At 50.9% G+C, this 57,671-nt stretch carries 29 protein-coding genes (1 of these 29 running past the window's edge); 10 read left to right on the top strand and 19 right to left on the bottom strand.

Features of this window, described 5'->3' with window-relative positions; all coding sequences use genetic code 11:
* Together ABD843_RS01065 and ABD843_RS01060 are read right to left on the bottom strand one after the other, a co-directional pair.
* Nucleotides 1-319, bottom strand: the start of a protein-coding gene (locus tag ABD843_RS01065) for a polymorphic toxin type 23 domain-containing protein (protein WP_345077195.1). The gene continues 575 nt to the left of window position 1, outside the view; only the first 319 of its 894 coding nucleotides appear in the window; its start codon is at nucleotides 317-319; its stop codon lies off the left edge, out of view.
* 32 nt (nucleotides 320-351) lie between these two features.
* The gene (locus tag ABD843_RS01060) at nucleotides 352-681 is read right to left on the bottom strand and encodes a DUF1937 family protein (RefSeq protein ID WP_345077192.1); all 330 of its coding nucleotides are present in this window, start codon (nucleotides 679-681) and stop codon (nucleotides 352-354) included.
* A 160-nt stretch (nucleotides 682-841) separates the two neighbouring features.
* On the opposite strand from ABD843_RS01060, the gene ABD843_RS01055 reads away from it, so the two are divergent.
* Nucleotides 842-1,588, top strand: a complete 747-nt coding sequence (locus tag ABD843_RS01055; protein WP_345077189.1) for a LytR/AlgR family response regulator transcription factor — start codon at nucleotides 842-844, stop codon at nucleotides 1,586-1,588.
* Between the two features lie 41 nt (nucleotides 1,589-1,629).
* Here the strand turns inward: ABD843_RS01055 and ABD843_RS01050 are convergent, their stop codons facing one another.
* The 7 genes from ABD843_RS01050 to ABD843_RS01020 form a co-directional block, all read right to left on the bottom strand.
* Entirely contained in the window at nucleotides 1,630-3,612 is a 1,983-nt protein-coding gene (locus ABD843_RS01050; RefSeq protein WP_345077186.1) for a sensor histidine kinase, read from the bottom strand.
* A gap of 147 nt (nucleotides 3,613-3,759) precedes the next feature.
* Nucleotides 3,760-4,989: an NADP-dependent isocitrate dehydrogenase gene (locus tag ABD843_RS01045; protein ID WP_345077183.1), complete on the bottom strand. Its 1,230-nt coding sequence runs from the start codon at nucleotides 4,987-4,989 to the stop codon at nucleotides 3,760-3,762.
* 169 nt (nucleotides 4,990-5,158) lie between these two features.
* Entirely contained in the window at nucleotides 5,159-5,587 is a 429-nt protein-coding gene (locus ABD843_RS01040) for a hypothetical protein (RefSeq protein WP_345077180.1), read from the bottom strand.
* Between the two features lie 96 nt (nucleotides 5,588-5,683).
* Nucleotides 5,684-6,526 (bottom strand): transketolase, encoded by an 843-nt coding sequence (locus ABD843_RS01035; RefSeq protein ID WP_345077177.1) that lies wholly within the window; start codon nucleotides 6,524-6,526, stop codon nucleotides 5,684-5,686.
* A gap of 338 nt (nucleotides 6,527-6,864) precedes the next feature.
* Nucleotides 6,865-7,254, bottom strand: a complete 390-nt coding sequence (locus tag ABD843_RS01030; RefSeq protein WP_345077174.1) for a hypothetical protein — start codon at nucleotides 7,252-7,254, stop codon at nucleotides 6,865-6,867.
* Nucleotides 7,255-7,388: 134 nt separating this feature from the next.
* The gene (locus tag ABD843_RS01025) at nucleotides 7,389-10,025 is read right to left on the bottom strand and encodes a choice-of-anchor L domain-containing protein (protein ID WP_345077171.1); all 2,637 of its coding nucleotides are present in this window, start codon (nucleotides 10,023-10,025) and stop codon (nucleotides 7,389-7,391) included.
* 73 nt (nucleotides 10,026-10,098) lie between these two features.
* Complete coding sequence (locus ABD843_RS01020; protein ID WP_345077168.1) at nucleotides 10,099-11,472, bottom strand: phospholipase D-like domain-containing protein; 1,374 nt, start codon at nucleotides 11,470-11,472, stop codon at nucleotides 10,099-10,101.
* 255 nt (nucleotides 11,473-11,727) lie between these two features.
* Here ABD843_RS01020 and ABD843_RS01015 point away from each other — a divergent pair, with 255 nt between their 5' ends.
* Entirely contained in the window at nucleotides 11,728-15,579 is a 3,852-nt protein-coding gene (locus tag ABD843_RS01015; protein ID WP_345077166.1) for an Ig-like domain-containing protein, read from the top strand.
* A 402-nt stretch (nucleotides 15,580-15,981) separates the two neighbouring features.
* Here ABD843_RS01015 and ABD843_RS01010 read toward each other — a convergent pair whose 3' ends face one another.
* The 3 genes from ABD843_RS01010 to ABD843_RS01000 form a co-directional block, all read right to left on the bottom strand.
* Complete coding sequence (locus ABD843_RS01010; RefSeq protein ID WP_345077163.1) at nucleotides 15,982-17,010, bottom strand: T9SS type A sorting domain-containing protein; 1,029 nt, start codon at nucleotides 17,008-17,010, stop codon at nucleotides 15,982-15,984.
* A 137-nt stretch (nucleotides 17,011-17,147) separates the two neighbouring features.
* The gene (locus tag ABD843_RS01005) at nucleotides 17,148-17,963 is read right to left on the bottom strand and encodes a DUF5689 domain-containing protein (RefSeq protein ID WP_345077160.1); all 816 of its coding nucleotides are present in this window, start codon (nucleotides 17,961-17,963) and stop codon (nucleotides 17,148-17,150) included.
* Nucleotides 17,964-17,975: 12 nt separating this feature from the next.
* Entirely contained in the window at nucleotides 17,976-20,786 is a 2,811-nt protein-coding gene (locus ABD843_RS01000) for a peptidase associated domain and porin domain-containing protein (RefSeq protein WP_345077157.1), read from the bottom strand.
* 191 nt (nucleotides 20,787-20,977) lie between these two features.
* Between ABD843_RS01000 and ABD843_RS00995 the strand changes: the two genes are divergently transcribed.
* Complete coding sequence (locus tag ABD843_RS00995) at nucleotides 20,978-22,003, top strand: endonuclease/exonuclease/phosphatase family protein (RefSeq protein ID WP_345077154.1); 1,026 nt, start codon at nucleotides 20,978-20,980, stop codon at nucleotides 22,001-22,003.
* Nucleotides 22,004-22,184: 181 nt separating this feature from the next.
* Nucleotides 22,185-28,271: an Ig-like domain-containing protein gene (locus ABD843_RS00990; RefSeq protein ID WP_345077152.1), complete on the top strand. Its 6,087-nt coding sequence runs from the start codon at nucleotides 22,185-22,187 to the stop codon at nucleotides 28,269-28,271.
* A 94-nt stretch (nucleotides 28,272-28,365) separates the two neighbouring features.
* Here ABD843_RS00990 and ABD843_RS00985 read toward each other — a convergent pair whose 3' ends face one another.
* The 3 genes from ABD843_RS00985 to ABD843_RS00975 form a co-directional block, all read right to left on the bottom strand.
* The gene (locus tag ABD843_RS00985; RefSeq protein WP_345077149.1) at nucleotides 28,366-29,433 is read right to left on the bottom strand and encodes a hypothetical protein; all 1,068 of its coding nucleotides are present in this window, start codon (nucleotides 29,431-29,433) and stop codon (nucleotides 28,366-28,368) included.
* A gap of 104 nt (nucleotides 29,434-29,537) precedes the next feature.
* A complete protein-coding gene (locus ABD843_RS00980) occupies nucleotides 29,538-41,600 on the bottom strand; it encodes a T9SS type A sorting domain-containing protein (RefSeq protein ID WP_345077146.1) in 12,063 nt (4,020 codons plus the stop codon).
* A gap of 381 nt (nucleotides 41,601-41,981) precedes the next feature.
* Nucleotides 41,982-42,356 carry an Hpt domain-containing protein gene (locus tag ABD843_RS00975; RefSeq protein ID WP_345077143.1) on the bottom strand — a complete coding sequence of 125 codons (375 nt, stop codon included), beginning with the start codon at nucleotides 42,354-42,356 and terminating at the stop codon, nucleotides 41,982-41,984.
* Between the two features lie 148 nt (nucleotides 42,357-42,504).
* On the opposite strand from ABD843_RS00975, the gene ABD843_RS00970 reads away from it, so the two are divergent.
* The 3 genes from ABD843_RS00970 to ABD843_RS00960 are packed head-to-tail and all read left to right on the top strand — an operon-like array spanning nucleotide 42,505 to nucleotide 45,389.
* On the top strand, nucleotides 42,505-42,867 hold the full coding sequence (locus ABD843_RS00970) for a response regulator transcription factor (RefSeq protein ID WP_345077140.1): 363 nt from the start codon (nucleotides 42,505-42,507) through the stop codon (nucleotides 42,865-42,867).
* Between the two features lie 60 nt (nucleotides 42,868-42,927).
* On the top strand, nucleotides 42,928-43,962 hold the full coding sequence (locus ABD843_RS00965) for a HEAT repeat domain-containing protein (protein WP_345077137.1): 1,035 nt from the start codon (nucleotides 42,928-42,930) through the stop codon (nucleotides 43,960-43,962).
* Nucleotides 43,959-45,389 carry a glycosyltransferase family 2 protein gene (locus tag ABD843_RS00960; RefSeq protein ID WP_345077134.1) on the top strand — a complete coding sequence of 477 codons (1,431 nt, stop codon included), beginning with the start codon at nucleotides 43,959-43,961 and terminating at the stop codon, nucleotides 45,387-45,389. The genes ABD843_RS00965 and ABD843_RS00960 overlap by 4 nt, the downstream gene beginning before the upstream one ends.
* Before the next feature lie 37 nt (nucleotides 45,390-45,426).
* On the opposite strand, the gene ABD843_RS00955 is transcribed toward ABD843_RS00960, so the two are convergent.
* The 3 genes from ABD843_RS00955 to ABD843_RS00945 form a co-directional block, all read right to left on the bottom strand.
* Nucleotides 45,427-46,677: a YaiO family outer membrane beta-barrel protein gene (locus ABD843_RS00955; RefSeq protein ID WP_345077131.1), complete on the bottom strand. Its 1,251-nt coding sequence runs from the start codon at nucleotides 46,675-46,677 to the stop codon at nucleotides 45,427-45,429.
* Between the two features lie 127 nt (nucleotides 46,678-46,804).
* Nucleotides 46,805-47,368, bottom strand: coding sequence for a Crp/Fnr family transcriptional regulator (locus ABD843_RS00950; RefSeq protein WP_345077129.1), 564 nt, complete (start codon nucleotides 47,366-47,368; stop codon nucleotides 46,805-46,807).
* A gap of 19 nt (nucleotides 47,369-47,387) precedes the next feature.
* Complete coding sequence (locus tag ABD843_RS00945) at nucleotides 47,388-48,287, bottom strand: glycosyltransferase family 2 protein (protein WP_345077127.1); 900 nt, start codon at nucleotides 48,285-48,287, stop codon at nucleotides 47,388-47,390.
* 75 nt (nucleotides 48,288-48,362) lie between these two features.
* Here ABD843_RS00945 and ABD843_RS00940 point away from each other — a divergent pair, with 75 nt between their 5' ends.
* From ABD843_RS00940 to ABD843_RS00930, 3 genes are all read left to right on the top strand, one after another.
* Nucleotides 48,363-49,517, top strand: a complete 1,155-nt coding sequence (locus tag ABD843_RS00940) for a DegT/DnrJ/EryC1/StrS family aminotransferase (protein WP_345077124.1) — start codon at nucleotides 48,363-48,365, stop codon at nucleotides 49,515-49,517.
* 224 nt (nucleotides 49,518-49,741) lie between these two features.
* Nucleotides 49,742-51,010, top strand: a complete 1,269-nt coding sequence (locus ABD843_RS00935; RefSeq protein ID WP_345077121.1) for a hypothetical protein — start codon at nucleotides 49,742-49,744, stop codon at nucleotides 51,008-51,010.
* 3 nt (nucleotides 51,011-51,013) lie between these two features.
* Nucleotides 51,014-52,015: a DNA-processing protein DprA gene (locus ABD843_RS00930; protein WP_345077118.1), complete on the top strand. Its 1,002-nt coding sequence runs from the start codon at nucleotides 51,014-51,016 to the stop codon at nucleotides 52,013-52,015.
* Nucleotides 52,016-52,240: 225 nt separating this feature from the next.
* Here the strand turns inward: ABD843_RS00930 and ABD843_RS00925 are convergent.
* Nucleotides 52,241-57,671, bottom strand: a 5,431-nt coding sequence (locus ABD843_RS00925) for an Ig-like domain-containing protein (protein WP_345077114.1), incomplete at its 5' end; no start/stop codon positions are given.

Here is a 57,671-nt window from a genome sequence, read left to right as displayed (position 1 = left end):
CTATGCTGTTGCGGCGGCCTGTACGGTCGCAGGAGATACCCGGGAAAGGATCTTGCGCGCCGGTACGCCCGCCATAGCCTACTACCAGCCCTGCCGATGTGACCAGTTCGCTGTACCACATGGCGGGGCCCAGGTTGCGGAAATTGTGATAGGCGCGCACCTCGGCATTGGCCTGGAATATACCATTCTGATAATAACCCTGCACCGTGATGCCCAACCGCTGAAAGCGGTTACCGATAGCGGCCACAAGGCCTGCATTGGCCCCCCAGCCGGTACCGGCCAATAGCTGCGCACAAGCCGGCATGGCAAGTAGGCACAAGCAGAGAGCCGATATGTATCTTCCGGAATGGATCACCGGGCAGGAGGTATCTCTTCGAGCGAACGATAAACAGGCAGGCCTTTGGCGAGGATGTGATCGCGCTCGCGCAGGGCGCCGGGGCTCTCGCCTATGAGCAGGAGCGCATGACACTGGTCTATTACGGCCATAGATATATCCATTATGGCCTCGTATACATCGTCCGTGGCGGCATGGGCCACTACGGGCAACGCCATATTTACACCTATAAAAGGTATATGGCCCATCTCGTATACCCTGGCGGCGGCTATGTTCATGTCAAGTAGGTTCTGGGCGCGCCTGTCGGCATCGGGGGCGGAATACGGGCCTGCAACTGCTATTATCATTGCTATAGGTATGTTGATGTGCGTACTAAACTAAGGAAAATGTGACTACGGACCACCGGGGCTACGAACACGCTATCAATGTTAATTGCCTGATAATTAGTAGCACATACGAAAGGTGTATATTATCTTTGGGTACAGCGGTAATGACCGTTCAGCCATAATGAACGAAGAAATAAAGATATTAATAATAGAGGATGAGGCCATGTGGAGCGAGAACCTGTCGGCCACGCTGGATGGGCTTGGGTTTTCGGTAGCGGGCATAGCTGATACTTTTGAAGATGCGGTAAGGATGATGAACAATGAGGAGTTCGATATAGCGCTGGTGGATATAACCCTGCACCACAAGAACAGTGGTATAGAACTGGGAAAGATGCTGACGAACTACTACAAAAAACCCTACCTGTTCATAACTGCCAACGATGACCCCGATGCGATGGAAGAGGCCGTAAAAGCACGGCCATCGGCATACCTTACCAAACCCGTGGACAGGAAGTCGCTGGCAGCCAATATTTACAATGCCATCTACAACTTCAATGCACACATAAGCCCGTCTTACACTAGCACGGTGCCGCATAGCGATACCTTTTTTGTGAAGAACGGCAACAAGTACCGGCAACTGCAATGGAGCAATATAGTGTACCTCTACTCTACCAAGAACTATACGGCCATTTTCAATGCGGCAGACAATACAGAGCACTACATAAGAAGCGGGCTTACCAAAACGCTGTCGCATATAATACCCCAGCACCTGCGGGCGGCCTTCGCACAGGTGAACCGTAAGGAGGCCGTGCAATTAAGCCACATACGCGAGGTGATAAAAGAGGAAATACGCACCGACCACAAGGTGTTCACCATGTCGGATGTATATGCTACCGAACTGAAAGAAAAAATGAACATACTGACGTAGGGTATCTCCCGCAACACCTATTTACAGGTCTTCTTATAACACTATACCAGCGGTAGCTGCACATAAAAAGTGCTGCCTTTACCCTCGGTACTTTCTACCCATATCTTACCCCTATGCGCCTCTACTATCTGCCGGCATATGGAAAGTCCAAGGCCGAAGGAGCGTTCGCCCTTCGTACCTGTGCGGCCCGATGGTGTGAACATCTCGAACAGATCGGGCAATAAGCGGGCAGGTATGCCTATACCTGCATCCTGCACCAGGAAGCGGACACCTTCGCTATCTTTCTGCAGCGCGACGTGGACCTCAGCACCCGGAGCGCTGAACTTAATGGCATTGTGGAGCAGGTTGGCCACAAGGCGGATCATTTTATTCTTGTCTACCCGGGCTTCTACGGGCAGTGTGGGCAGCGTCAGCTTTACTTCCACTTTCTTTTCTGCGGCATTCTGCGCCTGCAGGTCTATGGCCTCTTGCAGTACAGTGGCCATATCGGTCTTTTGCAGGGATAGCTCTCCCTGCTCATTGCGGGCGAAAACAGAGAGCTCGTTGATAAGCTGCAGAGAGCTCAGCGAAGAGGTCCTTATCATCTTCAATGCGGCAATGGGCTCCATAGTAGCATCTTCGCCATCTTCTATTATGGTCTCTGCCATGTAAGCCACCGCACTCACAGGGCTGCGAAGGTCGTGCGCCACTATGTTCAGGATCTTGTTCTTCTCCCGGTTGCTCTTTTCCAACGCGGTCTTCTGTTCGCTTATCAGTTTATTGCTTCTCTTCGTTCTTTTATACCCTGTATATATCAAGATGAGTATGACAATGGCCAGAACCGACACGATGGCCGCTATGCCCAGGTAGGTACGTTGCAGCCTGGCGTCGCGGGTCAGCAGCTCTATCTTGTATTCCTGCTCTTTGTTCTTCATGACCTGTAATACGCCTGCCTGCTCATCTTTCTGCGTGCCGCGGCGCACAGAATCGATGAACTCGACATACTTATCCAGGGCCTCGTAAGCACTTTTATAATCTCCTTCTACTTCGTAGACCGCATATCTGAGCTGGCCGCCGGCAATGCGCAGGGGTATATCGATAGCCGTGTCCAGCAGTGGCTCTATCTCGTTCCATACCTGCCTTAGCTTTTTGCGGTCTTTGGCATAGTAGTACATCATGGCGAGGGCCATGCGCGAACGGATGATATGGGAACGGTACTTCTTGCCATCCATTGCAGTGTATATATCCAGCGCTTTATGCATGGGCTTTTCGGCATCACTATATCTTCCCATCATCTCGTATGCATGACCTTTGTTCAACAGGCATACCGCTTTAGCTTCAGCCTCCATTTCCCGACTATGGAACCGGCCGGTGTTCTTTTCTATGAAAGAGAGACAGGAATCGAAAAAATATATGCAGCTATCGTTGTAATAGGTAAGCCCTATGTTGCTTAGCAATTCCTGCATGCGGTAGTAGGGCTTATCGTCGCCGGTACATGCAGTGGCTTCTATGAAAGACCGTTTGAAGAATATGCGAGCCTCCTCGTTCTTGTATTGCCGATATAGCATAAGACCTATGCCATGGTCGAACTCGTGCAGGTAACAGGTATTGCCGGTGGCATATACAAAGGAGTACCCTTCCATATAGCTGTCGTAAGCGCTATCATATTTGTTGAGATCGGTATAGATACGGGCCTTTTCCAGCAGGGCATGGCTGAATTCTTTCTCATACTTATGTTCCAGCTTCTTTTGCCTCAGTACCCCGATGGCGCTATCGGCATAGAGCAAGCTATGAGCATGGTCTTGCCGCTCGTGGTAGTAGCGGCTTTTGAACATATACATATTGTGCAGGCCCAGCGGAGAGACGTTGCCGGAAGCATATACGGAATCGATGAAGCGGATGGCCGCATCGCGCTTTTTGTCAAGGAACAACTCCGTGGTCTGCTTTTCGTAAGCCCTGTCCGGGGCCTCGTTATTGTCCATACCCGGGCGGCAAGCCCCGAACAGTATACATACTATGAACAGAAGACGGATGAAAGAACGCATAATAACGATAAGTGACCGGATGGAGAGCGAAAAATAGTACAATTTGCCCGTACGGCATACTCGCAGCGCGTGCCCACAGAAAAGTTCCGGAAAACGAAAGCGCCTCTCTTACGAGAGGCGCCTGTATCATCTCTTCTTACTATTCAATTATGCGTTCAGCTTGCTCTTCAATGCTTCGTTGAGGGCATCGAGGAACTCTTCGGTATGCAGGTAGTGCTCGCCATGCTTCACACTGTTGCCGTGTATGCATACTGCGAGGTCTTTGGTCATCTTGCCGCTTTCTACGGTCTCTATACACACCTGCTCCAGCGCATTGGCGAAGTCTATGAGCGCCTGGTTGCCATCTAGCTTACCACGGAAGGCCAGGCCACGCGTCCATGCAAAGATGGAAGCTATGGGATTGGTAGATGTGGGACGGCCCTTCTGGTGCTCGCGGTAGTGGCGGGTAACGGTACCATGCGCGGCCTCGGCCTCCATGGTCTTGCCATCGGGGGTTATGAGCACAGAGGTCATAAGGCCCAGCGAGCCGAAGCCCTGGGCCACGGTATCGCTCTGTACGTCGCCATCATAGTTCTTACATGCCCATACGAAGTTGCCGTTCCATTTCAGCGCGCTGGCCACCATGTCGTCTATAAGGCGATGCTCATATACTAGGCCTGCCTTGTCGAACTGGGCCTTGAACTCGTCCTGGTATATCTTCTCGAATATGTCCTTGAAGCGGCCATCATACTTTTTGAGGATGGTGTTCTTGGTAGAGAGGTAGAGCGGCCAGCCCTTCTGCAGCGCCAGGTTGAAGCAGGCACGCGCAAAGCCCATGATAGACTCATCGGTATTGTACATGGCCAGCGCTACGCCATCGCCCTTGAAGTTGTACACCTCGTGCTCTATGGTCTTGCCATCCTCTCCTTCGAACTTGATGGTGAGCTTGCCTTTGCCCTTCACTACGAAGTCGGTAGCGCGGTACTGGTCGCCGAAGGCATGGCGGCCTATGCATATGGGGGCCGTCCAGTTGGGTACCAGGCGGGGTATGTTGCTCATCACTATGGGCTCGCGGAATACGGTACCATCCAGTATGTTGCGGATAGAGCCGTTGGGGCTCTTCCACATCTGCTTCAGCTTGAACTCTTCCACACGCGCCTCATCGGGGGTGATGGTAGCACATTTGATACCTACACCGTACTGCTTTATGGCATTGGCCGCATCTATGGTCACCTGGTCGTTGGTCTCATCGCGGTACTCCAGGCCCAGGTCATAATATTTGATGTCTATGTCCAGGTATGGGAGTATCAGTTTCTCCTTTATGTACTTCCATATGATGCGCGTCATTTCGTCGCCATCTAGTTCCACAACGGGATTAGCTACTTTGATCTTTGCCATGAATTTGCGTATGTTTTTTTGAATTATTTTATGTGATGCAGGTATGCGGGATACAAGCGCGGAAAAGCGCAGTTCTCCCAAAGAACGGTCAAACCTACACAAAAAGCGGATAAATAAACACTATGCCAATGAAACAAGTGAGTACAATGGGGATATTGCCGAAAGGAAGCTAGTTGGTCCTATCGTAGTAGTAGCCTACAAGGCCGTTCTTGGTACGGGTGGTGAGCTCCAGGTTGGCAGAGTTGATACGGGCTATCTTGAAGATAGTGGTCTCGGAATTCTTGTATGCGAAAGACAATGTCTGCTCGCTGGTGATGTACCAGCTAAAAAGCAACTCGGGGGAATTGGTGGTGTACTCTACCCCGGTACTGTCCTGCTTGAATTCGAGGATATTGCTAGTGGCAGAATCTACGGGATGCGTTTCCCATTCGTCCAGCAGACCATTCACATTATCGTCGGTAGCATAGCGTACTTTTTTCCATTTACCTGCAAGACGGGTAGACAGAAGGGGCTGCTTCTCATCTTTGGTACAGGAAATAATGCCAGTGGACAGAAAAAAGCAGGCGGCAAGTGCGAAAACCGGGATATTTCTGATCATGATATACGAGTTTGCATCCGTCAGGGGAGGTCTATAGATATGTGTCTATAGCAAATCTAACGAAAAAACGGATACAGACCTCGTTAATTATGCATATTAGTAGTCGCCAAGGGACGTAACAGGAAGCTGCGCAAGGGCCTCTTCAAGCTGCTTGTCGCTGGGGGCTATGCCATGCCACTCGTGCGTACCCTCCATGAAGCTGATACCCTTTCCCATAACGGTGTACATAAGTATGCATATGGGCCTGCCCTGGCCGGTAGCGGCCTTTGCCTGTGCCAGCACACGCAGTACCTCTTCCATGTTATTGCCGTCCATTTCCATCACCAGCCAGCCAAAGGCCTCGAACTTCTGGCGAAGCGAACCCAGGCCCATCACCTTATCGGTAGGCCCATCTATCTGCTGACCATTGAGGTCGATAGTGGCTATAAGATTATCGGCCTTGTGGTGGGCGGCGAACATGATGGCCTCCCAGTTCTGGCCTTCCTGCAGCTCGCCATCACCGTGCAGGGAATACACCAGGTGGCTATCGTTATTCAGCTTTTTGGCCATGGCGGCGCCTGCGGCCACGCTCATACCCTGCCCCAGCGAACCGCTGGCTATGCGTACGCCCGGCAGATGCTCGTGCGTGGCAGGGTGACCCTGCAGGCGGGAATTGATATGCCTGAACGTACCCAGCTCGCTAACGGGAAAGTAACCGCTGCGGGCCAGTATGCTGTAGAACACGGGCGATATATGACCATTGGAAAGGAAGAACACATCTTCTCCCATACCGTTCATATCGAACCCCTCTTTGCGTTCCATAACCTTCATATAGAGGGCCGTAAGGAACTCGGTACAGCCGAGAGAGCCACCGGGATGACCACTCTGGACCTTATGTACCATTCTTACTATATCGCGGCGCACCTGGGTGGCCATTTCCTTCAGTTGTTCGATATTCATTGTGTTGTAGGAGAATTGCGGTGCAAAAGTAGCATATCGCACGGATCTTTCAGAACACCGGGCATACATATTCACATTGAAATAGATCTTACTTTATCCACCCTCCAAAAGGTAATATCAGGGGGCAAGAAAACTGAATATACGCTGTAAAGAGCGCTATACGGGAAAAATTCGGATAAAAAAACGGGAAAAATCCCGTTCTTTCGAGGGGGAGGGTGCAATACTTTTGTGCTAGTCGTTTCCTGTTCCCCTGTCACTGTTACTGCCTTTTTTTGATCGCAAACAAGGGTAAGCTAAGTCAAACTGTTAAGAGCAACCTCCCCGGTTGCTTTTTTTCGTTAGGCCAATATGCCCGAAATGATACGGGCATTCGCGGTAGCAGATGCCAGCACCTCTTGCAGAAAGAGGGTCTCGTACTTGTATACATCTCCGCCGAACATCTCGTTACGGTCCAGCAGATAGCTTACCAATTCTTCTAATACGGTATTGTGTTCATTCAGTTGTACCGCATAGTTCACTATATCGCCGGGCAGGCCCTCTTCAAAGGCATATTCTATGTTCAGCATAGTGTTCAGTTGCATGAAGCCATAACGAAGGCGGTCTGCAGCATCGGCATACTCTTCCCACTTATTATCGGGCAGCCGCAGCGGATAACCGGTAAGTGCGGCCGATATAGCAGCAGCAGCGGCCGTTACGGCCTGTACCATGGCAGGATATGGTGCATTCATAGGCAGAGGTATCTATGGCATCAAAAATACTGCTGCCTTATGGCCGATCGATACCACTTATGTGTTATTCATACCCTAATGCAGAACGCAGGCCCATGAGCCTGCGTTCTGCATAGTGATAGGCGATAGAAATACTAACGTATCAGCGTCACATTGCCTTTATATGTCTGGTCGGTGCCATCCGGGCGGGCTACTATGATCATGTAGTTGTAGGTGCCTATACCTGCAGGCTGGCCATTGCTAGTGCCATCCCAGCCGGCGCTGCTGCCATTCTGAGCACGGTATACGGCCTGGCCCCAGCGGTCGAACACTACCATTTCCACCAGCCTTGCGTGCTCATTGGCACGGATGCGGAATATATCATTGAGACCATCGCCATTGGGGCTGAAGCCCGATGGTATGAACACACCATCGGCGGTACGCACCTCTATATGCACAGTGTCTATGTTTTTACAACCTATACTATCTACCGCCATCACCACATACGTTGTAGAGACGGTGGGCGTAGCTATGGGGTTATTGATGTTGGGGTCGCTGAGTGAGCCATCATTGGGCGCCCAGGTGTAGAGTACCGCGCCATCGGCGCCTAGTTGTACGCTCTGGCCCAGATCTATGGTCTGGTCCTCTGTCACATTATACAGCACCAGCGATGCACCCCCTACCCTTACATAGGCGGTATCGGTACCCTGGCAGCCGGTAATGGTATTGGTAACGGTAACGGTGTATATACCCTGGTCCTGTATACGCGCACGCTTGATGAAAGGGAACTGCAGCATGGACTCGAAACCATCGGGGCCATTCCAATGATAGTCGTACTGGGTACCACTGGGGTATGACAAAAGTTCGGCAGGCTCTTCTATACATACAGGCTTGAGCGACGATGCCGTAGCTATCACCTGTGGCAGTATGGTGACACTGGCCACGGCCTGTGTCTTGCATTGGTATACAGGTACGGTAGCAGTGACCGTGTACGACCTGGGAACGGTGAGCGTGGCAGTAGGCTGCTGTATAAGAGCATTATCGAGATCTAGCGCAGGCACCCACTCATAGGAGTAGGTAGGATCGCCGGTAACAAGGAATTTCACAGACTTGCCATAGCATATGGAAGGTGCAGGGTTGGAGATAGTGACAACAGGATCTATGACCGTGATAGTGACCTGATCGGAAGCAGGACAACCACCAATGGTAGAGACCGCAGCAACGCTGTATGTGGTGGTAGTGGTGGGCCGTGCTGTGGGCTCTTTGGCCACCGCAGAATTGAGTGAACCTGCAGGTGACCATGTATAAGAAAGGCCGGGCACACCACTTACCCGTATGGTCACCTCGTCGCCTATGCATATGGTAGTGTCAGGGGTGATGATGTTCATATTGGCAACGTTCACTCCTATCTGTACAGTTCGCACTATGGGCGCACAGCCCGACAGAGGCAGTGTGGCCGTCATGGTATATACTGTAAGGGCGGTAGGCGCTGCAAAGGGTTCCATGGCGGTGGCACTGCTGAGGGTAGCAGGCGGCGCCCAGTTGTATACCAGACCCGCAGAGGCAGCAACATGTATCTGTATGGCCTGGCCCAGGCATATAGAAGTATCGGGCGTAGTGATATTGGCAAAGGGACCATCGAGCAGGGTGAGTGTGATGGTATCTACGATACCACAGCTAAAAGGAGAAGAAAGATATACGATGATGCTCTTGGGACCTGTAGGGGTAGATGATGTAAGGCCGGGTATGCTGATGACCACACTGGTATCGCCTGCGGCTATGGTAGCACTATCGGGGCCGGAGATATCTACACCATGTACGGCAGTACCTGCATATGTGAAGTACACTTTTTGCGGAGATGTAGCCACACGGCCATTGAGCACGGTAATGGTGGCAGGATCGCAGCCGCGTACTATGGCATGGGGTATACCGGCAATGGTATGGCCTATGGAATCGGTCTTTTTGAACGAATAGGTATTGGTACTAAGGCTGCCCGCCTCTATGAACACACCTGAGTCGTAGAGAGAATTAGCGGCATCGGCCACGCTCATCTTCAGGTGGTAAGTACTGCAGGGTGTAACAGAGTGATAGGCACGCAACTTGGTGGTATAGCCACGATAGGTGACCTGTGTACCTCCGGCATTATTGATGAAATAGGTAGTGAAGGGAGAGCCAGGGCCCATAGATGTACAGTTGGCAATGTTGCAGAAGCCCGGCCAACCGGGAGGTCCCGGGACACCGCTATTGATACTATTGACCGTAACAGGGATATTGGTACCGGGTACAAGGGCCATGTTCTGTGTGCCACTGATGCCGGGACCCGATATGAAGAAGGCAAAAGCATCGTTGTACTGGCCGCAGGTAGAATTGATGTACTCTTCGGAGCCGAACTGGTAATTGAAGCTAACGGTATCGCCCTTGGGCACGAAATCGAACTCAAGAGTACAGGCATCATTGGTAGTGGTGCCGGCAAGCAGTGTCAGGTCGGGGTCGCCGGGAGCGCCATTGTTATTACTGGCAAGAAAGGACTCCAGCCCGCTGGTATTGACAGCGCGGCCGGTACTGAGTATGATACCACTGTCTATGACAATGGGCGTGAGCACCGAGATGAAAGTACCGTTACCTACACCGGCACAAGTGAGCACCGGCGAGGATATGGTGATACCGGGCCCCGCAAGCTTGGCAGCCAATACAGAGGCAGGATGAGTGGGCACTACCGTAAGCTGTGCAAATGATGTGACAGGGCTGAACGATAGCGCGAAGAGAGAAAGTAGCAGGCAGATCTTCTTCATGTTTATAATGATCTGCTGCAAAGGTCTCTGGCATAGGTTACCTCATTATTACGCCAATATGAAGTTTAGACCGTTAACGGATCACTGCCTGCTTTACTACTACCCTATCCTTCGATATGCAGCGTATGGTGTAGATACCGGGAGTACCTATATGAAGGTCAGTACCCGGGACAACAGCGGCAGTACTTTGCACAAGCATACCATTCATATCGAATACCTGTATCTGCATACCGGCTATGTTTGTCACCTTTATGGTGATGTCGCCGTCAGATGGTGTGGGGTATATCAGCACATCGCCCTCATTACCGGAGATATCATCTATGCCTACACCGCAATCGGGTATTACGGGTAGCGAACCACCAAGCGCAGTAAAGCTGGCATGAAAAGATTGATAGAACACATTGGCAGCAGTGGCATCGTGTATGATGATGGTGTTCTCATCGTTCCTGGTATCAGCGCTGACGGTCCAGTTGTGCGAACCTGTTAACACCAGTGGATCGGAGCAAGTATTGGAGGGATCTACTATAAGGTACTTGTGGTGAAACAAGCCCGAACCTGAATACACCTTGTACTTGCCGCTACCCAGCGCCGAGGACAGTATAGAATGCGGCGCATAAGATACATTGCCTGCGTCGCTGATGCCAGCCACATATACATCACTGGAACTGGATGTTGCCAACATATTGGCATCAGTAGAATAGGTAAAGGTGGACATGCCGAAATACATATCAGTATGAGCAGAACCCATGGCGCTGAGTATATGGTCGTTGGTATTATCGGCAGGGCTGAAGTATACTTCTATATGCTTGCCCTCTACAGTAAAATGGTGTGCACCAAGGTCTGTTTTATACTGCCCGAACTTAGCGGCCGAGCGGTTGGGCGTTGCGCCTGTACTGCCCCACATCATTTCGAAGTGGGCCTTGTAGGCCAATGCCAGCGGCTTGTCCTGTATGGCTACAGCATTGTTATGATCGGTGTTGAACTGTTGTGTGTTCCAATTCGTAGAACCGGTCCACAGTATAGCATCGTTAGGATCGGAAGAGTTGGCATCTATTATCATGAACTTATTGTGCATGATGGAATGATCGCCCGCATCGGGTGGGCTGGCCATACGCTTGATGTTGCCGTTGAGCAGTGGTATACCTGTATTGGAAGAGCTGCTATCGTATATCCAGCGCACCTGTACACCGCGGGTATATGCATTGTTCACAGCTACTGCTATAGCGGGAAAGGAAGATGTATAGTTGTACACGGCTATGTCCAGGGTATACTTTGCCCGGTTGATATAGGCTACTATGGTATCTCCCATTTTATCGTTCAGGTAAATGGCATTCTCACCCCTGGACACAGAATTGTTCACCGGCTGGGTGAAGTAATATTTTATCTTATTGCCACTATATCCTTTAACAGCCATGAGCATGGCCAGCAGTATCAATGATCTCTTCATTTCCTCTATTTTATCGGTGACCCTTAGGACCGGGTACAAAAAAGAATGCAATTTATCTCTACACCGCGCTATCAATAGACCTTGTGACATTACGGTTCCGTTAAGTATTTATTACCTGTCGTGGTCTTAATGAAAACATCACGGACACTTAACACAGCTTTCTCGCTGGCTTTACATTGCAAAGGGAATTTTGACATATCTGTGAGCAGCATATACAGTGCTGCTCATGCTATAGCTATTTAAACATTTACCACCATGTCATTTTTCCGTTCTTTCCTTTCAGGCGTGCTTGCGGTGTCTGCTCTATTCGCAGCCGCATTCGTTCATGCACAAACGCCTATTGCCCCCACTACCTGGACAGGTAGTCCTGCATCAGCCACAGGGCCCAGCGCCTTCACTACCCTTCCGGCCACTACTACGCCCGGCGCAGGTACTATAGCCATATCGCAGTGGGACCGCGGTGCAACGACATTCAATGCTGCCGGAGGCTGCTACAACAGCAAGGACTGGCAGGTAGGTGGCTCGCTTGCTGCTGCACAGGCCGCTAACAGGTGCATCTTCTTTACCGTAACCAATAGCGCCACCACAGAGCTGCAGGTAACGAGGTTGTTCATACGGTCGCAGGTGAGCGCTACAGGGCCGCAGAACGTACAGGTGATGTATACAATTGGCACTACTAACGCTGCCTTTGGCCCTACTATAAGCACAGCACATACGGCAAGCCCGGAGAACTGGGACCTGGCAGGCAATATATGTATAGAACCCGGCCAGACGGCCACTTTCCGCCTGTATGGCTGGGGAGGCCCGGGTGCGGCCGGTACGCTACGCATCAATGATGGCACCGCTATAACAGCAGGTTTCGCAACACCTGTTACTGCAACGGCAACGAGCAATTCGCCCATATGTGCGGGTACAGACCTTTATCTTACCGGCACCGCAACGGGCGGCATACCGGGGTACACATATAGCTGGGCAGGACCCGGCGGTTTCTCCAGCGCCATACTAAGTCCTACCGTTACTGCCGCACCGGCATCGGCAGCGGGCGTGTATACGCTTACCGTTACCGATGCGCTGAACTGCACCACATCATCGGTACCTGTTACTACCACAGTGACGGTAAATACCGCACCGGCGCCCATAACAGGTACGGCCATAGTATGCCCCCTACTCACCACAACACTCACAAGCACATCGACCGGCGGCACATGGACAAGCAGTAATACAGGCATAGCCACAGTAGACCCATCAACAGGGGTAGTGACAGGTATAGCAGCAGGAACAGCTACCATAACTTACCAACTGAGCTCGCTGTGCATCACTACAAGAACGGTAACGGTAGATGCACCACCTGCTGCCATTACCGGAGGCATGGCGGTATGCGTGGGCCTCACTACTACACTGAACAGTACCACAGGCAGTGGCGCCTGGAGCAGCAGCGATGCCACTATAGCCACGGTAACGGCCGGCGGCGTGGCAACAGGCATTGCACCCGGCACGGCCAATATCACCTATACCATACCCAGCGGCTGCATAGCTACCGCAACAATAACCGTGAACTCCTTCCCTGCGGCCATTGCAGGCACTACCACTGTATGCATAGGCGCTACTACTACGCTCACCAATGCATCAGGAGGTGGCTCATGGAGCAGCCAGGACATTACGATAGCAACAGTAGATGCACTGGGTGTAGTGACGGGAATGAGCGCAGGTACTACCAACATAACATACACCCTGAGCGGCGGCTGCTATGTGACAACTCCCGTAACGGTGAACCCACAACCCGGCACCATAAGCGGCATCAATGCAGTATGTGAAGCAGCCACGACCACCCTGACCACATCATCTACCACTGGCACATGGACCAGCGGTGCCACAGGCACTGCCACAGTAGGCGCAGCAACAGGTATAGTAACGGGTGTAGCTGCAGGCACGGTAGATATCACTTATACATTGCCATCGGGCTGCTATCGCACACATACCATGACGGTGAACCCCATACCTGCTGCTATTACAGGCCCATCGGGGGTATGCCTGGGAACGACAGCAACACTGAACAGCGCTACTGCAGGCGGCGAATGGCACAGCGCCAACAGTACGACCGCATCGGTAGATATAGCTACCGGTGTAGTGACGGGCAATACCACAGGCACTGTACGCATATCTTATATACTGGCATCTACCACGGGCTGTTTCATAACGCGTATACAAACAGTACATCCGCTGCCAGCCACAATAGCAGGCGCAGACGAAGTTTGTCCCGGGCTGACAACTACACTCTCCAGCACTCCTACTACAGGCACATGGACCAGCAGCAACACAGGCCGCGCAACAGTGGGTGCAGGTACAGGCATAGTGACAGGTGTGAGCGCGGGCACTGTAGTGATGACCTATACATTGCCCACTGGCTGTATAGCTACTAAAGAAATGACCGTGAACCCTGCACCACCGGCCATCATCACACCCATTGGCGACACCACATTCTGCCCGGGCGGATCTGTGGTGCTTACGGCCAATACTGGCACATCGCTTACTCATCAGTGGTTCGTAGGGGCATCGCCCATAGGCGGTGCAACAGGCATCAACTATGTAGCCAGCACTACGGGCAGCTACCGTGTGCGTGTTTCCAATTCATTCGGCTGTCCTACCTTCTCTGTACCTATATCGGTATTGGTGAATACCATAACGGCCACCATATCGGTACCTGGCGGCTCTACAACGGCCTGCTCGGTATCGCCCATTACCCTTAATGCATCGCCTACAGGCGTGGGGTTCTCCTACCAATGGCTGCACAACGGTACGCCTATAACAGGTGCATCGGGCAGTACCCATGCGGCAAGCATCACAGGCGACTATTCGGTGATAGTGACCAACATTACCGGCTGTTCCGATGAGTCGGGCACTATACATATCAACATACTACCCTCCCCCAGTGATGCGGTGACACTCTCAGGCCCTGCGACATTCTGCGCCGGCAGCAGTGTTATGATAACAGCCACATCAGGCACAGGATATGTTTACCAATGGTATAATGGTGCTACACCTATACCCGGCGCTACCAGTATATCTTATACCACATCTGCCCCCGGCAGCTACTATGCACAGGTGACCAATAGTATAGGCTGCACCAATACTACCGTGACCACCAATGTGATAGTGGACCCGCTGCCCGATGTATCTATCTCTTCCACAGGGCCACGAGTGGTATGTGCGGGATCTAACGTAACTCTTACAGCAGCAGCAGGCTCTTACAACTACCAGTGGTATAAAAGCGGAGTGGCCATACCCGGCGCTACAGACGCCATATATACTACTACTGTAAGCGGCGGCTTCAGGGTTCGTGTGACCAATACCATTACCGGCTGTACGGCATATACCGGCGCCGATACCCTGGTGACCATCGTAGCCGCGCCTGTTATCGTAGCGCTCACTCCTACCAAATTCTGCTGGGGCGGCAGTGCGCTGCTATCTACGAGCGTATCGGGCGCGGGCTCTCTGCTGAATTACCAGTGGAGTTTCAATGGCAGCCCTATAAGCGGCGCAACATCGCCTACCTATAATGCAGGCACACCAGGCAACTACAGGTGTACGGTGACAGTACCATCTAGCTGTACTGCTACTACAATGGATATAACAGTGAGCCAGATGCCGCTGCCCAACCCTATAGTGACCTTCAATGGCGTAAAGCTGTTCACAGGTACGCACTATGTGTCTTACCAGTGGTACAAGGACCTCACACCCATACCGGGCGCTACCGCATACAACACAGCGCATACCGGCAACGGCAACTACAAGGTGCGCGTGGTAGATACCAATGGCTGCCAGTCCATATCGGACATGTATGTGGTGAAGGGCATGCCTACAACAGGTGTTGTCGGCACAAGCGATACCAGGGCAAGGATATATCCCAACCCCGCACAGGGTATGCTGTTCATAGAGAGCGACAACAGAGTATCGGCAATACTACGCAGCATAGATGGCCGCGAGCTGATACACATGGCCGATGCAAAGAGCCTGGACCTGAGCACCCTGCCGAACGGCATGTACATCCTTACCCTTTACGATGAAGACCATGTACCGGTGCAGATAGAGAAAGTAGTGAAACAATAACGAACAAATGAGTGATGTTGAATAAGAGGCATGCCGCGGGGTATGCCTCTTTTCTTTGCAGAAAACATCTACAACATTAACTGAGTATACTATTTATTTGCTCTTCCCTATATTTTGACAGAGGCTTGAGTCTATCTTTCTGAAACACCTTTACAGCACCCTTCTCATCTATCGTCCTGATAGTGTTATTGTCTTTTGTTGTTCTGCCGGGTATCTGTTTTAATTTCTTCTTTATCATTAGATCTTTTCCTACATAGACACCGGGAAAGGAATGAACGTTTGTTTGCCATAAAATAAATATTTGCACAGAGATCGATGGCTGTGCAGATGCACGCACATAAAAAGAGCGCCCACGGATATCCGCGGGCGCTTTACGAAAAGGTATAGTGTTTATAGATAGTCTTAGTTAACTGAGAACTTTGTAACGGCAGTAGTGTTACCATTGTTCATCCTGGCTATGTAAAGGCCGGGCACAAGGTTCAGACCGTTAAGTGTGTATGTGCCGCTGGCATTGGTAGTGAAATTACCATCATATACCTTACGGCCGGTGATATCGTGTATAGAGAGACCATACTTAAGACCGCTTTCTACGTTATAACCGAAGATCACTTTGTCTGAAGTAGCCATGCCATATACGGCCATAGATGCTGCGGCCTGTGTGTTCACCTCGTCTACAGACACACTGCCTGTCCAGGTAAGGTTAACATCGTCTATAGCAGAGCTGGCGCGGTTGCCACCACCTGTAGAAGCAGTAAGGGCCACTACCCTTATCCATACTACAGAAGACTGGTTATCGAGCGCAGAACCGAAGTTCACAGAAACGGTATTGTTGCTGAAGGTAAGGCCACCTGTGGTCATAGTACCTGTAGCGCTCACGGGAGTGAAGCTGGTAGGATTGGTACCAATACCATAGTCTACCGCCCATGTAGTGGTACGGGGAGATGTAGTATCGAGCGACTGCAGCTTAAAGGTGAGATTGAAATTGGTACGACCTGTAGTATTAGCTACTTTGAAAACGAAGGCTGCACCCGGATCCCAGAAGGGAGGAGTAGCAGAATTGCTCTTCTGCCTTACACCCAGTGCACGGTCGGTGATGCCGGGCTGGGCAGCGCATGTAGCTACCTTTACAGGCATGCCGCCATTTGCAGATGGGTAGTTCTTGAAGTCATCGTTCCATACGTTGGCCTTGCAGGCATCAGAAGAAACGGTGTCGGCGAATACGCCATAGGTCTTGGATGTGCTGATGGTAGCAAGCGTACCTGCCGCTGAGCTGGTAGCGCCGGTGTAACCGAACCAGCCGGTGGGTACTACCGGAGTGGCCAGACCAAGCTGGCTGAAATCCTGGGTGTAGGATGTACCGGAGAGCGTAACCTGTGCGTTGGCGCCTACAGAACCGGCGATAAGTGATAATAGTACAATTGATCTTCTCATGTTCTTGATTTGTGCTGCAAAGGTCAGCCGGCCATGTTTCCTGAAAGTGAATGCAGGTTTACCAAAAGGTTAAGCCAAAATGAAGGCCCGCTTAACATGCGGGCCTTGTACAGGGGGAAGGAAAAAATATTCTTATTCTATGGGCATACACGTTCCTTGGTCATATTCACGTCGGTAGTATCGCGCAGTATGAGCTGGGGACTGTTGTAGGTAGACAGGATGCAGGTGATGCTACCCAGGCCACGCGGCGTCAGAGCTCCCCTGAATTTGGAGAACGAGCTATTGTACATACCCAGCCTGCCGTTGAAGGGGCAATCGCTTATATAGCGGTTGGTGCTGCGCACGGCATCAGAATATACCACATTGGCCGAAGAGGTCTCGAACTGTACGTCCTCTATCTTAATGAGGGTATTGATATAGAGACTGGGATTGCTAAAGATATCGGCCATGGTAAGCACCTTGGGCTCTACCGTATGGGGGTAAGATGCTTTTACAACAAAGTCGGCCAGCAGGGATGAAGGTATACCATTGCTCTGCTTTCTTTCTTCATCATAGTCGTATACCAGTTGTGGCAGGCCCTTGTAATTGGCCAGCCTGAGGCCCTTGAGCCTGAGGTATACCTTGCGGCCTACAGGATAATCGCCATAGATAGTTGTCTTGTCTACAAGTATACATATACCACCGGTAGTATCCTGAACTATCATCTGCTTATAGATATTGCCCGAATGATCGTCGGCCACTATGATGCCGTATGCTATGGAATCGCCCAGTGTATAGTACTGGCCATCGGACAGCATCAGCGCATTGTCGGCCAACTGGCGCAGGGAGACATTGACAGGCAGTGCAGGGTCATAATGCAAAGTGTCGGGTGGAACATCATAGTCCTTCTTCAGGCAGGATGACAGGGTGGCCGTAGCCAGCAGAAATGTAAGCGCTATCTTATGGAACCTCATGATAAATGAACTTTAAAAACGGAAACTGATATTAGCTGAATAATTGAGACCAAATGCGTAATCGTAGTAATTGAGGAATTTATCGGTGCTGCGGTTACCGAAATCGTAACGCAACTGTTCGTAACCTGCAACTTTTATATCGCGCTTGTCCAGCAGGTTATTGATACCAAGGCTCACGAACAGGCTTGTGCTGTGCGATGTGAATTTTTTGGTGTAGCGGGAAGTGCTGAAAGAGCGGCTCACATACAGATCTACGGTATAGGCCGATGGCATACGCTCCTGGTCTATGATAGAGTGCCACTGTGGGCTTCCGGGTGTTACCAATGCCACAGCACTGGCCGTGCGGCGATCGGGATATATGTCTATATAGTTGCGGTCTATGTAGTTGATATTGGAAGCGATGGTCCACCTGCCAGGCCTGTAACTGAGCGCCATAGAGTATACCGACTGCGGACCATTGCCCACATAGTAGTTATTGATGTAAGTCTTGTGCGAAGTAGTGGCCACGGCAGGATCGTTATCGAGATATATGTTCACATCGGGGCTGTTGGTGTAGAAATACTGGCCTACAGATGCAACACCGGTAAGGCTCCACATAGATGATATCTTGTAGTTGGCAGCGAACTCTATGCCTGTAGCCCTGGTACTTACCTTGTTCATAACATAGCTGATGAAGGCCTGTGTGCCCAGTTCGTCATAGAAGAAGCGCCTGATGGAGGTTATGTCCTTCGCATCGGTAACATAGCCGGTAAAACGCAGGTTTACCCTATGCGTGCGCAGCATATAACCGGCCTCCAGTGTATTGGTCTTTATTGTAGTGGGGGCGTTGATAACGAAGTCTCGTGTGGCCTGCGATATATATGTATTGGACATCAGCGGCGCCTCCTCGGTATGGTCGGCATTTACATAGAAGATATTGTGCAGGCCCAATTTAAGTGCAGCGCCGGCTTTCGCTTTGTATGTAAAGAAGCCATGGGCTTCGCTCTTACCAAAGGAGTTGTTGGGGAAGAGACCATTCTTATAAAGACCCTCCCTGCTAAAAGAAGTATGACCTACATTCAGCGCACCGAAGAGGTCTACCATATCCAGGGTGGCTGTGGTCTGTCCCCATACTTCGGTCTGCATATTTCTCAGTATGTAGTCATAGCCATATTTATCGCCTGTCTTTATCAGCTTGTTCGGCTCGTTCAGGTTGTTCTGTGCGTAGCTGGTATTACCGGTGTTCTGTGCATCCAGGAACTGGTAAGTATTCAGGTAAAAGTCGCCACCCAGCAGATCTACAAGCTCTTTATAACTCTCGTTCTGGTGCATCACGAAGCGCGCGCCACCCATAAGTGTAAGATGCTCGCTCTGTGCATGCTCTATATTGGTATTGAAGGTGAATTTGCGCAGTTCATCAACAAAGTTGCTCAACACATACATAGACCTTTTACCTGTAACGTTATCGCCTGCTACACCATTCACATTCTTTATGGTCTCTATGTTCATCCTGTTTGCCTCGTAGAACTTCGCCCAATCGACCTGCAGCATCTCGGGGTTCGCCATGAGCAAGGCTTTCACAGAGTCGCCGAGCTGTGGCTGCGGTGGCACCATGCTATAGTAATAGCTGGGCAGATTGCGATAATAGTCGGGCCGGGGGCTGTATGCATTGTAAAAGTCTATGGTAGAGCTTTTGTATCTGCCGGTCTCATAACCTATAGCGGTGTTCCACCTGGTCTTGTCGCTGGGGCGATAAGTATAGTTGGCAATAAAGATGGGCTGAGACACATCTACCACGCGCGAATTACGCTTCACACCGTTCTGGTAGCCCCATGCAGAGTTGTACTGGTTGTTATTGGTAAGGCCATAGACCTCATCGGTGGCATTGAGTGCGCGGCCACGGCGTGTGGGCGAATACATGGCCGTAAGATTGAGCTGTCCCTTACCTATCACCTTGCTGGCAGCTCCATAGAAGGAATAGCCATCGTAGAATGTACCCGGTGTATAGCCTTCCTCGGCCCACCTGCGAGAGCCCGATACCGACCATGCCCATTTGTTCTTCATCAGGCCGCTGTTGTGGGTCATCATCACGCGGTTCCTGTAGTTGCGGTTATAGCGGGTATAGGTAACGGCGCTACCCTTGCGCTGGTCAGCGGCAGTGGCATCTATATAAGTAGTACCATTGAGCCCGCCATAGGCGTAGCCGGAGGGCTGAAGACCATAGGTAACACTGCGGCCATGCAGCACATCGCTAAGGCCACCGAGCTGCCCCCACGATGAGTAACCACGTTCCACATCTTCTATAGTGATACCATTCAACTGCAGCTCGTAACCCGAGCCACCACGAGGCTTGAAGTAGTACTGGCCGAACGTATAGGCTACAGCGGCCGTAAAGGCATCCTGCCCCGCAACGAACATGCCGCTGGAGTTCTGCGCAGAAGAGCCATCATCATCCTGGTTAGCGGTGTTGTCCTCTACAGTAATGGTAGGGATCTCTGTATTGTCGGTAGCGTTGGCTTTCTCCGATAGGGTCAGCATCACATCACCTATATCTACCAGGTCTTTATTTACTACTACGGTCATAGTGTACGTTACCACAGCACCGCCATTGAATATCAGCGTATGTGTACCATATGGCACCTCGCTGATGGAGAGATCACCATCTCCATCGGTCGCGACCGCGATCTTCAGATCGGGGATGGAGACCTTCACATCGTAGAGTGGTGTCTTTGTAGCGGAGTTGTATGCCTTACCTTTCAGAATGGCGGTCTTATCGCCTTCGGCATAAGTGATGGTAGAGAACAGGATAAGAAAAACGAACGCGAAGAATGCCTTGTGCCTCATGATACAATGAACGGATATGGATGATACCCTTTGGAGCGGCAAAATTATATTGGACGGTATTGCGTGCCATCTTTTGTACGTTATGATTGGATCAATAGAATATCAAGTTTGTGTTACTTAATTGTTCCCCGTTTTTTCTTCGGAAAAAAATCGATCTTTTTGCAGAAACATCCTCTTCTTACATGTACAAAATGATATTGGCCATACTGTCTGTGACGGTATGCTATGCTGCATCTGCACAGCAGAAACTGAAGGTAATAGCCATAGGGTCCTACAACTGCGAGAACCTTTTCGACACCGTAGATGACACTGCAAAAAAAGATGAGGATTTCACCCCCAATGGCGCCTACAGCTATACACAGGAAGTATATACACAAAAGCTGCACAACATAGCTACCGTACTGGAAAAGATAGGCACAGATGTGACGCCCGACGGAGCCGCAGTGATAGGCCTGGTAGAAATAGAGAACAGTACCGTACTGGCTGACCTAGTGGCCCAGAAAGAGATAAAGCACCGCAACTATAAATACTGCTGGTTCCCCACGCCTGATGAGAGAGGCATAAGCACAGCCATGCTGTACAACCCTAAGTATTTTAAACTGATAGCCGCAGAGACACTGCCGGTACCGCTGGAGACCATAGGGCAAAAAAGGCCCACGCGCGCCGTACTGCATGTATATGGCGTACTGGCAGGCGATACCGTACATATACTGGTGAACCACTGGCCATCGAAGAGCGGTGGTGAGGCCAGAAGCGCACCTGGCCGCATGCTGGCAGCAAAGGTGAACAAACATCTTATAGATTCGCTGATGGCCATACGCCCCGACACCAGGATACTGCTTATGGGCGACCTGAACGACAACCCTACCGGCGAACCCGTAAAAGAAGTATTGCAGGCAAAGGCCGATAAAGATGATGTGACCATGAAAGACTTGTTCAACCCATGGATCAACATCTATAAAAAAGGAATGGGCACAGAGAGCTATCGCGGGGAGTGGGGACTGATAGACCAGATAATGCTATCGGGCTCGTTCGTAGAGAACAATACCGGCTGGCGCTATTACCGGGCAGAGATATTCAATAAGGAATTCCTTACCAATAAGTTAGGCAAGGATAAGGGACTGCCCCATCGCTCATTCACCATAGCCCAAGTATGGGACAACGGCTACAGCGATCACTTCCCGGTACTGGTGTACCTGGTGAAGAATGCCGACTAGCAACACTTTCAGCAACGGACAAAACAGGAACAAGGGGTAACAATTTGTTCAACGAGAGTTAACCTATTGTACCGACACAGGCAATATTGGATCGACAATTTTGCCATACAAAATCTTGTCCTGTATGTATCGGATATTACGAACACCATTTAAACAAGTTTCTCTTTTGCTTTCCTGTGTGATGATGGCTGCGACATCTATAGCACAGACCGCAATATCGCCTACTACATGGGGAGGCACCACACTTAACGCGGCTGCCGGGCCCAGCGCATATGCGCCATTACCGGCCTCTACCTCTCCGGGTACGGCAGCAGTGAACGTATCGCAATGGGACAGAGGTCCCGGCGTGAGTTACAATGCCGGCGCTAACCGGTATAACTCTGCCGGCTGGACAGTAGGCGCATCGGCAGCGCTTACCGTGTACAGCGCCGGCGACTATATATACTTTACCGTTACCAACAACTCTACCACACAGCTAAAGATAACAGGTGTGGGTGTAGGAGCCGGCCAGTCTAGCAGCACAGGCCCCAATACATTCGGGCTGGTGTACCGTATAGGCTCAGGTGCGGCTACTGTCTTCGGCAGCACCGCTTCCGGCGCTTCGCCATCATTCAGCCAGCCTGCGGGTGTGGTAGTATGCGGCGGGCAGACCATCACCTTCTACCTGTGCGGCTGGGGCGGCTCGGGCGCTAGCGGCACATGGAGCATCAATAATACCGCATCTATCACCGCGCAGTGGATAACTGCTGTGAACACCACTGCCAGCAATACATCACCCGTACCTGCAGGCACCTCATTCAACCTGAACAGCAGCCCGAGTGGTGGTGTTACTCCATATTCCTATTCATGGGCAGGGCCAAGTTATAGCAGCACTGCCGCCAACCCTACGGTGACATCGCCCACAACAGCAGCATCGGGCAACTATACACTTACAGTTACAGACGCCTGGGGATGTACCAAACAGGCTGTGACCACCGCAACAGTGAACCCCGCCGCAGTATGCTCTGGCACACCTACAGCGGGTACAGCAGCAGCGGCCCCTGCATCGCATTGCGCAAGCGGATCTTCTACCATCAGCCTTACCGGCAGTTCATCGGCATCGGGCATTTCTTACCAGTGGATATCATCTACCATATCTCCAGCTGGTCCTTATACTATTATAGGTTCCGCCACATCGCCTACCTATAGTACAGGTACTATATCTACCACTACATACTATCGCTGCATACTTACCTGTACCAGCACAACCGACTTCGATACATCTTCTGTGGCCACTGTTACTATAAACCCACTGCCTACCGTGAGTGTAGGTAGCGGCAATGTATGCTCCGGCGGCTCGGGTCTTTCTATCACTGCTACAGGCGCTACGACATTCTCATGGGCGCCCTCTACAGGTCTTTCGGCCACTACAGGCGCTACAGTGACCGCCAATCCCACCACAACAACAGTATACACAGTAACAGGCACCACCGCAGGCTGCAGCAGCACCGCTACATCTACAGTGACCTATGTATATACACCCGGAGCAGTTACCGTATCGCCCACATCTATAGCAGCATGCGCAGGTGATGCTACAAGGCTCATACGCGCTACCGGCGGCGTTACAGGCCCTATGACAAATACCGTGAACTCCGGCACCATCACCATACCCGGTACTGTGGGCGCGTTCGGCACCATAACTGCCAACCTGAACATGAGCGGCATACCCGCAGGCGCGGTGATAACGGGCGCAGCGGTGAACGTGATCAGCTTCGGATCGAACTACCAGGACGACTATGTGATAAACATAAAAGCCCCCAACGGCAACATACTGAACCTGGTGAACCAGAGAGGCGCACATGGTCCTGCATCGGCTGCCATCATCTTCACCAATACCAATATCAGCTCGGCAGGTACTACCTCTCTTGCTACTGGCTCGGGCGTATTCACCGGTACATGGAGGGCAGATGCAGGCCTGCCTGTAGGCGCGGCTCCTTATGTCTCAAATGTAAATGCATGGAACGACCTGTACAGCACACCTAACGGCACCTGGACACTGTCGCTGTACAACAACACAGGCTTTACCAACAACCTCATAACCAGCGCAGCCTGGTCCATAACGCTGAACTATACAGTAGTATCGCCCATCACATGGAGTCCTTCAGCCAACCTCTACAGCGATGCTGCCGCTACCATACCTTATACAGGTGCGGTCACAGATAGCGTTTATTTCAACCCCGCAACAGCAGGCACAACGACCGTAGTGGCTACGGCCAGTAATAGCGGCTGTACAAGGACAGGTACAGCAACAGTAACAGTGAACCCACTGCCCGGCCCCATAACAGGTGCTGATACAGTATGTATAGGTCAGACAGTGACGCTGAGTAATACAATAACAGGTGGCACATGGACGGCAAGCAATGGCAATGTGGCCTTTGCCCCCGGCACCGCTGATATGACAGGCGTAACAGCAGGCACTGCAACAGTGACCTATACCCTGCCCAACAGTTGCTATACAACCACTACAGTTACAGTAAACACACTGCCTGCAGCCATTACCGGCCCTACCAACGTATGCGAGGGGGCGAACATCACCCTTGGCAATACTACGACACCCGGAACATGGAGCAGCAGCAACAGTAATGCTACTGCCGATGTTGCATCAGGCATCGTGACCGGTAATACCGCAGGTACAGCTACCATATCATACACACTAGGCACAGGCTGCTACAGCACCTATACCATAACAGTAGACCAGGCACCTGCCTCTATAACAGGCCCCACAGAAGTGTGTATAGGCAGCAATGTGACCCTGGCAAATACCATAACACCGGGTACATGGAGCAGCATTGCGAACATTACAATAGATGGCACTACAGGCGTGGCAACGGGCAATACGGCAGGCACAGCCACCATTACCTACACACTGCCTACTACCTGCTATACCACACGCACTATGACGGTGAACAGCCTGCCTGCAGGTATAACAGCAGGCACAGGACATGTATGTGAAAATGGCGGCACCCTGGCACTGAGCAATAGCATAGCAGGCGGCAGATGGAGCACCAGCAACACCAACATCTCTATAGATGGCACTACAGGCTTAGCGACAGGCGCTGCGGCAGGTACATCTGTAGTTACCTATACATTGGGTACAGGTTGTTATGTTACCACCATCGTTACTGTAGATGCAGCGCCTGCCATCATCACAGGCACTACCATTGTATGCGAGGCCGGCACTATTACCATGCTGAATGCTACCGGCACAGGTACATGGAGCACTACCAGCGCCAATGTCGCCATCGGGGCCACTACAGGTGTGGTAACAGGCCTGCATGCAGGAACTGCAACTATATCGTACAGCATACCCAATGGCTGCTATGTGACCGAGAGCATACTGGTGAACCCACAGCCTGCTCCCATCACAGGTCTTGCATCGGTATGCCTTGGCGCTACCATACCGCTCACCGGCTCTGGCAGCGGCACATGGTCATCCAGCAATGCTGACGTATCAGTAGATATAGCCACGGGCGATGCTACAGGCATGGCAGTAGGTTCGTCTACCATTACCTATACATTATCGGGCACAGGCTGCTACATAACGCGTGGTGTATCGGTGAATCCTCTGCCAGTGGCCATAACAGGCGCTACAAGCGTATGTGAGGGCAGCACGGCCACTGTGTTGAACACAGGTGGCGGCGGCACATGGGCAAGCGGCAATACCGCCATCGCTACCGTTAACAGCACTACAGGTGTAGTGAGCGGCCATACCGCAGGCACTGTAGCTATAAGCTACATACTGCTGGGCACAGGCTGCAGCACCAGCACTATCTTTACCGTCAACCCTACTCCACCCACATCGGCTGGCCCCTTGTCGGTATGTACAGGTGGCACTATCACACTTACCAATAGCACAGGCAGCGGCGTATGGAGCACCGGCAATGCATCGGTAGCTACAGTAGATCCTACCGGCCTGGTAACGGCGATTGGCCTTGGTCCTGTGAATATATCATATACACTGCCTGCAACAGGCTGTTATACATCGTCATCTGTTACTGTTACTGCCACACCATCGGCCATAACAGGCAGCCTGCAAGTATGCGTAGGTATCTCTACTCCCCTATCTAACCCCATGCCCGGCGGCACATGGAGCAGCAGCAACACTGCTATAGGCAGCATAAATGTTACATCGGGTGTTGTAACGGGTGTTACTCCGGGTACGGTATCTATAACCTACAGCCTGCTTACCGGCTGCAGCATAGCTACTACTGTCACAGTTACCGATCTGCCACCTGCCATCACAGGCACATCGCAGTTCTGCGCCGGCACATCGGTACTACTGATGAATACCGTAACAGGCGGCACATGGTCTGCAGGCGCCCCCGCCACAGCCACGGTGGCACCTGTCACAGGTGCTGTAACAGGCGTATCTGCAGGTACTGCGCTGGTATCTTACACTACAGGCACAGGCTGTATAGTTACCAAGACCGTGACCATAGACCCCATGCCTACACCCATAACCGGTGTGTTCTCTGTATGCGAGGGCAGGTCTACCACACTTAGCAGTGCTACCCCGGGCGGCGTATGGGTATCGAACAATACCACTATAGCCAATGTGGATGCAGCAGGCGTGGTGAACGGCGTTGCCGCCGGCATCACATACATCACATATACACTGGGCACTACCTGCTCTACACATGCTACCATCACAGTGAATGCCATCCCTGCAACAATATCCGGCGGCAATATATGTATCGGATCCGGCGCAGCATTTGCCAGCACATCTGCAGGTGGCACATGGACCAGCAGCAATACGGCTATCGCTACTATATCGGCATCTGGAGTAGCGTTCGGCACTGCGCTTGGTACTGCTACCATATCTTACACCTTTGCCAACGGCTGCTATAATACCACTACTGCTACAGTGCAGCCATTACCTGCTGCATATAACGTGACGGGCGGTGGCAACTACTGCACAGGTGGCACAGGTGTGAACATAGGTCTCGCCACATCGCAAACAGGTGTGGACTATGCACTGTATACAGGTGGCGCGCCATCAGGCACGGAAACAGGTACAGGCACGGGTATCAGCTTCGGGTTGCAGACAGCGCCTGGCGTGTACACTGTACAGGCCACCAATGCTACCACAGGCTGCCAGCGCACCATGACCGGCAGCGCAATGGTGATAGCACAACCACTGGTAACACCCGCTGTTACTCTGTTGGCCTCTGTACCTACCGACACATCATGCTCGGGCGCAGCGGTGGTATTCTCTCCTGCCCCGGTGAACGGCGGTACAGCACCTGTCTATAACTGGTACCTGAACGGTGTGGCCACCGGTACGGGCGCCACCTATTCGGTAGCTCCTGCACATGGCGATATAGTATCAATAAAAATGACGAGCAATGCTGCCTGCCGCACGGTAGATACTGCTGTTGCCGGTAGCATACGCAATGTACTGCCATCGCTGCATCCCGCAGCAGGTCTTGTACTGTCACCTGCCAGTACCACAGTGTGCGTGGGTACGGTAGTGACCCTCACTGCCACACCTGTGGGCGGTGGCGCTGCACCTGGCTATGTATGGCTGGTGAATGGCACTAGTGTGGGCACAGGCGCTACTTATAGCTTCCTGCCCAGCGACAACGACAGGGTCAAATGCATCATCACCAGCAACTACAGGTGCCGCACTGGCGATACTGCGCATAGTGCAGAGGTAGAAATGAACGTGATACCTCCTACCCTGCCTATGGTCACCATCAATGCCACACCCGGCAATACTATTGCCGCAGGCGAGCTGTGTTCATTCTCTGCAGTGGTAACGAATGCAGGGCCTACACCGGGCTACCAATGGGCTGTAAATGCTACCGATATAGCTGGCGCTACCAACAGCACATACAGCACCAGCGCCCTGCAGAATGGCGATGTGGTGACCTGCCTGGTAAGCAGCAGCGGCATATGCAACGGGATAACCAACTACAATGCGGTAGTGATGACGGTGGTGACACCGGGCAATGTAGCGCAGACCACAGCCTCATCTACCATACGCCTGATGCCCAACCCCAACAATGGCGCCTTTACCATAAGCGGCATACCCACCGAAATGGCAGAGGAAGAAATGACCATAAGCATTACCAATATGCTGGGCCAACGAGTGTATGAAAATACGCTGAACACAGGCAACCAGCAGGTGACCATAGAAATGAACAACGCACTACCAAATGGTATGTACATAGTGAACCTGAGGACAAGCACTCAGCATCATTCTATCAACTTCGTAATGAAGCACTGATAACGTGCTTTGAATTCCTCTGTAAAGAAACAGCCCCCTTGGAAACAAGGGGGCTGCTCTGTTTTTATCTTATGAGTAAAGATTCGTGCGCTATCTATTCAAAGGTCACTGTGCCATTCGACATATGTATACCTATGGATGCACTTCCATTGCCCACAGTGCCACTACAGCCCGTTTCTCCTTTCTGTAAATAAGAAGGTACATTCTTCACGTCGGCATTTATGTCAATAACGGCATTACCCATCTGTCCCAACTTGATGGAGCTTGTGTAGCCACTGATATTCATGCGCCTTACAGCCGATAGGTCTGTGAACGAGATGCCGTTCACACTAAAGAGCCATAATTCACAAATGCCCTGAATAGTTCCTATCGCAATGTTCTCTGCCTTATCCAGTCTCCCTACTACATTACCTGCACGGTCTATCGCTACTTCGCTCATATTGCCGCCAAAGTATACATTGTCTATGGTGCCTATCTTCAGCCCTCTTCCATCGCGCAAATGCACATCACCCGCATGGTCTATCTGCAAATAATGCACAGCATTCACATAGGAATTGTCCAGGTAGCCGATATGGCCCCATTTATCAAAGAACATTGGCGCATCTATGCTTATGTAGTTCATGCGGCCCATTAGCTTCTTCGCGAACAGGCGACCATTGAATACATCTACATTCACAGGGCCGCTATAGTCGTCCTCGAAATGTACATCCCCATGTACCGCTTTTACATCTACGAACATGCCATCGGGTATCATCAGCTCATAACTGATGGCCTTACCATTCGTATCTATGTCTTTAAAGTCCTTTACAATGCTTAGTTCTCCCCTTACACCATGGTCTTTATTGCCGGGCAAGGGCCTTTCTACCGTTATCTTCGCCGATCCGTGCTCGTGGTCTTTTACCTGCACATCCAGGCCATCAAGCATACTATCTACCCGGCCTTGTGTATAGCCCATGCCCGTAATGACAATACGCACCGATACCATGGGCTTCTTCCAGGTCCTGATGCGCACATCCCCCAGTGCAGCATCTACTACCAGCCGGTCGCCCTCGCTCACCTTTACCTGCTGCTCTATGGTCTTTCTCCTTACCATCAGATCTTTTGCCTGTACCGCCACACTAAGACAGCACAACACTATAATATATCCCAATATCTTCCTCATACAATGTCATTTACAAGGCGAACAAATAAATATACTCATAATGCCTCCAAAAACAAAGGGGCGGCATCTCTGCCACCCCTTTGAAAAGAATACTTATCTATTGATTATTTGCTGAGTACGAAGTGGAACACCTTGCGCTCGTCGCCTGCATGAACCGTAAGCATATACATGCCATTGGCAAGCGAATTGTCCAGTTGCACCTTGTGATCTATGACACCATTGTGGCTGGTCACCTTGCCGGTGTATACCGTTTGGCCCAGCATGTTGGTCACTTCCATGGTCACTTCCTCATCGGTAGTGCCTGCTATGGTGCCATTCACTGCGAACGAACCGGTATTGGGGTTGGGCACCAGCCTTATGTTGCCCTCACCTGCTATTTCTACCATACCCGTTGTGCGGCGGATCTTCACCGAGTTGAACGAGTAGTATGCGCAGCTGCCTACACCATGTACCTCGCAGGTCACAGAGTCGTTATTGGCAAAGTCAGCGCTGATGTAGGTAGCAGTAGTAGCGCCTGTTAGCTTGGTGCTGTTCTTGTACCACTGGTATGTAGGTGTATTTCCGGCAGGCTTCACTACTGCATTCAATGTCACCGTCTGGCCTATCCTTGATGTAAGGCCCGGCAGTGCATTGATCTCTACCGAAGGCAGGAACACATTGGTCACATTCATGCTGATGCTGTTGCTGGCCACATTGTTTATGGACGGACAACTATAGCTGCTCGTGAGCCTTGCTACTATCACATCACCATTATTGGGCACCAGCACCATGGTATTGCCTGTACCGCCTACTGGGTTGCCATTACGCGTCCATGCATATGTAGGTGTAGTACCACCATTCACAGGTGTAGCAGTAAAGAGCACATTAGAGAACTGGCACACATTGTTGCCGGGATTGGCATCTATGGTCACAGATGGCAGCAGCGTATGTGTTACTACAGCTGTCAGCGCATTTGATGTAACGGTGGCGGGCAGCGGGCAAACAGCATTGCTGGTAAGCTCTACTTTTACTACGTCGCCATTCACAGGCACATAGGTGTAAGAGCTGGTACCGCCTACCACAGTGCCATTCACTATCCACTGGTAAGCGGGGGCAGAACCACCATTTACAGGTGTAGCAGTGAATGTAGCACTCTGGCCTTCGCACACCGTATCATTGGGGCCCATAACTATGGTAGCTTCCGGCAGTACCGTAGGTGTGATTACGATATTGGCAGCGCCTGCCATATCGGTCAAACAACCCAGGTCTGTAGTAGCGGTAGCAGTGTATGTGCCGGACATAGTATATGTACCGAAATCGAACGCACCACCTACGCTGGTAACAGTACCCACCAGGGTAGCGCCATGATACAGTCTGTATGTATCGTCGGCCTCAGAATTGGTCATGCTCAGTACCACACCAGTGCTACCTGCGCAGTACGAACCGCCAGTGCTTACGTTGTGTACCACAGGCAGCGGATCGGTAGTGACAATGGTAGTAGTGATACAGCCGGTGGGCAGCGTATAGGTAATAAGCGTATTACCTGCAGCAACACCGGTCATTTCGCCGGTAGCAGAGCCTATGGTGGCTATCGTCACATCGCCACTGCTCCATGTACCATCCGGGTCGGTGTTAGAGAGCGTAGTAGTAGCGTTCACACATGCCCTCATGGTGCCTGTTATGGCCACCGGCAGCGGATCTACTGTTACCACTGCGGTTATCATACAGGTAGTGGGCAATACATACGATACGGTAACAGTACCTGCAGCCACACCTGATATGATACCGGTAGTGCTGCCTGCTGTAGCTATCAGATCATTGGAACTGTACCATTCGCCATCGGGCGTAATGCTATTCAGTGTTGTATTAAGACCTTCGCACACTGTCATATCGCCGGTTATGGGTGCTGGCAGCGGATCTACGGTAAGCACTGCCGTGCTGATACATGTAGTGGGCAGTGTATAAGTGATGGTAGTAGTACCATCGGTGATACCTGTGGCCACACCGGTAGTAGCGTTTATGGTACCTATAGCTACGGTACTGCTGCTCCATGTACCATCAGGGTCGCTATTGCTGAATGTTATATCATTACCGGGACAAACATGCATGCTACCGCCTACTATAGCTGCCGGCAGCGGGTTCACGGTAAGTTCTGCCGTGATAGCGCAACCTGTTGTCGTGAGCGCATATACTATAGTGGTAGTACCGTCTGTAACACCGGTGGCCTCGCCTGTAGTGGCATCTATGGTAGCTACAGATGTATTGATGCTGGTCCATGTACCTGGGGTAGTAGCATCGGTAAGTGTAGTGCTAAGACCTTTACATACTGCCAGTGTACCACCTATTGCATCTGGCAGCGGGTTCACTGTTACAGTAGCTGTAGCTATACAGGTAGTGGGCAATGTGTATGTAATGGTAGCAGTACCTGCATTGCCTGCGAGTATCACACCTGTCGTAGGATCGATGTCGGCAACAGTGGCATCGCTGCTGCTCCATGTACCATCGGGATCGCTATCGGTAAGCGTGATGGTATGGGCTGGGCACACTTCAAAAGTAGCGCCGGCTATGCTGGCAGGCAGCGGGTTGGTGGTCACCTCGGCTGTGATGATACAGCCTGTAGGCAACGTATAGGTAACGATAGATGTACCTGCATCATGACCTGTAACAATACCTGAAGAAGAGCCTATGGTAGCTACCGAAGGTGTGCTGCTGCTCCATGTGCCATCAGGATCGTCATCTGTAAGTGTGGTCGTAAGGCCCTGGCATACAGAGAGTGTACCGCCTATGGCAGCAGGCAGCGGATTAATGCTTACAGTAACGTTCACCGTAGAGATACAACCGGCGCTGCTTGTAGCAGTTGCCGCATATACATTGTTTCCGGCAACAGTAGGAGTTACGGTGGCAGTAGCACATGTAACGGCATCACAAACCACACCACTGGCGCCGCCTACACCTGCCCATGCATAAGTAGCAGGAGGCAATGTGCCTTTTACGGTCACATTATCAATGAACCACTGCAGGAAGCCGTTATAGTTCCACCTCAGTTTCACATCGGTCTTGTCCAGGGCACCGGCAGGCATCTCTATAGTAGTATCATTGTCCGTAGTGCTCCATGTACCATCGCCTATCGTCATACCTGCGAAATTGGCAAGTGGCAGCCAGTTAGCACCACCATCGGTAGAATACTCTACAGCTACGGTAGCATCGCCGGCATCTGAAAGCAGGTATTGATTGAAGGTAAGCGATGCACTACCCATACCTGCAGTAGAGAATGAGCCCGAAGTGAGCACAGTATTCACCTGGCCGGTAAGTATACCTACTGCCTGCATCATTGGTGTGCCATCACCTACAGAACCATCCCAGCCGTTAGGCACTAACTGCCAGTAAGCCGATGGGTCTCCGGAGATGTTGTCCATTGTCCAGTCATCTATACCAGAGTTGAAGTCCTGGCTCATCAGAGTGAAGGTAGACGGAGGCACACTGGAATTGAACGATACGCTCTCATTAAGACATACGGTAGTAGGAGTAAGAGAGGTTACAGTAAGGGCAGGTAAAGGATCTACACTTACAGATACCGCCCTGAAGCACCCTGTGGGTAGCGTATAGGTGATCTGTGTCATACCATCGTTCACACCGGTCACCACACCTGTAGTACCTTCTACAGTAGCGACACCTGTAGCACTGCTGGTCCATGTACCGTTCGCATCAGCATTTTCCAGGTCAGAGGTAGTGTTCTTACATATCCTGGTATCGCCAATTATAGCCACCGGCAACGGATTCACCGTAAGTTCTCGCGTACGGGTACATCCTGTAGATGGCAGTGTATAAGATATGACAGTGGTACCTGTAGTATTAGCTGTTACCACGCCATTCGTACCTATAGTGGCCACGGTAGTGTTCGAGCTCACCCAGTTGCCTCCTGCATCTGCACTGTTGAGAGAGGTGGTATAAGAAACGCAACCGTCGTTACCTGTTATCACTGCTGGCAACGGATATACTACCACCCTTGTAGAAGCAGAATCCCTGTTACCAGAGAATATACAGTCCGCCTTCATCCTGTAGTAGGTAGTGGCGGTGATATTGGGTGATATTGTGTAGGTCTCGCTGGTAGCACCGCTGATATCTGTGAACAACACGCTATCTGGTGATGACTGCCATTGTAGTTTAACACCTATGCCAGGAGTGCTGGTAACATCGTTGATAACGGTAGAACCTGCTACACAAAGCGAAGGTGATACTGGTACGGCAGTACCGGCGGTAAGGGCTCCGCTACATTTTGGCGCTTCATGAGCACCTACAAAAGGCGTGATAGCATTACGGGGCGTACCATCGAAATCTGTAGTGACCGCAAGAGGAATACCAGCCACCATAGGCAAGTTGGCATTCACCTGCTGCAAATGCAGATCGTTATCGCTTACAAAGACAGGTTTGCTACTGAATGATGCAGTATTGCCGCCGAAGCTTTGTACTGCCGTCATATTCGTCCTTTCGCTGGACAGGAACGCCAAAGAACCGTTCGAGAAATAGTTATTAAAGTTCAGTTGAGAGTAATTGGCAAAGCCTGTAGTAGAATACATTGCGTAAGCCTTCTCATTCGCCTGGTTGCTTATATCATATGTGTTCGTGAATATGTTGTTCCGTATATCCAGATTGGTTCCAGAGGTACCAACATACATACATATGGTCATAGCGCCGCTGGTAGCACTACCAGTACGAGAGCCGAAGAGGTTCACCGTATTATACCACACGTTCACACCACCTGTACCTGTAGAGTTAGTTTCTATACCTATACCTATGGGGCAGCTTGTAGCTGTGGTACTTGCAAAACCAGCAACATCCGATATCATATTATTGACGATAGTGTCGTTGCTGATATTATTACCTGTATGGATATAGATACCACGCATAGAGCCTGCGGCACCAGATAGGTTATTTAATCCCTTTATTGTGTTACCGGAAACTATAGAATTAATGACCCCCCCACTCGCACCGAAGTATATACCAAAGGAAGTTGCACCTGATCCATACGACATCAGATTAGTAATCGTATTATTAATCACCCTGGCTCTATCCACAGCACCTTCGATATAGAGACCCGCAGTACCGAATGTAGTTCCTGTGACCCCTATATTCCGGAATAAATTACCTGATACCTCAAGATTTATCATACGCCTCAGGAATACCGCGTTCACACCCATATTCAGGTTATTATCAGAGGTTTCCGGGCCTATGAAGTTGTTCTTTATCTGCCAGTTATCATTGCTGGTAGCTGATGCGAAACCTGAACCCGACCCCCATATAGCATAACCACACTTCAGGAATGTATTACCTTCTATTAGCACATTATCGTGATTCATACCATCATTGCCAGCTGGATTGGTACCATTTGCCGAAGCAATGATACCCCATACACCTGTAATGGTATTATTACCACCTGTGATGGTAGTATTCTTTATCGCAATGTTTTTACAGCCCCCGGTCGTAGTGCTGGCCAGCCATACCGGGGCCGCTCCTGCTGTGGTCTTGGTATTGACAACTGTTAGTGAAGCTCCTCCTGTATTCACACCATCTATGGTCACAAAGCGAGCATCCAGCAGCTTGAACGTAGACCCTGCTGAAGTAGGGGCGGTCACAGTAGCAGAAACCCCAGCGTTGGGCCTTATAGTAAGTGTGTGATCGACATCAGCAAAAACACTGTTGTTGATAATGAGAGGAAATCCTTCACTCACACCATAGTTAGCATCTGTCAATATGAATGTGACATGCCCGGTAAGACAGCCAGTATTATAGAGATTTATCGCACCCGAAAGCGTATTAAATGGAGACGGTTGTGCTGAACCCACCAAATTATCACCACCCAGAGCGGTCATTACATTATAGCTAGCTGGTGTGGTCGGGGCAGTGATATTGGTAACATTGGTCCCTGTACTACCAATACCGGGTTGAGCGCCGACATTGTTGGTAGGCGATGCTGCATCTTGTGCAGCAACGTAATATTGTACAGTATTACCTACTACCAGACCAGGCATGAGCGATGCCTGTATGGTGAACGACCACACATTGCCGCCCAAGGATGTACCTTCTGTGAACTGCCATGTACCTGCCGAGTTAATTTTAAAATATACCCTTGGTTTGAATGTAGTACTGTTCACACCCGAGGCATCTGTAATGGTAGCAGTGAACGTCCTGTCACCGTTTCCGCAAGCACCAAGGAGTGGGGTGTAAACGATACTCGGAGCCACTACGTCCTGTATGATACCATCGAACTCATCAGCTCCTATATCGGGTATAAGGCCACCACCATTGGCAGAACCGGCGGGGCCAGGGCGCACATGTCCATCCCAGTCGGTATTCACCCCAAGACCCATGCCGCCAGATTCAAGCTGTGATATAGTGGCCGCAGGGATATGCAGATCCGTATTCGATACAAAGCCGGGATTAACACTAACAGAGTGAAGGTTACCACCAAAACCAGCCTGCATACCTGCTATGTTCGTTCTATCAGTACTACCAATGAAGCCAAGTACATTTGATGCATTGGCCACAAAGTAATCGTTGTGGTCTATGTTAGTGAAATTGGTATTTGCTACAGAGCTGTATATGGTATAGTTCTTATCTGTAGCAGTACTGGTATTGTCGCAAGTATTCACCAGTACGTTGTTACGGATATCCAGGTTGCCACCCGTAGCCACTATAGCTATACACGCACTACCGGTAGCACCAGTCTGGCCGGTACGCGCACCGAACAGGTTGATAGAGTTGTGCCATATCTTCAGACCACCTGCTGTACCTTCTATGTATATACCATTCGCCCAGTTACTTGCTACGGCCGTACCGGCATTGGTCCATACATCAGTGATGATATTATTTACTATCGTATCATTACTGCTCGCATTACCGGTATTGATATTGATGACACGAGGACTCCAGCCGCTTACATTACTACCGATATTTTTAAAAGTATTACCAGATATAATGCTATTAAGAATATTGGTACCGAAATATATCACCTGGCTAACACCTGTCTTTGACGAGAAGAAACCATCGATAGTATTATTCCTTATCATGGCACGCTCTATACCAGATTCCAGGAAAAAACCTGCAGGAGGGAAAGAGTTGCCGTTAACAGTATTACCAGTATTCCTTAATATATTATTAGAGATATCCAGGTTCACCATGTTGCGGAAGAACATACCGTTCACGCCCATACCCAGCAACGGATCTACTGTAGCAGGGCCTATGATATTGTTAGATACCACCCAATTGTCGTTACCGCCAGTGGATGTATTAGCAGCACCACCACATACCAGCACTGCATAGCCACACCTGAGGAAGGTATTGCCCGTAATAGTAACATTATCATTATCATTACCATTGTTACCACCTATTGCTGTGCTACCGCAAAGTATACCCCACTCATTAGCATAAGGGCTTGCATTAGGTATGTTGGCACCACCGGTGATGTTCATGTTCTTCAGTGTGATGAACTTACAGCCGGGGCCCGAGCTGGTGAGCCATATGTTACAAGTATTCGTGCCCGGGTTGGAACTCACCAGGTGAAGGTTGGCACCACCTGTGTTCACACCATCCATGGTCACATAACGGGCATCGTTGAAACGGAACATGCTTTGTGAGGATGTACCGCCTGTTACCGTAACAGAGGTAGAGGCCGCAGGACGGAGCGTAAGTGTTGCCGATGGACCGGCCAATGGGTTGTTGGCAATGGTGATAGGGAACGACTCTGTGGGATATGTAGCATCGGTAAGCACATAAGTGATATGACCACTGATACAAGTATTGGTATTGTATGCATTTATTGCCGAAGTGATGGTAGGATATGTACCGCTGGTACCTACATTGTATGTACCTGAAGAGGGGAATATGTTATAAACATTTGGCGTAGTGGGTGGTGTGGCCGTGTTTACGTCAGTACCTGTGATACCTGCACCGGGGAAACCACCAAGGTTGCCTGCAGCATCCTGTGCTACTACGAAATAGGTCACCTGGTCGCCACCGGCCAGTGCTGGCGTGAAAGCAGCTGCCGAGACAGTGAATGTCCATGTGCCACTCAGTGCATCGCCTGCAGTAAGCGTACCGGGAGCAGAGATGTATGCTCCTGTATTCTTCTTCATGTACAGGCGAGGCATATTGGCACCGGTGGTCACTATACCTACATTATCAGATATAGTTGCGGTTATCACCCTGTCGCCCGCAGAGCAGGTGGATGTAAGCGCTGTGTAGTTCACTACGGGTAATACAGCCTCTACAGGTATTCGGTCGAACTCATCTGCACCTATATCAGCAAGAAGACCGCCGCCGTTCACAGACCCAACAGGGCCGGGACGTACATCACCATCTATATCAGAGGTAACACCTACGTTGGCAGCAGCCGATTCGAGACCTGACGGGCCACCATTGGGAATATGCAGGTCGGTATTGGAAACGAAGCCCGGGTTAACGGATATCGAATTCGCATTACCACCGAAACCACTCTGCATCTCTGCAACTATGGTACGGTCCGTACCGCCTATAAGGCCCATAAAGTTTGTAGCAGATACAGTATAGTTGTTATTATCTATGGCAGAGAATGTGCTGCTGGCAGAAGTAGAATAGATAGCATACGACTTCTCTCCTACTATACCTGTATTGTTGTAGGTATTCACAAGTATGTTGTTGCGCAGGTCTATATTATTGCCACTGGTAGTGACCATGATACATGCCGAACCTGCCGCAGTAGAAGCCGTACCGGCCCTATCGCCGAACAAGTGTATAGAGTTGTGCCATATCTTGGCTACGCTGGTACTACCCTGTATGAATATACCCATTGGCCAGTTGGTAGTGGTGGCGCTGGAATTACTGTAAACCTCACTTATCATGTTGTTCATGATAGTATCATTACAGTTAGCGCCGCCGTTCAGCTCGATGGCCCTCATACTGCCTGGCGATCCATTTGTATTGAATATGGTAGTTATCTTATTGCCTGATACGCGTGCATTGATAACGCCACTTCCTATGTTGATGGACATAGAGTTACTGGTACCATAGCTCACATGATTACTTATGTTGTTGTTGGCTACAACAGCCCTGTTTATATTACCTTCCATATATATACCTGCCGTACCAAAGGTGGTACCGGTAACGCCTATGTTCCTGAGCGTGTTATTAGATACGTTCAGGTTGGTCATGTTCCTGAAGAACATGGCATTCACACCTACATTGTTGGTAGAGCTAGAAGTTGCCGGGCCTACTATATTGTTAGTGATCACCCAGTTGTCATCGGTACCGCCCGAGGTACCGCCGGCCCATACAGCATAACCGCACTTCTCAAAAGAGTTACCTGCGATGGTCACATCATCATTATTCGCACCGTCGGTACGGCTGCTGCTGGTATTGCTGGCAAATATGCCGAACTCGTCGGCGCCGGCAGTACCGGCATTACCACCTACGAGGGTAAGATTGCGCAGGGCTATATTGTTGTTACCGGTAGTGACGCTGGAAAGCCATATGTTACCGGTAGTATTACCGGCATTACCATTCGTTATTGTGAATGATGAACCACCTGTATTCACACCATCTATAGTAACGTAGCGGGCATCTGTAAATCTGATGACAGATGCTGCACCCGAGCTACTTGTTATAGACACGGCCACACCTGTTGCCGGCTTTATGGTAAGCGTAGCCGAAGCGCCTGCCATTGGGTTATTGGCAATAGTTATAGGATAAGACTCTGTGGGATAGCTGGCATCCGTAAGGTTGTATACGATATGGCCTGTGAGACAGGTATTGGTATTGTACGAATTGACCGCGGCAGTAATGGTAGTGAATGGCTTGCCTATACCTACATCGAACGTGCCCGAATTAGGCTGAACGAAATAGATATTCGGAGTGGTTGGCGGCGTGGTAACGGTGTTCACATCTGTGGCCACCAGTCCTATGCCCGGCGTAGCGCCTACCTTGCCTGCTGCATCTTGCGCTACCACATAATAAGATACCTGGTCGGTACCTATAAGACCACCCATATCTGTGGCAGATATGGTAAATGTCCATACACTATTGGCAGCAGTCCCCGAAACGTATGCACCTGACGAAGAAGACCAGGTGCCAGCACCCTTGCGATAGTATATCCTGGGAACATTGGCGCCCGATAAGGGGACCCCGATATTGTCCGTTACAGTAGCATTCAGCGTTCTGTCGCCTGCTATACAGGTAGCTGCCAATGCCGTATAGGTAATGCTGGGCGGTATGATGTCCTGCGGAATACCATCGAACTCATCTGCACCTATATCGGGCATGTTCGCTCCACCGTTCACCGAACCGGCTGGGCCGGGGCGTACTTGTCCATCTATATCGGTAGTGACACCGGTGACCGTAGCGCCGCCCGACTCCAGAGGCGTGGCCGATGCATTGCTTATATGCATATCAGTATTGGCGCCTATGAAGGGGGCCGCACCTACGAATGCCAGTGAAGCGTTGTCATTGGTACCGGCAGCATTCAGCGTAGAAGAATAAGAGCGCCAGTTGGTGGCCGGGGTAATGGCGTTGATCACAAGATCGCTCACCAGGTAGCGGGTAGTGCCCGATGTCATCTGCGCCAGGTAATTGCCCGATGCCGCATAGTAGGCATTGTTATTGAACGTACCGTTGAACGATGCTGTAAGACCTGTAGGCAGCTGTATACAACTATTTATAGGTGTACCGGGCCAGCCTGTCATTTGCATAGAGAAGATATTGTTCCTCACATCCATACCTGTGCTGGTGGTATTAACTATCATAAAGCAAGTATTGCCATGAGATGCAGAACCCGATATGGGGCCGCCATACATATGTACTGTATTGTTGTATACCTTATGCCCCGTGCCCGATGATACCTTGATACCCATGTTCTCATTGGAAGTACTGGGCGGGGCAGTAGCAGCGCGGCCATTTACATCCCATACCATATTATTGTTCAACTGTACATTATTGGGGCCATTCACATTGATACCCGTGGCAGGTACTGCCGATGCAGTATGGTTGTTCACCCTGCTCACTTTGTTACCGCTCACTATGGTAGTGGTGGTACCGGTACCATTGTTCAGGTTGATACCCGAAGCATTGGCGGTACTACTCAAAGAGATAATATTGGTAATGGTATTACCGCTAATGTTGCAAGTGGTCATTGATCCGCCTATATACAGCCCTTCATCGCCTGTACAGTTGGTAGCGCTCGCTACTACCCCATTTATCGTATTGTTCACGAACTGAAGGTTCGATACCGTTGTACCCTGTATCTCTGCCCCGCGTATCACATTACCGTTACAAGACATCACGTTCTGTATGGTATTGCCACTCACGGTACACAGCGTAGCGCCCTGTATGGTGATAGCCACAGTATATATAGTGCTGGATATGCCGAAGTATGGCGGCGCACCGGCCGTAGAGCCTGCCGTACCCAGTGTATTGTTCGATACGGTGATGCTGTTGATGGATGCCTGGGATGCCCCATTCACCGATATACCGCGCGCACAACTGGTAATGGCATTGTTGTCTATCACCAGGTTGTTCATAGTACCGGTCGATGAGTTGTTCACTGCCGTAAGAGAGCTTGGTGCCGATGTGGCGCCTGCAGCATTACCACCGCCATAGATACCTAGCGTATTATCTACCGAGCCGCTGGTGACGCCCGATGCGTTACGCCCTGTAGCGCTACCATTGATGATACAGTTCTTTATGGTCACGTTATCAGTATTGGCAACACCGGTACCCACCACCAGGCGTATCACCGAGGTAAGAGTGGTGGTATTGCTGGCAGAATTGGTTATAGTAAGGTTGCGGTTGGTACCCGGGGTATTGGGGTTGTCACCGTCTATGGTCACATTGTCCGCACCGTTCAGTTCTATCAATCCCTTGCCCGATGCCGACGGGCCCGATATGGTCACATTATCGGCAGTGGGGCGTATGGTCACCGACGTATAGTTGGCAGAGCCTGCACCACTACTGTGCAGCACGCAGGAAGCCCCCTCTGTAGTATTGGCCGAGACCTCTACGGTGATGGCTCCCGTGTGTGTGCCATTGTTGATGGCAAGAAAAGCTGCACTGATAGAACCATAGCCTTGCGTGGCCACGCCTCCTGTAGCATTAACAGTAACTTGTGCCATTGCCGAACAGAATGCAACGCAGCTAAGCAGGGATAAATAGAATTTTTTCATTTCAGATCTCTTTTAAAACAATTTGGCGATAAAAGTAATACCGTATGCCGCCCCCTCGATCATTTGTAAATAAATAATTACAATCATGTTACTATTGTGTGAAGATCGCAGGTGGCATCTGAGTCGTTTCTCTAAGTTAACAATCTTTTATGGCTTTACGGCCGTAAAAAAATATTTTTTTATGCCCTATGACCCCCTTTAAGTAAATGACAGAAAATTTATATGCTAATAGTTAATATTATTTTATGCTGTATCAGGCATGTAAAGAAGAGAGACCCGTCCCGGAGCATTCTGATATGATCTTGTTGTTTATGTCCTTTTAGAACAATGGATACAACTGTTGATGCTGCTATCAATAAGGGCTGAGGTCCCGCGGCTCTCTCATGATGCTGTATCCATATCTTTCAGCAATTCCTTCAGCTCATCCTGGGCTTTTCTTGCATCTCTCAGCAGTGGCCAGAAAATGGCCGGAATAAGATGGAGGCTCGCACCGTCGGTACTATATCTTTCTATAGTGGCGAACGCATCGCCCAGCCGGCGGCCGCCTATGAAATAAAAAGATCCCTTCAGCTTGTGAGCATAGAAGCGCGTATGCTCTGTATTGCCGGTATTGATGGCGGTGGTGAGTTTTTGCAGGTCATCGGGCAGGGTATTCACGGCGGCTGTCAGTATCTGCACTATCAGTTCCGTATCGCCATCGGTCAGCTCATTTATATGCTCTGTGTCGATGTAGATATATTGTTTTCCGGAACCCATGATGGCAGTAGACAAAAGATATTTGGGAAAATAAAGATACGGCTATGACACCATCGCCGGCAAATTTAGTAGCCTGCTCTTAAATATGTTAGCCATTTCTTAATTAGCTATAATAGCAGTACTTTTGTATTCAAGATCAGCAAGATAGATGCCAAAGATCCTTTTAATAGAAGATGACGCGCTCATTCAGAAAGCTGTAGAACTGAAATTCAAAAAAGAAGGTTTTGAAGTGGTGTGCAGCGGCGATGGTAAGGAAGGCATCGAGAAACTAATGTCCGAGGCCCCCGATGTGGTCATTACCGATCTGATGTTGCCATATACTTCGGGTCTCGAAGTGGTATCGGCAGTAAGGGCCATCACCGACCGCACCATTCGCATAGTGGTGGTTTCGGGCATGGGCCAGGAGCAGGTGGTGGAAGAAGCCTTTGAGCTGGGAGCCGATGACTATATCACCAAGCCTTTCAGCCTGAACGAGCTAGCAATAAGGATAAAAAAACAACTAAAAAGCTGATAGCTTATTTTTGTTGTTCTAGTGATCAGCAATGAAACTTTTTTCGACCTCATAACTCCGGTGCGCCTGTATATCGGCGCTCTTTTCTTTGCATCGCTTACTGTCATTTTCGTCATCATGATATACATACGCCTGTATGTAAAGAAAAGACGATTCTTTGCCAAACAAGCTATGACCAGCGAGCTGAACCACTGGATAAGTGAGGCCCTTCTGGAAGAGACCCCGGTAGAGATAGAGGTATCGCCTACCCTACGCCACTACCTGCGCAAGCCCATACACAGACAGTATATAGCTGATAGCCTCATAAATGTGCGGAAGAACATAAGCGGCGCGGCCACCGGCAACATAGTAAGGATATATGAGCAGCTGGGGCTAAAGAAGGATTCGCTGGAAAAACTGCGCAGCATGAGGTGGTACAGGAGATCGCGCGGGATATATGAGCTGTATATGATGGGCCAGCGCGAGGCCATGGACGAGATAGCCCGCTACACCAATAGCCGCAACGAAGTAGTGCGAAACGAGGCACAAACGGCCACAGTAGGGTTCAATGGATTCGCGGGGTTATCGTTCCTCACCACGCTTACGCATCCGCTTAATGCATGGCAGCAACTGAAGCTGCTGGAACAGCTGAACAAGCTGGATATAGAGGAAATGCCCCATCTGCCGCAGTGGCTCACATCCTCCAATGCATATGTGCAACTCTTCGCGCTGAAGCTGACAGATATCTATCAGCAATTTGCCATGTACGACCTGGTGATAAGATGTTTATCGTCGCCCAGCGAGGCCATAAGGCGCCAGGCCACCACTACCATAAGGCGAATAACAGGCACACCGCCTGCCATACTGAAAGAGTTGTTCGCCGGGGAGACCGCAGCCAACAAGCGCAACATTCTGCGGCAATTTGCTGTGATAGGATCGGCCGAAGATGTACCTTTTCTGCAGGCACAGTTGCAAGACCCCGATGATAGCATAAAGCTGGAGGCCAGCAGGGCCATGGCCAGGTGCGAAGGTTGGGATACCTTCGAGCAAATGGCGGTGAATAATGAGGTGCTTACCTCTATTGGCAAACAGGTAAAATACGAGATGGGGCTATGATGGCATGGGAAATAGCAGTGCTGATGCTTACCTACGGTATATTCCTATATGCCGTTACCCTGCTCACGGCCTACCTGCTCATAGGTGTAGCATCGGTAGGCGAAGCACAGAAATACCTGCGCAAGAACGAGTTCTCAGACTTCCGGCTGCTGGCCACATCGCGGCACGCGCCATCTATAAGCATACTGGCACCTGCATACAACGAGGGCGCTACTATAATAGAGAATGTGCGGTCGCTTCTATCGCTGCACTACAGCGACCTGGAAGTAGTGATAATAAACGACGGCAGCAAGGACGACTGCCTGCAGAAGCTGATAGATGGTTACGACCTGGTAAAGATTGAAAAGCATGTGCAGTACCGTATAGCTACCAAAGAGGTGAGAGGGGTGTACAAGAGCCGCAAGGCCGTATACAGAAAGCTGGTAGTAGTAGACAAAGTGAACGGAGGCAAGGCCGATGCCCTGAACGTGGGCATCAATGTATCATCGAATGACATAATAGTGTGTATAGATGTGGACTGCATACTGGAGCAGGACGCACTGCTGAAGATGATCAAGCCCTTTATGGAAGAGACAAGCGCAAAGGTGATAGCGTCTGGAGGTGTGGTGCGCATAGCCAACTCTTGCGAGATAAGGGATGGTAGACTGGAGAAGATAGTACTGCCCACTAATTACTGGGCTCGCATGCAGTCACTGGAGTATATACGCGCCTTCATAATAGGGCGCATGGCATGGGGGCGCATCAATGGCCTGCTGCTCATATCGGGCGCTTTCGGCGCTTTCGATAAGGAAACGGCAGTAAAAGCGGGCGGGTACGACCACAGAACCGTAGGCGAGGATATGGAACTGGTGGTGCGCATGCGCAGATATATGGAGGAATTGGGGCAACCCTACAAGGTCACCTATATCCCCGATCCGCTCTGCTGGACAGAGGCGCCCGAGAGCACCAGGATACTGGGCCGCCAGCGCAACCGCTGGACGCGCGGCTCTGTAGAAACGCTGAAAATGCACAAGGTGCTTTTCTTCAATCCGCGCTACAACCTTATGGGTATGCTCAGTTATCCATTCTGGTTCTTTTTCGAGATGCTGGCGCCGCTCATAGAGTTCTTTGGTATGGTGGTCTTTGCCGTCCTTACCATACTGGGCCTTATCAACTGGCATGTGTTCGTGGCGCTGCTGCTGTTCATCATCACATTCGGCTACCTGTTCTCGGCATTCGCGGCCTATATGGAGGTAGCCACCTTCAATATGTATCGCCGCCGCACCGAGATGATGAAACTATTGCTGACAGCCCTTACCGAGCCGTTCTACTTCCATCCCTTTGTGGTATGGGCAGCAGTAAAGGGTTATGTAGACCTGATACGGAAAAAAAATAGTTGGGGAGAAATGACCCGGCAAGGCTTTGGGCAGACCCCGGCAAAGAAATAGGGCTCGCCTACTGGCGGATGTTATGACCTATCATATATCACAGGAAACGTTTGGTATAGCCTATACCCACCTGGTATTGCTCTACCTGCCTGTTATAAGGCAGCTTGTTCTGCAGCCACGACAGGTTCAGGCTTATGATGTTCACTTTCTTGATAGAGCACTTTGCAGACAGCTCTGCAAAACGTGAGGTACCTGCATTGAACAGGTCTACATTTATACGCCTGTCGTCTATAGGCAGGCCCTTCATCACTACCAGGTTCACAAAGTCGTCGGCGCCGCCAAAGTAATACCTGATGGTGGCACCTGTGGTATTGGAGAACTTATTGCCGGAGGGCGCCAGGTATGTTCTTGCGCCAACAAGGAATTTCGATATATACTTGCCTACATAGCCCGTATAAAAGAAGATGTCGTTGGTATAGTAGAGATATCGTACACCAGCCTCGGCCTCGTATGCATGGGGCAGGTTGGCAAAGAGTGATGTGCCTGCACGCCACCGGGGAAATACCTCCAGGTGATCGCCATATCCGGCATTCAGATACATATAGAATGTCTTGGAAAGCTTAGGATAAAGATCCATTTCGTATTGCAGGCCCGGCTTTTTGAACCTGTTGGCTACGTTGGCCCTTACTACCCATGGGCCTATGCGGGTAGCAGTTACCAGCTCTACACTGGCAAAACGCTGTGGCGCGAAACGGGCATCATCATCATTGGCTATACTGAATGCAGTGCGTGATGTATCGAACCACATCCCGTCCAGCTTGATGGACACCTTATTGCGACAGCTCTGGTCGCGCAGCATCACCATCATGGCGCGCACCTCTGCATTGCCTCCACCCCCATCGGCCAGGGCGCTCACCGCGGTATAGGCTTCCAGGTACCGCCTCATAGCGGCCAGTATCTTTACCTTGCGAATGAGCAATTCGCGCGAGGCAGGAACATAAGAGAGTCCCTCCTCCGTTACAGCCAGTGCTTTCTCGTTATGTGCGTTCCACATCTCCAGGTCGCTGTAGGCTATATAGGCGTCCTCATTGTTGTGGTCGGCAGCTATCGCCTGCTGCATATAGTGCAGCGAACTGTCGTAGTTCTTGCTCCATGCATATACTCTTCCTGTGAACACTACCACATCGGTATATGCCGGGGCAATGGCCAGTGCTTTCTTGGCCAGCCTTATAGCGTTCGTGTTGTTCTTCTGCTCATATGCCGCCTCTCTGGCTGCCGCAAAAAGCCCATCGGCACTGGTGGTATCCTGCGCATGTATTACCCCCGATACCAAAAGCAGAACAGGCAAAAATAGCCGGTACAGATGTGTATGGTACCGCTTTATGTGGCGAGAGTGTATCATGGGTGCGTAATAATGAGCAAAATAAAAAAAATATGCTGGTTTCCGTTCCCTGGCCTTGCAGGTATATGTTCTCCTAATACTGTCCTCTTATCCTGCTCAGTGTCTCCTGCGTTATACCCAGGTAAGAAGCAATGTATCCCAGTGGCGCGCGTTGCACCAGCATAGGGTTATTGGCCAGCAGCTGGTCATACCGCTCCCGTACCGTCTTGAATTGCAGCCCCAGCAGCCTGCCTTCCAGTTTTACATAGTAGTTCTCCGTTATCACCCTGCCTAGCCTTTCGGTCTCCGGCAGGTCTTTGTACAACCGTTGTAGCTCATCGTAGGGCAGCAGCAGCATTTCCGTTGGTTCCAGCGCCTCTATGCTCTCTACCGATGGTACCCTGGCTACGAACGAGTAAAAGCTGGCCGCGAACTCACCATCCAGTGCCAGCCAGTTGGTCACCTCGCGTTCGCCCTCCATGTAGTAGCCTCTCAGCAGGCCTTTTTCTACAAAGCATAGTTCATTACATCGCTCTCCTACGCGCAGCAGGTATTGTCCTTTGCCGGCGCTTCTGCGTTTGGTCACCCTGCCTAGTTCCTGTTCCAGCCGCGCCGAAACAGGTATCACCGATCGCAGATATTCCAGGAAGCTCGTCATGTGTGCAATTGATAAGATGTTATGTGGCAGACGTCCTTATAGCGTTCCATATACGTTTGAAATAGTCTTTCATCTTGCTGGGTGTGGGTGTGCTTATCTCCTCTCCCCTGTCGTTGCGGCCCATCTGCAAATGGTACTTCAGGAATACCGAACTCGACATCCCCCATTTGAACAAAAAGGTCTTTGCGCCATCATTACGTTTTACCCTGCTTGTCGTCTTCGACATGAAGTGGTACGCCCTTGCCTTCGATACACCTTTGAACGTGCGCACACCATAGTGCCACAGCTTCATCATAAAGTCGGGATCGGAGTACATACCCGGGCTGAACTCCACGCTCAGACCACCCACAGCGCACCATAGTTGCCGCGGCAGCACCATCGGGTACCAGTTCGATCCATGCCAGTCAGCAAATGGTATCTTGTCATATTCGGCCAGCAGCCTTGCCTCGTCAAAGTTCGTCTGGTCGCTCCCGAAATCATAAGGTGCTATCACGCAGGCGTTCTTTGTCACCTCGCGCTCTATCAGCGTACCCGATATACACCATTTTATGCCCTGCTGTTTCCTCACCTCTTCATACAGGTACTTGTCCCATCCGGGGCAGAAATAATTGTCATCGTCCGACAGTACTATATACTCGCATGTCGCCAGCGACGACGGCAGGTTGAACCCGTAACACACGCCTACATTCTTATCTGAGTGAGTATGCAATATACCCTTCTCGCTTAGCCATGCCAGCGTACCATCGCTCCCCTCGTTCACATGTACCACTATCTGGTGCCTATAGGTCGAATTCTTCAGTATGCTCCCGATGGTTATTTTCAGTATCTCCAGGTTGTTCCACGAAGGTATCAGGATACTAAAAAGAGGATCATGCTCGTTATTTTTCGTTACAGACACATCATTCGTCGCATCATTCATAGCGGTCGCATTTTTAGACAAGACAAAAATCATATTTTTGCCTCACTTATAAAGTAGAAAATATCAACTTAATATATGAATAAAAACCAAACTCGATCGGGTGAGCTTCCACTCATGGAAACTAACGAAGGTATCGTTTTATTTCACCCTCACATTCCTCAAAATTCAAAAAAATATGTGGGCCAGGTACTCGATAGCCGCTGGATCGGGCAGGGACCCATGGTAGAGCGTTTCGAGAAGGAATTCGAAGAACGTTTCGGCGGCGGATGCGCCCCACTGGCAGTAGGCTCCGGTACCGATGCCCTGCATCTTGCCTACCTGCTGGCAGGCATACAGGCCGGCGACGAGGTAATAGCTCCTGTGTTCACCTGCACAGCCACCAATATCCCCTTCCTCTACATGGGCGCCACCATCCGCTTTGCCGATGTAGAGAAAGGTACCCTCAACATCGATGTCGATCATGTAAAAAGGCTCATCACCCCTCGTACCAAGGCCATAGTATGTGTGCATTATGGCGGCCTTCCCTGCAATATGGACGAGCTGCACGCCCTTGCCCACGAACATGGGCTCATCATCATAGAAGATGCTGCACATGCCCTTGGCGCTACCTATAAAGGCAAAAAGATAGGCGAGATATCCCACTTCACCATGTACTCCTTCCAGGCCATCAAGCACGTCACCACTGCCGATGGCGGTATGCTGCTCATAAAGGACCGCGACCTGCTGGAAAAAGCCAAGCGCCTGCGCTGGTTCGGTATCGATCGCTCTGCAAAGCAGAAAGGCATATGGGAGAACGACATCACCGAGATAGGCTACAAATACCAGATGAACGATATGGCCGCTGCCATGGGCATAGCCGGCCTCGAAGAGTTCAACGATACCCTGGCCCTTCGCCGCAGGCTGCTCGCACGTTATTTCGATAACCTCAAAGATCTCGATGGGGTCAAATGCGTAGGCGAGGGCTATACCGACCGCGAACATGCCGCATGGATGATGACCATCATAGCCGAGCGCAGGATAGAGCTGCAGGCACACCTCCGCGCCAATGGCATAGAGAGCGGACAGGTACACTACCGCAACGATAGGTACTCCATCTTCGGCGGCAGGCAGCAAGGCGCCTTCCCCAATATGGACAAGCTTGAGGACTCATACCTCGTACTGCCCCTCCACACCAAAATGAACGAGACCCATGTAGACCGCATTTGCGATGTCATGAAAAAAGGCTGGTAACCCTTACCCGTCCTCATAGATACTGCATTAGGCTGCCCCGAACGGGCAGCCTCTTTTCTGTTCTAGGCAGAACATTAGCATCAATATTTGGCACTCCATTTATTACGCATAGAGGAAAAAATCCAATCTATTTCAGCTTTATCATTATTTTTAGAAAGATTGATTGAGAAAGCAACAGAAGGTTTGCGTATTCAATTCCCATTACAATCTTAAACGGTTACAAAATGGTAGTTTTTTTGGATCTTGATGGAACCCTGACAGATACTGCTCACGAACGGTTTAAACCCTTCAAAGACGGTATTCAGGAAACCAATCCAAATGAAATTCCTGTATTTGAAGGAGCAGTAGAGTTCATTGAACACTTGCAAAATGCAGGTCATAAAGCAATTATTCTATCTGACAGCCATCCAAAATATGTCAGTAAAATTGCGCAATACCATTTTCAAGTTCCTGCAATCAGTTTGGCAGACAAACCCAATATTGAAATAACCATAAACTATATTAACTCGAATCCGGAAATCCAAGCACTCTGGAGAGATAAAGACAATTTTCTCATCGCAGGAGATAGCTGGCTTGATATCGAGCTCGGTAGAAGACTTAACATTCGAACTATACTAACCCAATTATATCGAGCTTCATCTATCGAAGAACGTGATGGTATTGGACAGGATTGGAAACCAATAAAAATGGGTCCAACTTATTTCGCAAAAAACTTTATTGAACTTTTTGAAATCATACAAAGCCCCACAGAAAACTTATTGGCAATCGAAGCAGTTTTTCAGAACACTAATTCTTCAAAAGCAGTTAAGTTTTTGCATAGAAACTATGCTGATGGGTTTGCATCTTTTCGATGTTTAGCAAGACAAGAAGATGGAGAATGCGATAAGTATGCAAGGGCTGACAAGTACTATCAAATTGACAATCCTAGTAGGACACCAGACTTTCTAATTTTATTGGCACAAGCAACCTCAAATTATTTATTGGAAGTCTCAAGTTTTCAGAATTTTCAGTGGCATTACTTTACTTATGTTTCTGACAAAAGAACTACTACGCCATTAAATAAAATGAAGGAAATATTTGATCTAGTTCAGTCTCCATTTCCCAAGGCTACACTTTTTCGATGGAGTGAAGATGTTACAGGAAGTCTAAGAAATCAGCCAAATTATGAGGCTAGAAGAACATTTATATCTAATAATCTCCACATAATAGAAGATATTGACTTGCTAAATAAAAACGTTATTGTATTAGATGACCAGTTTACATCTTCCGCAACTGCTAACGAAATATGCGCACAGCTAAGAACTAAAGGGGTAAAGAACATCCTATTCATAGCCTTATTTTATTTAATTTTACCAGTAGTAAGCAAATCTTGTCCAAGATGTAGTAAGCCCCTGAAAATAAAAATCAGGCGAAATGATGGGAATAGATTTTATTCCTGTTTGCCTCCAAGATTTGGAGGGCAAGGGTGTGGCTACACTGAAAACGTTACTTAAAAATTGAGGAGAAAAAATCAAACAATAGGATTAATCGCACTATCTCGCCTGAAAGGTATTGGACCCGCTTTTATAAAAAAAATCGCTACTGCTGATTTGTTTTCAAATTCTGAGATAGCGACTGAAATTGAAAGCATACTTTCTTTATCAAAGAAAGACATTGATAAAGAAGAAATTTACAACGGCATAGAAAATGCAAAAGATATTCTGTTCCGTTGTAAAGAGGATGGAATTGAAATAATTCCTATTACCGATGAAAACTATCCTCTACAATTAAAAGCAATTAAAGACCCTCCGCCAATCATATATTGCTATGGAAATCTTGAATTACTTTATAGGAATACAATCGGCATAATAGGGACAAGGGAACCAAATGAAAATGGAATAAAGATTTCCGAGAGAGTTGGGCAATATTTTTCAGCTAATGGATGGGCAATTTGCAATGGTTTAGCCGAAGGGGTAGATAATTATAGCATTAAAACGAATGAGAAAGTACATTCAAACGTAATTGGAATCTTAGCGGGAGGGTTAAACTACAATTACAAAAAAACTCTTTTACGAAAAACTGCGGAAAATGCAGAACAAGTACTACAGAATGCTGGCTTACTAATCTCCGAAGTTCCTTTAGACAAAAAGGAAGATACATTTTCAGTTGTAAAGTCTTGCCGTATACAGGCAGGCATCTCAAATGGTTTACTTATCGTTCAAAGCTCGTTAGATGGTGGTTCGAAGTATACTACAAAAGCATTTTGTGAGTTACCAAGGCCTGTTGCAGTTATCAACCCAATTCACGGGGACATTGATTTACCAAGTTATAATGCAAACAAAGAGATTATATTGGCAAGCAAAGATGGCTTGGCAAGGTTTGCAGATACTAAACTTGATAAAATTCAAACAGACAACATTATTATTATAAAATCTAAAGAGAACTATGCGGAGTTCGAAGAATTGATGAAAAAGCAATTTCAAAATACCTATAAACAAAAATCTACACTATTTGACTAAGGCGCCTACTAGCGCAAGTATTAGGTACTTCTCATACCTCACATAAGTTAGGCGGACCTGTCTACCGTAAGTAATACCATCGGCCCTAGTTCGTCGTAGCTTGTTGCTACGGCGGGTATGGTAATCGATATCTGACGAAAATATAGGCAATGTGGTCAAAATATCTGTAAAACAACGAGGGGCGCCATACAGCGCCCCCTCGTTGTTTCTTTATGTTAGCCTCCGCTACTTCTCCATCACGAAGTGTATCGTGCGCCTGCCATCCACAAGGTGCAGCGTCAGCATGTACATGCCATTGGCCAGCTCACCATCCATCACCACCTGTGCATCTACCATGCCCTGTTTCGCTTTTACCGTACCGCTGTACACCACCTGGCCCAGCACGTTCGTGATATCCACAGGTACCTCGCCCGTCAGCCCACTGCCCACAGTGCCACGCACCGAGAACATACCACGGTTCGGGTTCGGCAATAACGACAGGTCCCCTGTTACACTATTCGTATGCTGCCCCAGCGCATTTATCGTGATGAACACCCAGTCATAAGTACCTATGTTCGCACAGATACCGCTGCTCATCACCTCGCACGTTATAGAGTCATAGTCGCTGAAGATGGACGTGAACGTATCGGCAGTAGCACCCGCCACAGGATAGCCGTTCACCTTCCACTGGTACAACGGGCTCGGACCCGCGTCTATCGCTACCGCACGCAGCTTCACAGGCTTGCCCGCCGCCACCTCATGGCCCGGCTCGGGATATATCGTTACCACCGGTGTCAGCATCGGCTCCACATACAGCTCCACATCAGGGCTCACCACGCTATCGGCCAGCCTGCAGCGGTAGTTGCTCACCAGCATATTCCTTATCACGTCCCCATCTGTGGGTACATAGGTATAGCCCGGCCCGCTGCCCGCATACACGCCATTGCGGTACCAGTAGAACACCGGTGCACTGCCACCATAGGTAGCTGTACCCGTCAGGGTCACAGCCGTGTACTGGCACACACTGTCGTTCGGACCTGCAACTATGCCCGATACGGGTATCGCTGCCGGAAGCACAGTCAGTGTACGGCTCGCACCAGCTACCGTCGTGGCCACACAGGTCGCAGTGCTCGTCACCGTCACCGATACCACATCCCCATCTGCCGGTATGAACCCATAGGCAGGGCCAGTAGCCACAGGCACACCGTTCACCCGCCATACATGACCGGGGGCGATGCCGCCGCTCGTGATAGTTGTCGTCAATGTCACCGCCTGGCCGGGACACAGGCTGTCCGACGGGCTCGCATTGATGGTCACCACAGGTGTGGCAGGGGTCAGGGCCACCACTGTAGCGCTGCCCGACATATCCCTTCTGCAGCCGCTCGTCACGTTCGTTGCCTCTACCGTATACACACCGCTCACCGTCTGTGCGCCGAAGTCCAGCGCAAGGCCGCTGCCTGCAAGGTAGCCTGCGGCCGCAGACCCGCGGTAGAGCACATAGCTCACTCCCGGCTGCGAACCGTCAAGACCCACGGTCACGCCCGTGCCGCCCGCACAGTAGCTGCCGCCCCCCGTCACATTGTACACCACAGGCAGTGGCTGTACAGTCACGCTCCGCGTCACACGGCAGCCCGTAACAGGGTAGGCATACGTTATCGCCGCATTGCCCAGCGATACAGGTACCGCTATCACCGTATTGGTCGTCGTGGGCGCAAGGGTAGCTACAGCAGGGTTGCTGATGCTCCATACACCCCCCATTGAGATGCTCGTATAATACCCTGCGCTGCCCAGGCAGATATGAGGGTTGCCCGTTATCGGCTCAGGGGTCGCATCCACCCGCACCATCTTCGTACGGTAGCAGCCTGTGGCACCTATCGTATACCTTATCTGCGCAGGGCCTGCGCTCACACCCGTCACCACACCGGTGCCCGAGGCGCCTATCACATAGGCCCTGTGTGTAGAGTCGCTCGCCCATACGCCGCCCGGAGTGGCGCTCACCAGTGTTATCGTAGCGTCCTCGCACACACTGTCAGGTCCCGTGATGGGCGCAGGAAGCGCGTTCACCGTCACCGTCCTTATGTTGAAGCAGCCTGTGCTTATCGTATACGTCACTACAGTAGTGCCCGCAGCTATCCCGCTCACCGTGCCGCCCATATCCACTGTGGCTATGGCGGGGTTGCTGATGCTCCAGGTACCGCCCGGGGTCGGGTGGCTCAATGTGGTCGTGCCGCCCTCGCACACACGCGCATCCCCGCTCATGAGCGCAGGAAGCACTATCACCGTCACCGCAGCTACCGCGCGGCAGCCGCTGGCGCCCAGCGTATACGTCACCGGTACAACTCCGGGGGAGATACCGCTCACCACACCTGTCACAGGGTGGATGGTACCATAGCTGTTCGTGGTCGGGTCCGAGCTCCATACACCGCCCGAAGGGCCGCTCAACAGGTTGGTCGCAAAGCCCGCGCATACCGTCAGCGGGCCGCTTATCGGCGCAGGGTTGTCGTTGACCGTCATCGGCCATGTCTTCAGGCAGCCTGTGCCCAGCATATACGTCATTATAACGCTGCCGCCGCTCACGCCTGTCACCACGCCTATCGGGTCTATCGTAGCAACAGCACTGTTGCTGCTGCTCCAGGTACCGCCGGGGGTGCCATTGCCCAGCAGCGTGATATCACCCACGCATATGTTCGATACACCCGTGATATCGGCAGGAAGCGGGTTCACTGTTATGTCCTGTGTCCTTAAGCAGCCTGTCGGTAAGGTATAGGTGATGCGTGTGCGGCCAGGGCCGTTCACACCCATAACACCGGCAGACATACCGCTTACGATGCCCGTGCCTATCCCCACTGTCGCAACACCGGGGTCTGCGCTCGTCCAGTTACCGGTTCCCGGGCTGCTCACAAGCGTCGTCGTCAGGCCCTCGCACACCTCGGGTGTGCCCGTTATCACTGCCGGAAGCGGGTGTACCGTCACCGTCACCTGTGCATTACAGCCCGTGCCCAGCGCATAGGTTATCGTTACCGTATTGCCCGTGGCACCGCCGTTCACTCCCGTCACAATGCCATCCCCCGAGCCTACCGTAGCTATCGTAGTGTTGCCGCTCGTCCATGTACCGCCCGGTGTCGTATTGTCCAGGTCCGTCGTCAGTCCCTCGCACACCTGCAGCACGCCCGTAGTACCTGCCGGTATCGGGTTCACCGTGATGTCCTTCACAGAGAAACAGCCCGTCGACAGTACATAGGTGATAGTGGCCGTACCTGCACCCGCGCCATACACGATGGCCGTGTTCGATGTGGCAGGCGTTATCATCGCCACCAGCGGGTTGCTGCTGCTCCATACGCCGCCGCCTATCGTATCGGCTACCGTTATCGTATCCATCAGACACACACGGTCAGCCCCCGTTATCGGGTAGGGAGCGAATATCGTGAACACGTTCTTCGTCGCCTGGCAACCCGTAGGTAGCGTAAAGGTTATCGTTGCCGTACCTACCACCTGGCCAGAGGCCAGGCCAACGGATGGCGTGTTGAACTTCACAACAGCCGTATCGCTGCTGCTCCATAGCCCGCCGCCGGGACCGCTCGCATAGGTAGCGTCCGTGAAGTTACAGAACCCGTCAGGGCCTGTTATCGGTGTCGGAAGCTGGTTCACCGTCACTACCGCAGTATTGCGGCAGCCTGTGGACAGTAAGGTATAGCTCACTACAGTGGTACCTGCCGTGATGCCCGTTACCACGCCGCTGCCGTCTATGCTGCCTACCGAAGGTGTACTGCTGCTCCAGGTACCGCCACCGGTAGCATTGCTCAGGGCCGTAGTGGAACCCACACACACATCCAGCGTGCCGCCGATGGCAGCAGGCAGCGGGTTCACCGTACGAATGCTCGTGCGCACACAGCCCGTCGTGCCATTGGCATAGCTGATGAGCGCAGTGCCCGCCGTAATGCCGGTCACATCGCCCGTGCTGCCCGTCACGCTCACATTACCGCTCGCACTGCTCCAGGTACCGCCCGCAGGCGTGCTGGCCAGTGTTATCGTCTCGTTCACACATACCGCCGATGGGCCCGTATGTGCCGCAGGCAACTGGTCCACCGTCATCACCACCGTGCGGTAACAGCCTGTAGATGGTGTCGTATAAGTTATAGTTGCAGTACCAAAGACACCCGCCATCACCACACCACTGCCAGAGCCTATAGAGGCGATGGCAGAAGAACTGCTGCTCCAACTACCACCGGCAGGTGACCCCGTCAGCGTAGCCGTACCATAGCTCTCGCATATCTGCAACGGACCCGTTATACTCGTCGGTATCGGGTTCACCGTTATCGTCTTTGTCTTGAAGCAACCTGTACCCAGTGTGTATGTAATGGTCACTGTGTTCGGACCCAGTACACCGGTCACATTGCCCGAGCCATCCACTGTAGCGATGGTATTATCGCTGCTGCTCCAGCCTCCACCCGGAGTACCGGGTGATGTCAGCAGTATGGAATGGGTCTCACACACCTGTGACGGACCGGTCAGGTTGGCCGGCAATGAGTAGACCGTCACCACCTGCGTGGTTCGGCAACCCGTGCCCAATGTATAAGTGATGGTAGTAGTAAGCGGTCCGCTCACACCCAGCACCACCCCATCTGCAGAGCCAATGGTAGCTACAGATGGCAGGCTGCTGCTCCATGAGCCACCTGCCGGGGTACTGCTCAATATTGTTGTAGAACCTACACAAGTGGTAGGTGCTCCGGTTATAGCCGTAGGTAGCGCATATACCGTTACTATCGTATTGCGTACACAGCCATTGCTGTTCGTATAGCTTATCAGTGTCGTATCGGCGCCTGTGGATGACACACCCGTTACCACACCACCCGCGCTGATGGAACCTACCGCAGGGTTCGCCGCGCTCCATGTACCGCCGGGTGTGCTCGTCAGTGTCGTCGTGCTGCCCACGCATACGCCTGTAGTACCGCTTATCACCGCAGGCAGCGCATATACCGTCACCACAGCCGTCACTCGGCAACCCGTGCCCAGCGTATAGCTCACCGTGGCCGTCGTACCACCGTTCACGCCCGTCACCACGCCGCTAGTGCCCACTACGCTCACATTGCCGCTCGTGCTGCTCCAGGTGCCGCCGGGGGTCGCGCTGGTCAGGGTCATGCTGCTGCCCGCGCATACACCCAGAGTGCCTGCTATGGCTGCCGGCAGCGGGTCCACCGTCGCCACTACCGTCAGAGAACAGGTCGTAGGAAGCGTATAGGTCAGTGTCGTGGTACCTGCAGCTATACCGCCCAGTATGCCCGTGCCTGCGCCTATCGTACCTATGGCCGGCGTGCTGCTCACCCAGGTACCACCGGGTGGTACACCGGTAAGGTTGCTCGTAGCCTGCTCACATACCTGCAAAGAGCCCGTAACACCCGTAGGCACGGAGTTCACCAGCATCACCGTCGTCCGGTAACAGCCTGTGGGCAGTATATAGCTCACGGTACTGGTACCGCCGGTCACACCGCAGAACATACCTGTGGTGCTGCCTATGGTGCCTACTGAGGTATTGCTGCTGCTCCAGGTACCACCTGCCGAGGTATCGGTCAGTGTCGTGCAGGCACCCGCGCATACCGCCGTAGCACCGCCTATCGGCGCAGGCAGGCCGTTCACGGTCACCACCTGTGTACGCGCACAGCCTGTCAGCGTATTGGTA

This window comes from Nemorincola caseinilytica, assembly GCF_039540515.1.
In the GTDB taxonomy this organism is placed as follows: Bacteria; Bacteroidota; Bacteroidia; order Chitinophagales; family Chitinophagaceae; genus Nemorincola; species Nemorincola caseinilytica.
The sequence above is the reverse complement of the archived record's forward strand: the minus strand, read 5'-3'. Positions and strand labels throughout refer to the sequence as shown.

Bases quoted from the DNA above. Each gene is read 5' to 3' on its own strand.
- ABD843_RS01040 (WP_345077180.1), bottom strand. From the start codon at position 5,587: ATGATCAGAAATATCCCGGTTTTCGCACTTGCCGCCTGCTTTTTTCTG.
- ABD843_RS00960 (WP_345077134.1), top strand. From the start codon at position 43,959: ATGATGGCATGGGAAATAGCAGTGCTGATGCTTACCTACGGTATATTC.
- ABD843_RS01030 (WP_345077174.1), bottom strand. From the start codon at position 7,254: ATGAATGCACCATATCCTGCCATGGTACAGGCCGTAACGGCCGCTGCT.
- ABD843_RS00985 (WP_345077149.1), bottom strand. From the start codon at position 29,433: ATGAGGAAGATATTGGGATATATTATAGTGTTGTGCTGTCTTAGTGTG.
- ABD843_RS01050 (WP_345077186.1), bottom strand. From the start codon at position 3,612: ATGCGTTCTTTCATCCGTCTTCTGTTCATAGTATGTATACTGTTCGGG.
- ABD843_RS01005 (WP_345077160.1), bottom strand. From the start codon at position 17,963: ATGAGGTTCCATAAGATAGCGCTTACATTTCTGCTGGCTACGGCCACC.
- ABD843_RS01055 (WP_345077189.1), top strand. From the start codon at position 842: ATGAACGAAGAAATAAAGATATTAATAATAGAGGATGAGGCCATGTGG.
- ABD843_RS00995 (WP_345077154.1), top strand. From the start codon at position 20,978: ATGATATTGGCCATACTGTCTGTGACGGTATGCTATGCTGCATCTGCA.
- ABD843_RS01000 (WP_345077157.1), bottom strand. From the start codon at position 20,786: ATGAGGCACAAGGCATTCTTCGCGTTCGTTTTTCTTATCCTGTTCTCT.
- ABD843_RS00980 (WP_345077146.1), bottom strand. From the start codon at position 41,600: ATGAAAAAATTCTATTTATCCCTGCTTAGCTGCGTTGCATTCTGTTCG.
- ABD843_RS01020 (WP_345077168.1), bottom strand. From the start codon at position 11,472: ATGAAGAGATCATTGATACTGCTGGCCATGCTCATGGCTGTTAAAGGA.
- ABD843_RS01035 (WP_345077177.1), bottom strand. From the start codon at position 6,526: ATGAATATCGAACAACTGAAGGAAATGGCCACCCAGGTGCGCCGCGAT.
- ABD843_RS00945 (WP_345077127.1), bottom strand. From the start codon at position 48,287: ATGAATGATGCGACGAATGATGTGTCTGTAACGAAAAATAACGAGCAT.
- ABD843_RS00935 (WP_345077121.1), top strand. From the start codon at position 49,742: ATGGTAGTTTTTTTGGATCTTGATGGAACCCTGACAGATACTGCTCAC.
- ABD843_RS01015 (WP_345077166.1), top strand. From the start codon at position 11,728: ATGTCATTTTTCCGTTCTTTCCTTTCAGGCGTGCTTGCGGTGTCTGCT.
- ABD843_RS01060 (WP_345077192.1), bottom strand. From the start codon at position 681: ATGATAATAGCAGTTGCAGGCCCGTATTCCGCCCCCGATGCCGACAGG.
- ABD843_RS00990 (WP_345077152.1), top strand. From the start codon at position 22,185: ATGATGGCTGCGACATCTATAGCACAGACCGCAATATCGCCTACTACA.
- ABD843_RS00940 (WP_345077124.1), top strand. From the start codon at position 48,363: ATGAATAAAAACCAAACTCGATCGGGTGAGCTTCCACTCATGGAAACT.
- ABD843_RS01010 (WP_345077163.1), bottom strand. From the start codon at position 17,010: ATGAGAAGATCAATTGTACTATTATCACTTATCGCCGGTTCTGTAGGC.
- ABD843_RS00970 (WP_345077140.1), top strand. From the start codon at position 42,505: ATGCCAAAGATCCTTTTAATAGAAGATGACGCGCTCATTCAGAAAGCT.
- ABD843_RS01045 (WP_345077183.1), bottom strand. From the start codon at position 4,989: ATGGCAAAGATCAAAGTAGCTAATCCCGTTGTGGAACTAGATGGCGAC.
- ABD843_RS00975 (WP_345077143.1), bottom strand. From the start codon at position 42,356: ATGGGTTCCGGAAAACAATATATCTACATCGACACAGAGCATATAAAT.
- ABD843_RS01025 (WP_345077171.1), bottom strand. From the start codon at position 10,025: ATGAAGAAGATCTGCCTGCTACTTTCTCTCTTCGCGCTATCGTTCAGC.
- ABD843_RS00950 (WP_345077129.1), bottom strand. From the start codon at position 47,368: ATGACGAGCTTCCTGGAATATCTGCGATCGGTGATACCTGTTTCGGCG.